The sequence below is a fragment of the Pyxidicoccus caerfyrddinensis genome (assembly GCF_010894405.1).
In the GTDB taxonomy this organism is placed as follows: Bacteria; Myxococcota; Myxococcia; order Myxococcales; family Myxococcaceae; genus Myxococcus; species Myxococcus caerfyrddinensis.
In genome coordinates, this window is sequence record NZ_JAAIYA010000032.1 from 57,672 (window position 1) to 114,684 (window position 57,013).

The window sequence follows — 57,013 nt, forward strand, 5'->3', positions numbered from 1 at the left end:
GCGAAGTCGCTGGCCGGCGGCTTCCCGCTGTCCGCGGTGACGGGACGGGCGGACGTCATGGACGCGCCGGCCCCGGGCGCGCTGGGCGGCACCTACGCCGGCAGCCCCATGGCCATCGCCGCCGCGCACGCGGTGCTGGATGTCATGCAGGAGGAGAAGCTGGTGGAGCGGGGGGAGCGCCTCGGTGCGCAGCTTCGCGAGCGGCTGCTCGCGCTCAAGACCCGGCAGCCTCGGATGGCCGAGGTGCGCGGCCTGGGCGCCATGCTCGCGGTGGAGTTCTGCCAGCCGGGAGGCAACACCCCGGACCCGGACTTCACGCAGCAGGTGCGCGCGCGGGCGCTGGAGCGCGGGCTCATGCTCCTCACCTGCGGCGTCCATGCCAATGTCATCCGCTTCCTCTTCCCGCTCACGATTCCGGATGCCGTCTTCGCCGAGGCCCTCACCCTCATTGAAGGCGCACTGACGGCCTGACGCTCTGGCGCTCGGCGTTGCGCTCGCTGGACGGGCGGGGCGCCGGCACACCGGCCGGCGCGTCACGGCCAGCGGTGGCGGACTCCCTCGCGAGGGAAAGGCACGGGGCGACGCCCCAGGGCCTGACTGCCGCGGGAGTCCGTCCCCCGACCCGTGGGGGTGCTCAGGGGGACCTCGTCATGGAGGTCTCATGTCCAAGTTCGTGCAAGGCATCATCACGTTCATCTTCTGTCTCGTCTTCCCGTCTGCGGTGATGCTGGTCATCAGCCTGCTGGACGTGACGAAGGGAGTCATCCCGCCACTGATTGCTCTCGCCATCGGCGGAGGCTTCGGCCTGCTCTATGGCCTCGAGGCGGCCATCCTGAACATCTACGATCTGGAGTCGCCGCTCGGGTGGTTCGAGATGATTGTCGACCTGACCTGGAGCCTGCCCAACACGATGTTCGGCTTCGTGGTCGGCAACATCATCTACATCTTCTTCGGCTCGCCCTCGCGCACGGACTCCGAGGGCCAGGCGTGGATCAGCTTCTCCCCGAGGAGCGCGGGCGGCTTCGGCAGCAAGGTGCTCCAAACGTTGGGAACCGTGAATCTCGGCGGCGCGGGCCAGCACGAGCGGCAGCACCTGTTGCAGGCGCGCATCCTCGGGCCCTTCTACATGCCCTTCGTCGTGGCCTCGTACATCGTCACCGGCACCATCCAGATCGCCTGGACGCTGCTGTTCGGCTGGTGGCTGGCCCTCGTGGGTGTGCGGAACAAGGCGTGGTTCGAGCCGCCGGCCGTCTCGGCGGTGGGCGGCTTCTTCGGGTGGATCTACTTCGCCACCCCGCTGGAGCTGCTGGGGTACGGCCTGGGGAACCCTTGAGTGCAAGCTTGGTATTCAAGACACACTTGAAAAATACGCCTTAGTTTAAGTTCGGGAATATGGGAAAAAGGGGCCTCCACTCTTCCTGGAGGCCCCTTTGGCTCGTACCCCTCTGTTCGAGCTGTTCCGTCAGACCACCCGTGTCGCGCTGGCATCCGAGCGGCGGGGAGTCCCCAGCCGGGAGGCCGCGCAGTGGATGCGGATGGACCGCCGCCAGGTGCTCAAGGGCCTGACGGCGGTGGGCGTGGGGCTGGCGGGGGCACGGGCAGAGGCCGACGCCGCGAAGCCGCCGCCGTCCTCGCTGCGCGTGGGCATTGTTGGCGCTGGCATGGCGGGGCTGGCGTGCGCGTACGACTTGAAGCGCGCGGGCATCCTGGCCACCGTGCACGAGGCGAATGACAGGCCCGGCGGGCGCGTCTTCTCGCTGGGTGGGGCCTTCAGCGGGCCGGTGAGCTTCCCCGGGCAGGTGGTGGAGCGCGGCGGCGAGTTCATCGACACCGGGCACAAGACGATGCTGGCCTACGCGCAGGAGTTCAACCTCGCGAAGGAGGACGTCACCAAGGGACCCGGCGAGGTGTTCTATTACTTCGGCGGGCAGCGCCACCCCGAGTCCGCCGTCGTGGACGAGTACCGCGCCTTCGTCGCCGCCATGCGCCCCGACCTGCAGGCGCTCTCCGGCGCGCCCACGGCGGACGTGCACACGCCGCTGGACCGGCAATACGACTTGATGGACCTGGTCACCTACCTGGAGACGCGCGGCGCGGGCCCGGTGGTGAAGGCGGCCATCATCGCCGCGTACGAGAGCGAGTACGGGCTGGCGGCGCACCAGCAGAGCTGCCTCAACTTCCTCTTCTTCATCCGCGCCAACCGGCGCTCGCGCTTCGAGCCCTTCGGCGTCAGCGATGAGCGCTTCCACCTGGTGGGCGGCAACCAGCAGGTGCCGCGCGAGCTGGCGGCGCGGCTGCCCGGGCAGCTTCGCTACGGCGAGCGGCTGGAGGCGGCGCGCAAGACTGCGGCCGGCGCGGTGGAGCTGACCTTCCGGCGCGGGAGCACGGCCGTCACCGCCACGTACGACGCGGTGGTGTTCGCGGTGCCCTTCACCGTGCTGCGCGGTGTCTCGCTGAGTGCGTCGCTGGCGCTGCCGGCGTGGAAGACGCTGGCGATTCAGCAGCTCGGCTACGGCACCAACGCGAAGATGATGGTCGGCTTCCAGGGGCCCGTCTGGAGCGAGCAGGGCTGCGACGGCGCGACGTACTCGGACCTGGCGGACCACCAGGCCACGTGGGAGACGAACCCGGGCCGGGCGACGGCGCAGGACGCGGTCCTCACGGACTACTCCAGCGGCGCGCGCGGGGCCTCGCTGGACCCGAACAACGTGCCGCGCGAGGCGGAGCGCTTCGTGACGGCGCTGGACAGGGTGGTTCCGGGTACGGCCTCGGCGGTGAAGCGCGGCGCGGGCGGCCGCATCCTCGCGCACCTGGAGCACTGGCCGAGCAACCCCAACACGAAGGGCAGCTACACCGCCTACAAGCCCGGCCAGTTCACCAGCATCTGCGGCAATGAGGGCAAGCCCGTGGGCAACGTCTACTTCGCGGGCGAGCACGCCAACTCGTTCTACTGGTGGCAGGGCTTCATGGAGGGCGCCGCGCTGTCCGGCAAGGACAACGCGGCCGCCATCCTCCAGGCCGTGAAGGTGGGCCAGCTCTGACGACGGCCCGGGCCGTCCCGGACGCTCCGGGACGGCCCTCACCTGCGTCAGCCCCTGCTCAAGGGAGCGCGTCCGGGCGCAGCCGCGGCGGTAGGCGCGGCCCGAAGAGGGGCGGCTCCTCCTCGAGCGACACGGGCGGGGCATACTTCAAGGTGGACAGCCCCATCCAGCGGTTGAGGGTGGCCCTCGCCGCCTGCTGCTGGTCCGACGGGAGCTGGACGATGCGCGCCCCGTGGTTGCCGCCGGGGACGAGGTAGAAGTACGAGTCCTGCGCGTTGCCTGGTGCGCAGGCCGCGGCCGTCCACGGGTCCAGGCTGCCGTAGACGAACATCAGGCGCTGACCCTGGAAGGACACCCAGTCCTGGATGTCCACCATGGCCTGGGGCCGGTGGACGAAGGGGACGCCGGGCGGCGAGTACACGTCGCCGGTGTCCGTGCCGGGGTGGTGGATGAGCGAGCCGAGGTGCGCCTCGTAGGGCTGGGGCCAGCCCAGCTCCAGCGCCGCCTGGTAGTAGTAGGCCGCGTAGTCGCCGATGCCCGGGTCGGAGAAGCTGCTCAGGCCCACCTCGTTGTCCAGCGTGGCCAGCAGGTCCTCATCCGAGGCGCTGGGGTCGGGGATGTTCTGGGTGCAGCGCGACGGGGCGTCGTACTGCCAGAAGGCGAAGTAGGTCTCGATGACGGCGTGCTCCAGCGCCTGCTCGAAGCCGAGCCGCGTGTAGGGCAGGCCCGTGTCCTGGGCGTAGCTGCGCAGCAGGTCGAGCATCCGCTCCCGGCGCGAGAGCGTTTCGTGCTGGAAGGCCCACAGGCGCTCGCGGCAGGCAGCCTGGGCATCTCCGCCCACCACGACCTGGAAGGCAGGGAAGCGCTCGTCGTCACGACGGGCGATGGGCGCCACGTAGGCCACGGTGGCGTCGACGTCGTCCGGGTAGAAGCGGCGGAAGAACACCACCGTCTCGCCGCCCTTGCTGCCGCCGGTGGAGACCCACTTGCCGGTGTAGATGGGCTTGAGCGCCTGGGTGATGCGGTGGAAGTCATCCGCGGACTGGCGGATGGTGAGGTGGCTCCAGTCCGCGGGCTCCGGGATGCTGGGCGGGAAGAAGCGGTGCTCCAGCGAGACCTGGTTGGCGCCGAGCAGCTGCGTGGGCTCCGAGCGGCCGGGAGACGTGGAGACGTAGTAGCCGCTCGTGAAGAGCACCATGGGCTTCGTGGCCGAGGTGTGCAGGAGCGTCAGGCGCTGCTCGAAGCGCTGGCACTCCGGGTGGGCGTGGTCCACCGGCTGGTTGAACCGCATGACGAAGAAGCGGTAGCCCGCGGGGAGGTTGGAGCCGTTGGGGTTCTCCTGCACGGTGAGGCCGGGGATGGCGCGCAGGCGGACGAGGATGTCCGCCGACGGGTCGGCGACCACGTCCGGGTTGCCCGGGCCCGGGTCGTAGCCGCTGGGGATGCACGCCACGCCGCCGTCGGTGCCGGCGTCTCCCATGCCCGTGCCCGCATCCGTGTCACTCGTGCCCGAGTCCGTGTCTCCGGTGCCCGAGTCCGTCGTGCCGGCGTCACCGGGACGCGTGCCGGAGTCCGTGACCTGCGTGCCGCTGTCCGGCGTGTTGTTCGGTGGGTCGTCGCCGCAGGCCACCGAGGAGAGCAGTGCAAGGATGGGAATCAGCAACAACAGACGGGAAGGGCGTTCAGCGCGGGCCACGAAGTCTCCGGATGGGCCGCGCATCCTACGTCAGAAGCCGGACATCCCGTGGCGGGCCGCCGCCGCCGGACGGTGAAGCGCGCACGCGGCGGCAACACCGGCGGGCCGCGGAGGGACCTCGCGGGCAGGAAGACGGTTCACCAGCTCATCGCACCGCGCACTTCCAGCGGGTGTGCGGGGCCGGAAGCGAACACCGCCGTCCATCCGCCGCAGGATGGTTCTGGTGCCCAGGCGATGGCTACTGCTCCACGTCTCAATTTCATCGGAGGAAACCATGAAGCTGTGCGTACGGCTGGGTCTCGTGTTGTCGCTGGGAGCGGCGGTGTTCGTGCTGGCGGGCTGTACCCCGTGCGACGCCGGTGAGAGTCGGTGCGGCCTCCTGAGCAGTTGCCAGAGCCTCGAAAGTGACTCGAGCAACTGTGGTACCTGCGGCAACAAGTGCAGCCCCGGGCAGTCATGCAGCGGCGGCCGGTGCGAGGGCACTCCCACGGGCGGAACGGGGGGCAGCGCCACGCGTCCTCCCGCCACCGGAGGCAGCGGCGGAGGCGGAGCTTGCGGCACCAAGACGTGTCAGGCGGGCGAGACGTGTCTGACCTGTGGCGCGGAATCCACCTGCCAGCCCCAGGGCGCGGTGTGCTGCGCCGCGGGCACGGGCGCCGGCGGCAAGGGTCCCGTCATCTGCCAGTCCGGCCTCGCGTGTGTCCACTGTGGCCCGGACGCTGACGGCTGCCTGCCGCCGGGCACGACGTGCTGCAAGCCGGGCACCGGCGCCGGGGGGAGCGCCCCTGTCTTCTGCGGCCCCAAGCAGGTCTGCCAGAACCAGTCCTGCGTGTCGAAGTAGACGTAGACGCCAGGACACCGCCGGTCCCCTGACACGGAGGGGACGGCGGTGTCCGGTGTCTTCACGGCTGTCTGCCGTGACTACTTGCCCTTGTTGTACTCGCGGCTCTGGATGACGCCCTGCACCTCGGCCAGCGCGCGGGCGCCGGAGGCGGACTCGAGGGCCTTCTCGGCAATCGCCTGGACCTGGCGCTTCGCCTCGTTCAGCTCCGCCTGGAGCGTCTGGATGGCCTGCGCCTGCTTCGTGGCGGTGTCCTTCAGCGAGGCAATCTCCATGCTGGCCACGCGCTGCGCTGTCTCCGCGTCCTTCGTGGCGAGCGTCAGCTTCAGGTCCCACTCGGACTTCACGCGGTTGCCCACAATCGCGGCGGCCGTGTCCGTCTCCTTCTTCAGCACCAGCGGGAACTCGGACACCTGCTTGCGCAGGTCCTCCAGCTCCTTCTCGCGCAGCTTCAGGGCCTCCTCACGCGTGGCCCACTCCTTCTCCAGCTTCTCCTTGCGGTCGCGCTCGGTGGCGGACTGCTGGCGCAGCCCCTCGGCGAAGGCGTCCTGCTCCTTCTTGCGCAGCTGCTGGGTGTCGTAGGAGTACGCCTCCTCGGCGCGCTTGCGGGCCAGCTCCGCCGCCTCGCGCTCCGTGGCCAGCTCCGCGGCGGCCTTCGCGCGGGTGTCCTCGATGTCCTTCTGGAGGCGCTCCATCTCCGTCTCGAGCTCCGCCTTCTTCTTGTCGTACTCGGCCACCAGCACGTCGATGGCGCTCGCGGCCACGTCCTTGCCGTGCAGGCCGTTGAGCTCCTCCGTCTTGAGCTGGATGGCCTCGTCGAGCTGCTTCAGCTCCTCCACCAGCGAGATGACCTGCTCGTTGATGCCGGCCAGCGTCTTGTTGATGGTGAGGCCCGCCTCGGTCACCTTCTTCACGGCCGTCTCGGCGGTGAGGCCCGAAACGTCGGCGAGGACATTCTTCGCGTGGGTGTCGAGCGCCTCCTGCTCCTTGGTGACGACGACGGGCTTGTTGCGGGCCTTGCGGGCCAGCTCGTCGAAGGCGGCCTTGGTGGCCTCGGCGGAGCGGTTGCGGGCGACGACGTTGCGCTTGGACGTTTTGCGAGTAGCCATGTGACTCTCCAGGTATGGCAAGGCCAGGGCAGGCCCGAGGGCCCGCGAATGGCGTGGAAGTTCTGCGGGGAGTGCGAGGCCCCTTTCTGGCGGCCATGGGAAGAAGATACCCGTGGGGTCTGACATGCTCGGTGGCCGTCCAGGCACCCGCCAGGGCCCCTGGACGCCCCCGGGAAGGCCTCCGGGCGGGGTGGGGAAGGGGGGAGCCCAGGGCCCCCCGGTTTCCGGCCCCTGGCGAGGCCCCTGGAGCCGCCGGTTCCAGGCCGGGGGACGGCCTGCCGGACGGGGTTTCCGGGCGCTCCGGGACCTCTCCGCCCTTGTCCTCCGGCCCGGCGCACGGCTAACTCGCCTCCCTGAATCGGCTCAAGGGAGAGCGTCAATGCAGGTCGTCAGTGTGAAGAAGGTCCTCGCGGGCGCGGTGGAGGAGGGGACGAAGGTGGAGGTCCGCGGTTGGGTGCGCACCCGGCGCGACTCCAAGGCGGGCATCAGCTTCGTCAACGTCAGCGACGGTTCCACCTTCGACCCCATCCAGGTCGTCGCCCCGGCCACGCTGCCCAATTACGAGAAGGAAATCCTCCACCTCACCGCGGGCTGCTCCGTCGTTGCCCGGGGCTCGCTGGTGAAGTCCCAGGGCAAGGGACAGGCCTTCGAGGTGCAGGCCGACGAGGTCCAGGTGCTGGGCTTCGTGGACGACCCGGACACCTACCCCATCCAGCCCAAGCAGCACACGCTGGAGTTCCTGCGCGACGTGGCCCATCTGCGCGTGCGCACCAACACCTTCGGCGCCATTACGCGCGTGCGCCACCGCGCGGCCCAGGCCGTCCACCGCTTCTTCGACGAAGAGGGCTTCTTCTGGGTCAACACGCCCATCATCACCGCCAGCGACGCGGAGGGCGCCGGGCAGATGTTCCGCGTCTCCACGCTGGACACGGTGAACCCGCCTCGCACGCCGGAAGGCAAGATTGACTGGCACAAGGACTTCTTCGGCAAGGAGGCGTACCTCACCGTCTCCGGCCAGCTGAACGTGGAGGCCTACGCCATGGCGATGTCCAAGGTGTACACGTTCGGCCCCACCTTCCGGGCGGAGAACTCCAACACCACGCGCCACCTGGCCGAGTTCTGGATGATTGAGCCGGAGATCGCCTTCGCGGACCTCAACGAGGACGCGAACCTGGCGGAGCGCTTCCTCAAGTTCGTCTTCAAGGCGGTGCTCGCCGACTGCGCGCCGGACTTCAAGTTCTTCGAGGAGCGCGTGCAGAAGGGCGTCACCGAGCGCATGGAGAAGTTCATCAACTCCAGCTTCGAGCGCATCGACTACACCGAGGCCATCGAAATCCTGAAGAAGGCCAAGAAGAAGTTCGAGTACACGCCCGAGTGGGGCAAGGACCTGCAGACGGAGCACGAGCGCTACCTCACCGAGGAGCACGTGGGCCGGCCGGTGGTGGTGATGAACTACCCCGAGCAGATCAAGGCCTTCTACATGCGCATCAACGAGGACGGGAAGACGGTGGCCGCCATGGACGTGCTGGCCCCCGGCATCGGCGAAATCATCGGCGGCAGCCAGCGCGAGGAGCGGCTGGACGTGCTCGACGCGCGCATGCGGAAGTTCGGCCTCCAGCCCGAGCACTACCAGTGGTACCGGGACCTACGCCGCTACGGCACGGTGCCGCACGCGGGCTTCGGGCTCGGGTTCGAGCGGCTCATCGTCTACATGTGCGGCCTGCAGAACATCCGCGACGCCATTCCCTACCCGCGCGTGCCGGGCTGGGCGCAGTTCTAACCGCGCCCACCCCCGGAGCGGCTGCGCCCGTCTACGGCAGCCGCTCCTGCAGCGCGGGCCAACGCGTCTTCACCCACTGGCGCACGTACTCGACTTCGCCCTCGTACTCGTTGAAGTCCTGGCGGTCGTCCCAGTCGGGGAAGTTGCCGGCGCCTCCGCCCCGTCAAGGGTCGTCGGCCAGGTCGTCCAGTGCATCTTGCGCGCGCTCGCGGTAGAAGGGCACGACTTCAACGGCGAGCACGTCGCGCATTTCCTGTCGTGCGCTGTCGTAGTCACCCACCAGACGATGACGCTTCATCCTGTAGAGCGCGTCCACGAGCCTGTTGGAGCCATCCGTGATGCGCGCTGAAGTTGCCCGGAGCAGCTCGAGCGCTCCGGCCTCCGTGGTGAGTGCTCGCGCCGCGTCGTCGTCGCTGATGGCGACCTCGCGAGCGGTGCGCATGAGGAGTGAGCGCACTTCATCCGTGAGCACGAGCGGAGCGCCTTCGCGCAGGACCCGGCGCGCCAATGCCCGGATGGGGTCCCAGTCGATTGCGTAGGACATGGGCTATTTCTCCTCCTTCCGCCGGTGGCACTTGTCGATGGGCCATTCCTGCTGGCCCTCGCAGTAGCGAAAACACGCGTAGCAGGAGCCAGTCCAGCCGTCCTCCTGACATTCGCCATACGTCCGGATGCAGCGCCGCTTCCACTCTGGGAGGTCCGCGTTGTGCGAGTCGTCCCACTCCGAGGCCGCGCTGTCCGATGCGGCCTTCGCGCCGCCCATGAGTACAGCGGCTTCCGCGGCTGAAAGCCCGCACGCCTCGGGAACTCCCGGGTTGCGCTGCAGGCAGCATGTCTCGCTATCCAAGCAGGTGGACTGGGCGTAGTAGCCGCGGCTCGCGCTGGAGTGTGCGGGCCGGGAGCAACCCGACACCAGGGCAGTGCAGGCGAGCGCAAGTTGCAGCGCAAAGGCCTGTGTTCGAAGGGGAGGCATGGCGCGCATGGTATGGGCGCACCGGATGCCTCGTCCAAGGAGTCAGAGGAATCTCCAAGCCAGGGCACGGGTGCCGGTGGTGACTCCACGTGCGACGCTACCCGCGCGTGCCGGGCTGGGCGCAGTTCCAACCGCGCCCCCACATGGAGCGGCTGCGCCCGTCTACGGCAGCCGCTCCTGCAGCGCGGGCCAGCGCGTCTTCACCCACTGGCGCACGTACTCGACTTCACCCTCGTACTCGTTGAAGTCCTGGCGGTCGTCCCAGTCGGGGAAGTTGCCGGCGCCTCCGCTGGCCTCGGTGCCGAACGTCTTGTACTTCGGCCCCCACTTCGCCCAGTCGCGCTTCGCGGCGGGCGCCGTCTCCTTCACGTAGCCGTCGATGAGGGAGAGCGCCGTCTCCAGCTTCAGCTCCTCGCGCAAGAGCTTCCGGTAGCGCTCGCGCATGGGCCCGGCGATGGCCGGCTCGGCCAGCATCCGCTTGAAGAGCAGGTTGTCGGCCTCGAAGGTGAGGCGCGCGGTGGGGGACGAGCGGGTGGTGTCGAAGTTCTGCCCCAGGCTCGCGTCCAAATCCCACGGGATGAAGCGCCACGGGCCGCCGGTGGCCGGGTCGTAGGCGTGGTAGGCGTTCTTCCCCTGCGAGTCCGTGCCCAGGATGAGCGTGTTGAAGATCCACCAGTCCTCGTAGTCGCTCACCTTCGCCCGCTGCGGGAAGCCCGTGCGGAAGGCGGCCGCGTCCGAGTCGGCCACGAAGGCGACGAAGTCATTCAGCGTGTCGAAGGCGTGGGGCTTGCCCTCCTCGGGCGTGCCCTCCTTCTTCTCGAAGCCCAGGTCGAGCGAGGGCTTGGGCTGGCCGGCATGGTCCAGGCGGGAGAAGTTGGCGTTGTTGTCCACGGCCTTGAAGAGGTCCGCGTCCTTGGAGAGGCCGTGCGCGGCCATGAGGCGTTTGTCCACGTGGTCCGCCACCGTGTAGACGCCCATGAAGCGGTTGTTCATGTAGAGCACCGCGCTGTAGGTGCGAATCTGCACGTGGTCCGGCGCCATCCGGTTCCACAGGTCGAAGGCCAGGCGCGCGCGGACGTAGGAGTTGTCATTGAACGTGGTGATGAGCACCACGCGCTTCTTGTCCTCGAAGCCGCCGCCGAAGACGGGCTCGCTGAAGAGGTCCTCGTCCTTGAACTTGAAGGTGAGGCTGCGCTTGGGGAACACGCTGGAGGTGGCCCCTCGGTACTGCGCTTCGATTTCGAAGCGGCGCCCCCGGTAGACGAGCTGCGCGGGCCGGTAGCCGCCCGAGGTGAGGCCGCCCTCGAAGGACAGGTGGAACACGGGCAGCCCGTACTCCTCCGTGTACGTCGCGGGGTCGGCGAACTCGACCTTGTCCGCAGCCACGATGTTGGGTGCCACGCCCACCTTGAGCGTGCCCGTCTCTCCGGTGCTCCGCTCATGCAGGACCAGGTTCCACACCGCCGACTGGGCCCGAGTGGGCGTCCAGCGCAGCGTGGCGGTGGGCTCGTCGAAGCTCGCGCCCTGCGGGAGGTTGTCCACGGTGAAGCGCACGTCCGCGGCCTTGTGGCCCGTGCCGCACGTCACGGTCGCCGTCACCGGCTCGCCTTCCTGCACCCAGCGCGCCTCGCCCGCGGTGGGCGCGCACACGGTGGGCTTCGGCGGCGGCGTCCCCGCGTCCGGTGTGCCGGCGTCAGTCTCTCCGGGCGGAATCCCCGCGTCGGGCGTCCCGCTGTCGGTGTCGTCCGGGGGCAGTGTGCCTGCGTCGGGCTGCCCGCTGTCTGGAGTCGGAGAAGGGCTGGGGCCCGGGGCTTCGTCCGCCGGTCCGGGTGCATCCGGTCCACCACCGCCCGCGCTGGAGCCTCCACAGGCCACCATCAGGCCCGTGACACATGCCAGCAAGACGCCCGCAAAGCGTTTCCCCGCCACCTGAGTCCTCCCCCTCGCCCGTCCCGTCTTCAGGGTCAGAGGAGTAACCATCCGGTGACGGCGCGGGGAGTCAGCCGGGGCGCGTCACTGTCCGCCCGCGAACGGGAAGGAGCAGCCAGGCAGGCGTGTCAGGCGGCGCCGTTCATCGTGGCCAGCACGGCGCCCACGGAGACCAGGGCGACGCCGGCCAGCCGCTCCCGCCAGACGATGGCCTGCGCGGAGCTGGAGAGCCGTCCCCCCGCGACGCCGAGCCACGCGTAGACGGCCAGTACCGGCACCTCCACCACGACGCAGGTGAGGCCGTACGCGGCGAACTGCGTGACGGCGCTCTTCCCGGGGTGGATGAACTGGGGCAGCAGCGCGCCGAAGGACAGGATGGACTTGGGGTTGGCCAGCTGCTTGATGCAGCCCTGCGCGAAGCCGCTGTCCCACAGCGCGGGCTTGGGGCGCTCCTCCAGGGAGAGACTCTTCCGGGCGCTCAGGAGGGTGCGCACGCCGAGGTAGACGAGGTACGTCGCGCCCGCGTAGCGGATGACGTTGAACGCGATGGGGGAGGTGGCCAGCGCCGCGCCCAGCCCGGCGGCGGAGATGAAGAAGTAGACCGCGTTCCCCGCTTGCACGCCGAGCGCCGCGCCCATTCCCGCGCGGAAGCCGCGCGACATCGCCTGGGAGATGACGAGGAGAACCGCCGGTCCCGGGGTGATGGAGAGGACGAACATCGTCACTGCGAAGGTGGCCCAGAGGGTGAGGTCCATGGTGCAGGCGTGCCGCGGGGTGAGGTGTTCCGAGGCGCTACCCTACGGACGCAGCCAGCCCACGGCAAATGACGCGGTTCCCGTGGCCAGCGCCTCCGCCTGCGTGCCGGCACCGGCGCACGCCCTGACGCGAGGTCCTCTGGTAAGAAGACCCTGGAGGTCATCCCGCATTGTCGCAACTGTCCAGGCTGGTTTTGGTGCTCGTTCCCCTCTTGTCGTGGACAGCAGCTGCGGAGCCGAATCCCGAGCGCACCCGCAAAGAGCGCCGCGTCACTCTCTCCGCCGCTCCAGTCGAGATCCGAGTGGCGCCGGGCACTGTCACAACCCTGGTGTTCGACGCGAGCCTCGACCGGCAGTCCGTGGAGTTGGACCGGACACGCTTCGCCCTGGTGGACGTGGGCGACCGGACCCTCATCCTGGAGCCCCTCGCGGAGCTGAAGGGCGAGGTTGCTTTGCGCGTGCGCTTCGCCGATGCGTCCCAGCCCGAGTCAAAGTTCAATCTCATCACACATCCGGCTGAAGTGGACAGCCAGGTCCGGTTGTTCCGGGACGCGCGGTCTCCCGAGGCGATGCAGGCGCAGGTAGCGGAACTGGAGGCGCGATGCGCGGCCTGTGAAGCGGCGTTGGCTGCACTGCGTGAGCGCAACGAGACCACGGGAGTGGCTGGCATGGCCCTCGCGAAGCAATTCGAGACGAGAGGCGTCAGGGTTGATTGGCTCAAGACGTGGTCCAGCTCAGGCGCTGGTGGCCTGCGGGCGAAGTCCGTCCGCCGCTACCTTGCGGAGTCGTGGGTCGTGCTCGCCGTGACGGTGCAGAACACCTCCGGCCAACCGTGGAGAACGGACGGGGCGTGGCTTGTGAGCGAGTCCACCGGCACGCGCGAGGAAGCACGCACCGTAGCCATGGCGTCAGAAACATTGCTGCCCGGTGGAATGGGCCTCGTGGTGGTCGAATTCAGCAGCCCTCGAGGGCTGCCCGGAGAGGTGTTCCGATTGGTGGTGCAGGGTGCAGACGGCAATCGGCCTCTGTCCGTTGAGGGCGTGGCAATCAGGGATGGCGCGCAGGAGAAGAGTCCATGACGACGGCAGAGCCGCCTACCTTCCTCAAGCCCGGAGTCCACCTCGATGCCTACCGCATTCGCAGGTGGAGAGGCGGTGGTGCTTACGGTGACGTGTACGAGAGCGTGAAGGACGGTAGGCACTTCGCGCTGAAGGTCACCAAGCACCGGCAGTCCAGCGACGACCCGAGCAAGACGTACCTGCGCCAGTTGCGAGAGCTGGTGTGCCTCGTCCAGTTGGATCATCCCAACATCGCGAAGGTCCATGGTTGGACGCGCACCGCGGATGGGCGCGGATACCTGGCGCTCGACTTCGTGGAGGGATGGACGCTGGCTGAATGGCTCCAGGAGATGCGTCCCACGTTCCAGGACGTCCTGCGCGTGTTCGTGAAGCTGGCCAATGCTCTGGAGCACCTCCACAGTCGAGGTGTCCGCCACAGGGACATCTCGCTCTCCAACGTCATGGTGCGGAAGTCCGACGGAGAGCCGGTCATCATTGACCTGGGGGCAGGCGAACACTCCGGAGCGCTAGAACTGACGGACGCGCCATTGCCGCCGGGGACTACTCGCTACCGCTCGCCGGAAGCTGCACGCTTCTTCAAGGAGCACCGAGACGAGCCGAGCGCCAGGTACGACTTCCCGCTGGAAGATGATTCCTACGCGCTCGCGGTGTGTTTGTTCGATGCGCTGACCGACCCGGAGCCCGCGAAGAATGCTGACGCGAGGAAGGTCCCCCGAATCAACGTCAACAGTCTCAGCATGGCGCCACCGCCAGCACGCAGGGCAAATCCGCGAGTACCTGAGCCGTTGAGCGCGCGGGTGGCGAGGCTATTGGAGCGCGACGTGGAGAAGCGGCGTCCCGCGCTGGCCTCCATGCGAGAGGCCCTGGAAGAACTGGGCGCCCAGGACAGCGCGGAGTGGCAAGCGGAGGTCTTCGCTTCCGCCGAGGAGGACATGGGCTCTCCGGAGACCCCCGGTGTCGCTCGCGCGGGAACACGGCGGCGCATGCTGGCGGGTGCCGCTGCGGTGCTCGCCGCCGTGCTCGCGGCTGTCGGTGTCGCTATGTTGATGCGCCAGTCCCCATCACCGGAAGGACCGCCAGCGCAGGCCGCTCCGGAATCTCCCAGCGGCCCGAGAGCTGAAGCTCCCGTCGCGCCACCTTCGACCCATGCTCCGCCTGCCAGTGCAGTACCGTCCTCGCCCGAGGTCCCCGTTCAGAAGGAATCCCCCGTCGTGAATGCGCCCAAGAATCAGCCTCCGAGTCCGCCTGTCGCCAAGAAGCCGAAGAAGTCAGCGCCCGTCTTCAGCCTGGAGTTTTTGGGGAAGTGCGCTGCGGCCACTGCTTTTGCGGCTGCGCAGTGGGGATGCCCCGCGTCACAGGTGCTGCCTACGCAGGAGCGCTGCCCCTCGGCGGCCGTGACAGCCATGAAGCACAGGTGGCTCGAAGACGGAGGGCAGTTCTTGATCCGCGTAGACGTGAATCAAGCTGTTACCCCCTACTGCGAGCGCAATCCCGCGCATAGTATGTGTGAGGTTGTCGTGGGCGATGGGGAGATCGAAAGCGAAACGCGGGAGAAATACGGGGACCTACCCGTGGGGACGCGGCTCTACGGCCGAGTGTGGACAGGCGGCAAGGAGGTCGTCGCGCGCTACACCAGGGCCAGGCCTCCAGGGGAGGAGGAGATCCCCATCTGCGTTGCGCTCGGGCTGCCCGGTGGCGAGGGTGGTGCGTTAACGCAGCCCGGCTCCAAACCCGGCGCCGCCGTCCTGATGAGTGAGGAGCCCGCGCGATTCATCTTCGGTCAGTGGCCGTGAGCGCGGATTGTAAAAGCTCTTTGCAGAAATCCGCCTGAAAACAGCCCTGAACGCTTTCGCCACGGTGTTGCAGTAACTCGGACTCCACACCTGTGGCGTCGTTCCATTCCCGGGCTTCTGGTGGGTAGTTTCCTTCTGCGTTCGCGCGGTGTCCTCACCCGCACCAGATGAAGGAGAAACCCCCCATGCCGTACTCTGGCGAGCCCTGGTTTCCGAAGGGCACGGTCCTCTTTTCGCGAAGTCGCGCCGCCTATGAGCTGCTGGAGGATCTGGGTCCGGGGCACCATGGCGAACGTGCCCTCTTGGCCCTCCGGCGTTTGAAGGGCGAAGCGCGAGGCAGGTTCATCCTCAAGGTTGTTCCGCTTCCCGCCGTCACAGCCGGTCTGAAGCTGGCGCGGAAACGGTTGGAGGAGGAGGTGACGCTGGCCACGTATCTCAGGCACCCGAGCATCGCCCGGGTGTACGGGCTGCACAGGGCCATGGGCGCGCTCTACATCATCACGGAATCCGTCGCCGGATGCTCCCTCAACACGCTTGTCGAAGTAGCCCTCGCGCGGGGGAGACACTTCCCCGAGTCATTCATGCTGTACGTCGGCGCTCAGATTGCTGGGGCCCTGGCGCATGCACACACCTGCCGAAGCGAGAAGGGCGAGCCGCTGCACATCGTCCATCGAGCCATTGACCCGACGCGCATCCGCGTGACGCTGACGGGACAGGCGAAGCTGACCGATTTCGGGCTGGCCTCCGCGCATCTGCCAGGACGAAAGAGCGTGCGTCTGCCTCGTGCCAGGGGAGAGGTCTACTGGGCCTCCCCCGAGGCTCTTTTCGGGGAACCCGAGAACGCACGCTCCGACCTGTTCGTGTTGGGCATGGTGCTGCTGGAGTTCGCCACGGGGAAGCACCTGCTCAGCGCGCCCGACATGCTGACGGAGGACTTGTGGGCACTGGTTCCAGAGGGAGCTCGCGACCGACTGAACGGCGCCATCACGCGGGCGCAGGACGAATGGGCCGGTGTGGATCCGGAGGATACGATTCTTCGTGCTGCCACCTTCACTCCAGAGGACGTGGAGTGCGCAACGGAGAAGCTCTCCGAACCGACGCGCGCCATCTTCCGCAAGCTGCTTCAGCGAAATCCGGCGGAGCGGTACACGTCTGCGTCGGCGCTCCAGGAGGACATGACGAAGGCTCTCCGGGAGCGCGGAAACTACGACGGTGCGAAGGCGGCTCAGGAAATCCGGCGAGCGTTGCAGCGGGCCGGGGAAGCATTCGCCGCAGAGGAAGACGGCGCGGAAAGCGCGTTCTCTCAGGACGACATCACCACGGAACCGGCTCCGGTTTGACCCGACGCGAAGACGGGAGGGGAGACGCGGCCATCTGCACGTCCTGGCCGCGCCTTCCATGTTCGGACCGCTCCCTCCGGAGTCGGCTTGGGGGCCGTGGGCGAGCCGCGCCGGGCCACCGCCTCGAAGGCGAGGGGCCAGCGCCCGTACGCGTCAGCCCCTCGCGCGCCGGGCCGGAGGGAGGCTGCCCAGGGACGCGAGGACGGGGCACTCGGCCTCGGTGTCGCAGACGCCCTCCGCGAGCAGCTTGAGGATGGCGCGCTTCATGCGCTGGAGGTCCTTCACCCGCGCGTCGATGGCCTCCAGCTTCGCCGCCGCGAAGCGCTCCACCTCCGTGGAGGAGGGCACCTTCCGGTCCGACACGGCCAAGAGCGCGCCCACCTCGCGCAGCGAGAAGCCCAGCTCCTGCGCCCGGCGGATGAAGCGCACGCGCGTGACGTGCCGGGGCTCGTAGACGCGGTAGCCGCTCGCCGTGCGGCGGGGCGCGGGCAGCAGCTTCTTGCGCTCGTAGAAGCGCAGCGTGGGGATGCCGACGCCCGCGGCGGTGGCCAGGTCGCTGATGCGCAGGGTGGTGGGGACGTCAGGTCGCGGGGGAGAGGCGCGCGGGCTCATGGTGGTTCCTCCACCACAGGATGGCACCGCCCTGCACGAAGAACCATGTCAGCTCCAGGGTGAGCATGACGGCGAGCAGGGACGACTGCCCCTTCCACAGCGCCCAGGCCATCCACAGGGAGAAGAAGGCGCGCCCCGCCGTGTCCACAGCGCCGAAGAGGGGCTCGGGACGCCAGATGCGCAGCAGCGCCCACAGCGTGACGATGGTGCCCATGAGGCTCACGAAGAGCAGGTGCATCGGCCCGAAGTCGGGCGGGGTGGCGCCGGACAGGCCAAGCCGGCCATGCAATTGGTGCAGCTGCTCCAGGAGCCAGCCCGCCGTGAAGGGCGTGGCGAAGAGGACGGTGACGAAGAAGTCGTAGAGCGCACTGGCGAGGACGACGCGGGACGTGACGCGGAGGGCTTCGGGTCGGTTCATGCGAAGGAGGCTACGGTCTGCACCAAGGTGCAGGGTCAAGGCCCATCCACTCCGGCTCCCGGATGGTTGCGCGCGCAGTCGGCTGTCCTGGAGAGGGCCCGTGGCCCGTCGCGAGGGGTAGACAGTTTCGCTCGCGCATGCAGGTCCGGGGGCGCGGAGGCCGTCTCGAGCCAGGTGACAGACTCGGCTTCGTATTCCACCCAGGTGATGACCATCTTCCAACGACTCGCAGTGTTCCTGTTCGCGCTGACCACCCTGCCAGGTGTCGCGGGGGCCCAGGCCCCGCCCACCGCCACCAGCGAGCCCCGCGCGGTGGAGGTGGACGTCCAGGCCACGGACGCTGGCACGGCCGTCTCGTCCGACGACGCGTCCCGTCTGGGGCTGTCCGCCGACGGCGGCGCGGTGTGGCTGCAGCCGCCCGCGCTCATCGCCGACTCCCCCGCCGCGTGGCCCGAGGGGCTGCAAGGCGCCGCGTCCGAGGTGAAGCTGGTGCTGCTGGTGGACGAGCACGGCGCCGTCACGGAGGTGAAGGTGGCGGAGCCCTCCGAGTACGAGGCCCTCACCGAGGCCGCGGTGAAGGCCGCCCCGGGCCTGCGCTTCACCCCCGCGCTCATGGCCGGGAAGCCCGTCGGCGTGCGCATCAACTTCAATTACCGCTTCGAGCCTCCCGCCGGCCTCGCCTCCACCCACGCCCGCATCCACGGCGAGGTGCGCGCCCGGGGCACCCGCCGCCCGCTGGTGGATGCCGCGCTCTTCGTCGACGGAAGCGCGGAGCCGCCCACGCTGGTGGACGCGCAAGGCCGCTTCGAGGTGGAGGTGCCCGTGGGCACGCACCGCCTGGAGGTCCGCGCGCCGGGTCACCAGCCCTTCACCTTCGAGGAGACGGTGATGGCGGGGCAGAGCCTCGCGGTGGTGTACCGGCTCCAGCCCTCCGTGGTGAACCCCTACGAGACGGTGGTGCGCGACGACCGGCCGCGCACCGAAGTCACGCGCATCAGCCTGCACGAGCAGGAGATTCGCGAGGTGCCCGGCACCCAGGGCGACCCGTTCCGCGTCATCATGCTGATGCCCGGCGTGTCCAGCGTCGCCTCCGGCCTGGGCTACCCGGTGGTGCGCGGCGGCCAGCCCGCCGCCACCGGCTACTTCCTCGACGGCGTGCGCGTCCCCATGCTGTACCACCTGCTCCTGGGGCCCGCGGTCATCCACCCGGACTTCATCGACACCATCGACTTCTATCCGGGTGCGCCGCCGGTGCAGTACGGGCGCCTGCTGGGCGGCGCTGTGGAGGGGCGGCTGTCGCGTCCCCATGAGGACCGGCTGCACGCCACCGCCTACGCGGACCTCATCAACGCGGGAGGCTTCGTCGAGGTGCCCTTCGAGAAGACGGGCACCTCCATCACCGTGGCCGGCCGCTACAGCTACACCGGGCTGCTCATCCCCGTGGCCTACGCCATCTTCAACGACGAGGAGGACAACCCCATCCATGCCGGCTTCTGGGACTACCAGCTGCGCGTGGAGCAACAGGTGGGCGAGGGCCGGCTGCGGCTGTTCGCGCTGGGCAGCTCGGATGACGTCGGCGAGGACTCGGGCAACTACGAGGGCGGCCTGGGCGGCACCATCATCTCCCGCTTCCACCGCGTGGACCTGCGCGGCACGCACCCGCTGGCGGGCGGCGAGGGCGAAGTGGGCCTCACCGTGGGTCTCGACAAGGTGGGGCTGGTGGGGCAGCGGACGCTGGAGCTGCGTCCGGGAGAGGGCCTCACGCAGGTCAACTCGGGCGAGTACGGGCTGGACCAGCTGTCCTTCTCGGCCCGCGCGGGCTGGAAGCGGCGGTTCTCGGACGCGCTGGAGGTGCAGGTCGGCGGAGACGTGGAGCACCGGCGCGTGGCCACCACCATCACCGGCTCCGCGCGGCCTCCGGGCTGGCGGCCCTCGGATGACGCGCATCCGCTCAAGCAGCCCTCGTCGCTGGGCACCCTCTCCGGCGCGTACGTCTCCGCGACGTGGCGGCCCGCGGAGAAGTGGCTGGTGGTGCCCGGGGCGCGCGTGGACTCGTACCACCTGGTGCCCGGCATCGACCACGTCGCCGTGGAGCCGCGCCTCAGCGTGCGCCACACCTTCAGCGACACGCTCACCCTCAAGGGCGGCGCGGGCCTCTTCCACCAGCCGCCCACCATCCTGCTCCACCTGCCCGCGATGGACGTCTCCGGCCTGCGCTACGGCCTGCAGGAGGGCGCCCAGTTCGACGTGGGCGCCGAGTGGAAGGCGGCGGAGGGGCTGGAGCTGAGCGCGGACGCCTTCTACAACCCGCTGTGGCGCACGGTGGAGTTCGACGTGAAGCAGGTGCTGGAGAACCGGCAGCGCCGGGGCCTCTTGCGCGAGGACCCGGCCGCGAGCGGCTACGCGTACGGCATCGACCTGATGGCGCGCCACCCGCTGGGCCGCAACTGGTTCGGCTGGGTGACGTACAGCTTCCTCCAGAGCAAGCGGCACAAGCGCTTCGCCCGATACAACGATGACACCTCGGTCCGGGAGATGGCGGAGGCGGACGTGCCCTTCGCCTTCGAGCAGGCGCACGTCTTCAACGCCGCGCTCAGCTACAAGCTGCGCAACAACTGGACGGTGGGCACGGTGGTGCACTTCAACACCGGCCGTCCGGAGTCCGGGGAGATTTCCTCCGTCACCCAGCGCGAGGTGCGCACCACGGACAACTTCAACGCGTGGATACGCAAGGACGCGGACCAGGTGGACCGGCTGGCGCCCTTCTTCCGCGTGGACTTCCGCGTGGCGAAGTCCTGGGCCCTGGACGACTTCAACCTGGAGGCCTCGCTGGACGTCCTCAACCTCTCCCTCCAAACGGAGGTGTTCGCCTACGAGTACACGCGGAAGGGCGGCAAGCTGCAGCGCGAGTCCGTGGGGATTCCCGTCATCGTTCCACTGCTCGGCCTGAAGGGGAGCTACTGAGATGCGCCATCCATTCAAGCTGCTGGGGCTGCTCGTCCTCGCCTCCACCGGGTGTGACCGGCTGCAGGACGAGCCCATCTTCGTCTATGGCCGCGCCGAGCAGCGGGACGGCTCGCCGCTGGTGGGCGCGACGCTGGCCTACGAGCGGGCGAAGGTGGAGTACCCCACGAACTCGGGCGTGCCGGAGCCCTGGCCCAAGCCTGTCTTCACTCCCTACGGGACGGCCACCACCGAGGCCACCGGGGACTACTTCCTGGAGATGCTCTACGGCGACGTGCAGGCGGTGAACCCAGCCCAACCCGAGCTCCCCACGTCCTACCGTTACCGCATCTCGCGGCTGGAGGAGGATGGCGCGGGCACCTTCGTGTCCTTCGTGTTCTGGGACGACGTGGAGCTGCCGTTGCTCAAGACCTGGGATGCGCGCCTGACGCTGACGCCGGGGTCCGAAGGCACTGTCGTGTCCTTCGCGCCGGCACCGCCCACTTCGGAGGTCCCCGTCACCGGCGAGGAGGTCAACATCGTCACGGTCGAGAATGAGGTGGTGCCCGGCCATCCGACGACGCCCGAGCCGGTGCTCTTCCTCACGAGTGGCGGGAAGCCGGTGTTCCGCTGGTGGGGCGCTCCCTCGCCATGGACGGCGAGCCCCTATGTGCTGGAGGACTTCGCAAGCCCCGAGGTGCAGCTGCGCGCCATGAGCATCGGCGAGTGGTGGTTCTACCCGCTGGGGGCGAAGTCCTCTCCCCTGACGTTCCGCCAGGAGTGGCGCACGGCGCCCATGCCGATGCCCGCCGGCACCCTCCGGCCCGTCAGCCGGGGCGTGTCCTGCACGCCCGTGCCCGAGCCCGAGGACCCCTGCCCATGGACGGACGGGCGCCTGGAGCCGGTGCGGCTCCCCCTGGGCATCACGCCCCCCGTGTGGATCACCCTCACGCTGCCCGAGCCCACCCGGCTGAGGCACGCCGTGGTGCGGGGCATGGAAGGCACGAACGGCAGCTACTTCATCCTCGAGGGCAGCGTGGACGGCGAGCAGTGGACGCGTCTGGCCCTCACCCCCCTCCTGTTGTCCGAAGACCCCATCGACCGGGGCCGCTGGCGCCTCGCCGACCAGACCCAGTGGGACAGCCCCTTCGATGGGCGCCTCTACAGGGGCGATGGCGCAGGCCTCTTCGGGGAGACGCCCCTTGAGGACGTGGGGCCGGTCCGCTACGTGCGGCTCACCGGGACGTCGTACGCCAACGGGAACAACGGCGTCCAAAGGAGCATCTCCTCCCTCGCCGAGGTGTCGCTGTTCGAGTAGGGCCGCGCTACCCCGTCTTGAGGCGCGCCGACTGCTCGGCGTGCTTCGCCAGGGCCTCCGCAATCTGCGCGGACGTCCACAGCGGGTCCAGGCACGGGCAGAAGTAGCCGGGGCCGGCCTTCTCCTTCACGGCCCACTCGAAGAAGCCGCGCGCGGTGGCGTGCAGCTCCTCGGGGAGGAGGAGGGCGGCGACGTCGTATTCGGTGAAGCGGAGCAACCCCGGCACGCGCCACTCGCGCTCCCAGTCGAAGCGGTAGCTGTAGGGCGCGTTGTGCGTGTCGCCCTGGATGTCCACGAAGGGCGTCATGGACCAGATGGGCTCGCGCTGCGGCTCCTTCGCCACCAGCGCCTGCTGCACCTGGTGCTTCAGCGCGACGTGCGCGGGCGAGCCGTACTGGACGTACCAGACGGGGCCGCCGCCCTGGGACAGGACGTAGCTCTTGCTGAAGGCGATGCCGTACAGGCTGCGGCGCTGGACGAGCCGCGAGAGCTGGTCCAGCGGAATCTCGCTGAAGCATACCGAGCGGTGGCGCTCGGCGACGGCCGGCTCCCTGCGGGCGATGCCGAAGCCCTCCGCGCCGGGGATGAGCGTCCGCGAGCCGAGGATGCTCATCATGTTCTGGTAGGAGTCATGGTAGGGCGCTCCCGGCTTCGTGAAGTGCACCACGAAGTCGGACATGTCTCGCCACTGTGTGTTGGCCTGATAGCCGAGCATGGACCCTACCTCCCCGGTAATGTCCCGGACGGGGGTGGGGGATGCAACCCGAAGGGTCGGTGTCTCCCCGTGCCCGCTCGCCGTGCCTGCGGCCGGGCGGGGCCCTGTTCTTCGTCCGACCCGCGGGCGTGTGAACAGGGACGCGCACTCCGTGGATGGGGCCCGTTGCGTTGCGGCGCACGGGCCGCGCTGGTTAGGGTTGCCTCGTGGCATCTCCCGCTCCCCAGCTCTCCGACCAGGCCTGCACCGCGCAGCGGGCGAAGGTCTTCAAGGCGCTCGCCGACCCGTGCCGCGTCCGCATCGTCGAGATGCTGGCGCGGCGGGGAGACATGTGCGGCATCGAGCTCGCGGAGGCGCTCGGGGTGAGCGGTGCCCTGCTGTCCCACCACGGCAAGGTGCTGGAGGGCGCGGGCATCATCACGAAGCGCAAGGACGGCCCCCACGCCTACTGCGTCCTCAACCGCGCGCTGCTCGCCAAGGCCTTCAAAGACTTGCTGGACTGAGCGCCGCCGCCGGGGGGCAATCAAACATTCATTTGATTGTTTGAGGGGTGCCCATTACTTCGATGCGCCATCGAGTTCCGCGCGGAGGCGCACCATGTCGCAGCAGCCTTTGTTCACGCCCGTCAGCATCGGTTCCCTGAAGCTCCCCAATCGCATCGCCATGGCGCCGATGACGCGCAACCGCGCCGGGGAGGGGCAGGTGCCCACTCCGCTGATGGCGGAGTACTACGCGCAGCGTGCGTCGGCGGGCCTGCTCATCACCGAGGCCACCCAGTTCTCGCTCCAGGGCTACGGCTATCCGAACACGCCGGGCATCCACACCGACGCGCAGGTGGAGGGCTGGCGCCGCGTCACGGACGCCGTGCATGCGCGCGGCGGGCGCATCTACCTGCAGATATGGCACGTGGGGCGCATCTCCCATCCGGTGATGCAGCCGGGCGGGGCGCTGCCGGTGGCGCCGTCCGCCATCGCCGCCGAGGGCACGCTCTACACCACCCAGGGCCCGAAGCCGTTCGTCACGCCGCGCCCGCTGGAATTGAACGAGCTTCCGGGCATCGTCCAGGGCTTCGCCGAGGGCGCGCGCCGGGCGAAGGAGGCAGGCTTCGACGGCGTGGAGGTGCACGGCGCGAATGGCTACCTGCTCGACCAGTTCCTGCGCGACGGCAGCAACCACCGCACGGACGCGTACGGTGGCAGCGTGGAGAACCGCGCGCGCCTCTTGCTGGAGGCGACGGAGGCGGTGGCTGGCGCCATCGGCGCTGAGCGGACGGGTGTGCGGCTGTCACCGATGAACGCGTTCAACAGCATGTCGGACTCGGACCCGGCGCGGACGTTCGGTTACGCGGCGGGCGCGCTCGACAAGCTCGGGCTGGCGTACCTGCACGTCATGGCGCCCGTGGCGGCTCCGGAGACGCCCCGCCTGCTGCCGCTCATCCGCGAGCGCTTCCGCGGCCCGCTGATGGTGAATGGCGGCCACACGCTCCAGAGCGCCAATGCCGTGCTGAGTGACGGGCTGGCGGACCTGGTGTCCTTCGGCTCGCCGTACCTGGCCAACCCGGACCTGCCCGAGCGGCTGCTGAAGGGCGCGCCGCTCAACACGCCGGACCAGGCCACGTTCTACGGCGGCGACGCGCGCGGCTACACGGACTACCCGGCCCTGGCGGCCTGAGGCGTCCTCGTGCCCCGGTCGGCCGGACTTCAGGGCCGGCGCGCCGTCACCCAGACGCCGGGCCTGGGGCGCAGGGTGATGGCGGGCGCCGGGGCCAGTGGGTGCCCCGGTGCCAGGTCCAGCCGCACGCGCTGGAGCAGCGTGGCCAGCACGAGCACCAGCTCCATCAGCGCGAACTGGTTGCCGATGCACTGGCGCGGCCCGCCGCCGAAGGGGAAGAAGGTGAAGCGCGGACGCTCCCGCTCGCGCTCGGGGAGGAAGCGGTCCGGGTCGAACGCGTCGGGGTTGTCCCAGAGCTTCGGGTGGCGGTGAAGCACCCACGGGACGATGAGCACGTACGAGCCCTTGGGGACGCGGAAGCCGCCCACGACGTCGTCCTGGATGGCGGCGCGGGAGAAAATCCACGCGGGCGGGTAGAGGCGCAGCGACTCGTCCACCACGCGGCGGGTGAGCGCGAGCTTCGGCACGTCTTCCACCGTGGGCGTGCGGCCCGACAGCTCCCGCGACAGCTCTGCCTCCAGGTTGCGCCGCACGTCGGGGTTCTGCGAGAGCAGCATCACCGTCCACGCGAGCGCGCTGGCCGTCGTCTCGTGCCCGGCCAACAGCAGCGTCATCACCTCGTCACGCAACTGCGTGTCGCTCATGCGCTCGCCGGTGTCCTCGTCGCGTGCGTCCATCAGCATCTGCAGGAGGTCGTGGTGCTCACCGCCTTCGCGGCGCCGGCGCTCGACGATGGCGCGCACCACGCGGTCCAGCGTGCCCGCGTCCTTCTCGAAGCGCCGGTGCGAGGGCAGGGGCAGGGCGCGCGGCAGCGGGATGAGCTGGGTGAGGCGCGAGTTGGCGAAGGTCTGCACACGGCCCAGGGCGTCGCCCACGGCGCGCGACTCGCCGCCCACCTCGGTGCCGAAGAGGGTGAGGCCGGCGATGCGCAGCGTCAGGTGGGTGAGGTCCTCGGCCACGTCGAAGGGCTGGCCGCTGGCGATGCGCGGCTCGAGCGCGCGGGCGAGGTCCTCCGTTGCGTCCACCATGGTGCTCGCGAAGCCGGCGAGCCGCTGGCGGTGGAAGGCGGGCTGGGCCAGCCGGCGCTGACGCAACCAGAAGTCTCCCTCGCTGGTGAGCAGCCCCTGTCCGAGCAACTCGCGAATCACCGCGAAGCCGCGCGTCTGCTTGTTGTAGTTGCGCGCGTTGTCCTGGAGCACGTGGCGCACGAGGTCCGGGTGGGCCAGCAGCGTCACGTACATCGGGCCGACGCGGATGCGCACCACGTCGCCGTACTCGCGCACCTGCGCGGGGAAGAAGGTGAGCGGGTCCTTCCGCAGCGCGCGCAGGTTGCCCAGCAGCGGCTCACCACGAGGTCCGGGAGGCAGCAGCGGGGCGATGGACGGTGGGGCGATGACGGTGGAGGACATGGCGGGCGCAATCCCTGGCGGGCGGGTGTCCCATTCTCGACCCGTGTTGGCGCGGGCGATAGTGGCCCGTGCTCCCTTGCGAGGGTGGAGGTAGCCTCGCGCGCACCATGGACACCCTGTTCCGCACCCGCCGCCTGGCCCTCGTGACGCTGCTCGCACTGGCCGTGGCCCCCGTGGCCCTGGCCGCCGCCGGCAGCCCGCGCCTGGAGGCCTTCTTCCAGAACGAGCTGAAGAGTGCTGACTACCAGCAGAAGGTCTACTCACGCGTGGCCGGGAAGTGGCGGCAGCCGAAGGGCACTCCGGCGCTGGGGAAGAAGGCGGTGGTGCAGGCGGTGATTGGCCGGGACGGGAAGCTCGTGTCCGCCACCGTGAGCACGCCGTCGGGCTCCAAGGCGTGGGATGCCGCCGCGCTGGCGGCCGTGAAGCAGGCCGCGCCCTTCCCGGCGCTCCCGGCGAGCTACACCCAGTCCACGCTGGATGCGCACTTCCACGTGTCCTGGGTGGCCGGCCCGTAGGGTATGGTGCGCGGCCATGGCAACTCCTCATATCTCCGCCGCACCCGGTGACTTCGCCGACGTGGTGCTGATGCCCGGCGACCCCCTGCGGGCCCGTCATATCTCCGAGCGCTTCCTGGAGGAGGCCCGTGGGGTCACCTCCGTGCGCAACATGTACGGCTTCACCGGCACGTACCGGGGCCGCAGGATTTCGGTGATGGGGCACGGCATGGGCATCCCCTCCCTCTCCATCTACGCCACCGAGCTCATCAAGACGTACGGCGCGCGCGTCCTCATCCGCGTGGGCAGCTGCGGCGCGCTGCGCACGGACGTGAAGCTGCGCGACGTCATCGTCGCCACCGGTGCCGGCACCGACTCCAAGGTGAACCGGATGCGGCTGATGGACCACGACTTCCCCGCGGTGCCGGACTTCACCCTGGCGAGGCGCGCGGTGGAGGCCGCCGAGAAGCGCGGCCGCCCGGTGCGTGCCGGTACCGTCTTCTCCTCCGACCTCTTCTACCACCCGCAGGAGCAGCTCAATGCCACGCTGGGGCGCATGGGCATCCTCGCCGTGGAGATGGAGGTCGCCGGGCTCTACGGCATCGCCGCCGAGACGGGCGCCCGCGCGCTCGCGCTGCTCACCGTGTCCGACCACCTCCTCACGCACGAGGCGCTCAGCCCGCAGGATAGGCAGACCTCCTTCGACGAGATGATCGAGCTGGCGCTGGACGTCGCCATCGCCGAGCCGCCGCCCCCGGCCCCCGCGCCGAAGGCGGGCTGAAGTCCCTTCCGCGTCCCGCCTCCGCGCGAGTCCCACGCGGAGCGGGATGCGGGCGTCAACCGGCCCCGCCGCGCCTCGCCGGACAGCAGCCGGGCAGGGTGGTGGGGCGGAGCGCTTCCCTCTGGAAACGTGTGGTGGGCGGGCCCGTTCTGCCCCCCGGGGCAGGGAGGCGTTCACAAATCCGAGGCAGGTACTTGGAGCCCGGACGGATTCCGGGTCATCCTTCGCCCCGGTGCGTTACCCAATCTGGCTCCTGCTCGTTTGCGCCGGCTGTGCCGCGCGCGTGGCCCCTACCGCTGGCACTGCGCCGGCCCTCGCCGCCGTGCGTCCCGAGGTCTCGGACGCGCCGCGCTCCGAGGCGCCGCCGGCTCCTGCCCCGACACCGGCTCCCGCCGTGAGCGCCGAGAGCACCGCTGAAGCGGTGGTCGCGGCTCCCGCTCCCAGCGGGGACTGCGCGCTCTCCGCCGAGGACCAGGAGGGCGAGGACGACGAGACGGCCGAGGTCGCCGACGGCGAGGCGGGTGACGACGGTGAGTCCCCGGAGGCCGTGGCCAGCACGGGCGACCTGCCGACGGGGCCGCTGTACTCGGCGGACATCTCCGACGAGGACCTGGCGAAGAAGTGGAAGGACGAGATTTCCGCGCTCGGGTCCATGGCGGTGGGCTTCGTGCACAGCGGCCGGCTGGTGAACGCGAAGCGCTTCCCGCAGGGGCCGGAGTGGATTGTCGTCTCCCCCGAGGTGGCCTACGCCACCGAGGAGACCGTCAACTACCTGACCGAGGCCATCCGCGAGGTGCGCGCGAAGTTCCCGGAAGCGCCGCCGCTGCGGGTCAACGGCATCAGCAACAAGGAGGGCGGCTACCTGCGCCCCCACAAGAGCCACCAGAACGGCCGGGACGTGGACGTCGGCTTCTACTACCCGACGGTGGACCCCATCCGTGAGCGCGAGCGCGAGAAGTACATCAACGTGCCGCTCAACTGGGCGTTCCTGCGCGCGCTCGTCACGAAGACGGATGTGCAGATGGTCCTCGTGGACAAGCGCGTGCGGCAGGTCATCTACAACTACGCGCTGTCCATCGGCGAGGACAAGGCGTGGCTCGACTCGCTCTTCAACGACGGCCCCAACGGCGTCGTGCGCCACGCGCGCCGGCACCGCGACCACTTCCACGTGCGCTTCCACAACCCGCGCGCGCAGGAGCTGGGCCGCCGGGTGCAGCCGCTGCTGGCGCTCCAGCCCGAGTACAACGTCACCACGCACAAGATTCGCAACGGTGACACGCTGGGTGGCATCGCGCTGAAGTACGGGTCGACGGTGTCGATGATCAAGAAGTCCAACCGGATGCGCAGCAACTTCCTGCGCGCCGGGCAGCGGCTGTCCGTGCCGCTGCGCGGGCCCTGCACGCACTGCCCCGTGCCGCCGCCCTTCCTGCTGCCTCCGCGCCGGCTGCCGCCCGAGGCCCCGGCTCCCGCCCTGGTCGCCGCGAAGGCCCAGGTCGCGTCGGACTGCGCGAAGCCGGCTCCGGCCGCCGCCGCCGTGCCCGCCGTGGCTGCTTCTCCCGAGAGCAACGCAGTGGTGCCCGTCGCGGGTGTCGCCGCCGAGGGCAGCACCGTGCAGCCCGCCGTGGCGAAGACCGCCGAGGGTGCCGACTCGCCCGCGGTGAAGGCCGCTGCCGCCGCTGCCGCCACCGTGCCGGCCGTGGGTACGGGGGCCTCTGAAGGGGCGTCCGCCGGCATCTCGCACGGGCGCTGAGGCGCCCATGGCCTTCCCTCCCCACCGGGGGCGCCCGCTGGCCCACAAGGTCCGGCAGCGCACCCCGGGCCACCACTACAACGCGAGCTTCCTGTCCGCCTCGGACAAGGCGGAGGCCGTCGCGTGGCTCGGTACGCTCCACCCGCTGTGGGAGGAGCGCTACTCGAAGCACTTCCCGCCACCGCCGGGGCAGTCGCAGCGGCGGCTGCTGCGGCCGGTGTACTGGCTGGGCAACTGGCAGTTCGCGTGCCTCGACTACTACCGCCCGCCGAAGGGCGTGCTGAACCGCTGCGTGAAGGCCGAGCCCTTCCCGGCGGTGCTCCAGCGGCAGGTGACGAAGATTGAGGAGCTGGCGCGGCGGATGTTCCGCGGGCCGGACATGCCGAAGGGCTGGCACCTCAACACGTGCCTGGTGAACTTCTACGGCAGCCGCCTGGAGGACGGGCGCTGGGTGGACACCGCGCGCGTGGGCGAGCACAAGGACTTCGAGCCGGGCCCGGTGGCCTCGCTGTCCTTCGGCGAGCGCGCCCTCATCCAGTTCGTCACCTCCTCCCGCCCCGGTGAGCGCGACGAGGTGGTGCTGGAGCAGTGGCTGGATGACGGCTCGCTCCAGCTCTTCGGCGGTGCGCGGTGGAAGGAACAGACGTTCCACCGCGTGCAGCGGGTGGACACGCGCGCCGGCCACGAGATGCCGCCGGAGCTGCCGGACTTCCGCACCCGCCGCATCAACCTCACGTTCCGCTACGTGCCCGACGAGCACGTGATTCCCTTCGCGAAGCTGTCTCCCGAGGCCCGTGAAGACGTGCGGCCGTACATGGCGGAGCTCGCCCGGGGCAGTGCGTTCTTCCGGGCGGAGCTGGAGAAGGAGCGCGGGGCCTAGGAGCGGTGCTTCTTGTGCGTCCGCGCGTGCCGTCCGGGGCCCTGGTCCGGGGAGCGCGTCGGCTGGCTCGCTCCCTGCTGCGGCGGTCCCGGGTCCTTCTGCGCGGCGAGGAAGTTCTCCCAGTGCTCCTTGAACACGGGGTCCTCGCGCGGCACGGGGACGCGGGGAATCTCCGCGTGCATGATGCTCTCAATCTTCGTGACGACCTGTCCCTCCCGAGTCATCGCGAAGGTGGACGCCACGCCACTCGCCGCGGCGCGCGCGGTGCGGCCGATGCGGTGGACGTAGTCCTCGGGGGCGTGCGGCAGGTCGTAGTTGATGACATGCCCCACGTCCTCCACGTCCAGGCCGCGCGCGGCGATGTCCGTGGCCACGAGGACGCGGTACGTGCCGTCGCGGAAGCCGTCCATGGCCTGCCGGCGCTGGTTCTGCGTGCGGTCCGCATGCAGCAGGGCGGCGCGGTAGCCGGCCTTCTGGAGCGCCTTGTGGACCTTCTCCACGCGCTCCTTCGCCCGGGCGAACACGAGCGTCGTCTGGTCCTCGCTGGCGAGCAGCGTGAGCAGCAGCGGCGTCTTCTCCTCTGCCCTCACGAAGTAGAGCCGCTGCTCCGCGCGCTCGGCGGGGGTGCCGCTGCGAGTCACCTCCACGCGCACGGGGTTGTAGAGGCGCTGGCGGGCGAAGCGGCTCACGTCCGCGCCCAGCGTCGCGGAGAACAGGAGCGTCTGCCGGCGGTGGGGCAGGGCGGCGAAGATGCGCTCGAGCTGCGGCAGGAAGCCCATGTCCAGCATCCGGTCCGCTTCGTCGAGGACGAGCGCCTCCAGGTGCGGGAAGGCGGCGGCATCGTTCTCGAGCAGGTCCACCAGCCGCCCCGGCGTGGCCAGCACGAAGGTGGGCCGCTCCTTCAGCGCATTGACCTGGGCCCCCATGTCCTCGCCGCCGATGACCACCGCGTGAGTGAGGCCGCGAGGCTCCGCGAAGAAGCGCACCGGCTCCGCGATTTGCAGCACCAATTCGCGCGTGGGGGCGAGCACCAGGCCGAGCGTGCCCTTCCTTCCGGCCAGGCGCTCCACCAGGGGCACGACGTACGCGGCCGTCTTGCCGGTGCCGGTGGCGGCACAGCCGATGATGTCCCGCCCCTCCAGCGCCGGAGGGATGGCCTGCTCCTGGATGGGGGTGGGACGGGTGAAGCGCGCCCGGCGCAGGGCGCCGAGGGTCTCCCGCGAGAGGCCGAGTGTTTCGAAGGAGTCGCTCACGCCCCCGGGCTACCACGGCGCGGGCCCTCGTGGGAGAGCCCTGGCGTGTCTGTGTCCTACGACGCGCGCCGGAGGACCTGGGCCCAGGGCTCGATGGCCCGGACGATGCCCTTCACGCGCTCCTTCGGCGTGCCCGAAGCGAGCAGCCGAGCGGCGACGGCGTCGACGCTGGGGACGGCGCGCTCGGTGAGGGCCACCAGCGCGGCGGCCACGTCGCACGTGTCCGCAGGGTCGTCCATGCAGATGACCCTGTCGCCCATGTACCCGCGCCAGAACTTCTCGCACCGGCCGCGACGCTGCTGGTCGGGGATGAGGAAGAACGGGTGGAAGGTCTTGTCCAGCCGGCTGACGACCTCTTCCATGGGCACGTCGCGCTCCAGCTTCGTGCCGATGAGCCCCTCGATGTGCTCCTTGGCCACGTGGTTGAAGGCGGGCTCGTCGCCCGTCATGAAGAAGTAGCCCTTCTTGCCGCGCTTCTCGAAGCAGTCCATCGCGGTGTGCTCGGCGGCGAAGTACATGCCCAGCTCGTACGTCTCCGCCGGGTTGGAGCCGCCGCCGCGCTCCAGGAACATCCACGTGAGCCACTGGTCCATCTGCTGCTCGGAGGACTCGAACTGGCCCGCCTGGAGGGGCGCGCGGTCCATGTACGCGTCGCCCACCGCCATGAACATCACCTGCGGGTCGGGGATGCCCGCCTCCATCAGGTCCTTCATGAAGGACGGCAGCGTCTGGCGCGCGAGGATTTCGGGGATGTTGCCCATGGAGCCCGTCACGTCGAGCGCCATGACCACGGCGAGCGAGTTGGGGTGCGCCGCGCTGTCTCGGCTCTCGCGGAACTTCACGCCGCGAGGGTCCATCTTCGGGTGACAGGCGCGCTGCGTGAAGACCTCCTGCTGCGGGAGGTCCTTGCGGGCCTTCGTCATCGCCTCGTGCGCTTCGTAGCTGTAGCTGCCGTACCCCATGTCACGACCCCCTCGTGTGTGGGGCCCGAGGCTAGCGCGGAGCCGTTCGCGCCGTCAGCCCCCGCTCTCGCTTGTCACGAGCGGCGGGGCCGTGGGACGTCACCGACACCCGGACTCCCAGCGTGGACTCCACCCACGCCACGAAGCGGTCCGCACGCCCGTCGGGCGGCGCTCCCAGGTCGAGCTCCTCGCGGAGGGGGATGCACGTGGCCAGCGCATGGGTGAGGCGCTCCTGGTGGGCGAGGTCGCGGTGCGGACCCAGGCGCAGCGCCGTCACGCGGGTGGCCTCCGCCGTGTCCCGGACGAGCACGTCGTCAGCCATCGGTGGCGCACGGTACGCCGTACACACGGGCCAGCGGGCCCCGAGCCGGTCCAGGTGGGTGAGTGCCAGGGAATCCACGCCACCACAGGCTGCCAGAGCGTGGCGCGCGAGCACGGCATCGAAGGCGCCCACGCGGAAGCCTCCCTGCCAGCCTGCGGCGCCGTTGTGCGGCTCGGGCAGGGCGGGAGTGAGGGCGGGCTCCTCGGTGGGGAAGGGGCCTTCGCCGTGGCGGGTGGCATAGGTGCGCAGGACGCCGAGCCGGTGGATGTCACCGTCGAAGCCCTGCTCGCGAAGCAGCTCCAGCGCGAGGTCGAAGGTGCAGGTGCTCCAGGTGGTGTGCGGGTGGAAGCCACGCCACTCGTCCAGGAGCACGCCCTGCGCGCCCTCGAAGACGGTGGTGCCTTCGCGGAGCTGTGAGTCCAACCCGTCGTCGCCCACCACGCGCTCACGGGGACGCAGGGACTGCACGGCGTCCGCCCAGCGCTCGGCGACGTCCACGTCATCCATGAGCGCCAGCTCGGGCTCGGCCTGGGGATGATTCCTCGCGGCGCGCAATATGTCCGCCAGCTCCGAGCGCAGCCGTTCCTGTGCGACGCGGGCCTTGCGCGCGAGCGATACGGGGTTGCCCAGGTCTCCCGCGTGGAGCGCGTCCTCCGGGTGCGCGAGCGCATCCCGCACCGTCTCGCCCACGCCGACGCCGCAGGTGCCGTGGCGGCCCGGGCCTCGCGCCAGCTCGCGCAGTCTGCCCATGGCCTGGTGGAAGGGGGTGATGACTCGCGCGCCCTCGCTCACCGTGGTCCGGTCCAGTGCATCCGGCACGCCGCGCTCCGCGAGGTAGCGGGCCTCCACCCGCATGGCCAGGGGATGGAGGATGGTGGGCCGCGCCAGGTGCGTGCGCACGCCGGGGATGAGGGTGCCCGCGCCGAACTGCGAGAAGGTGTGGTGCCGCCCGTCATCGGTGACGACGTTGTGGCCTGCCTGGGCTCCGCCGTTGAAGCGCACCACGAGACACGCACCGTGGCGGCGCACCAGCCAGTCGGTGAGCGTGCCCTTGCCGGCATCTCCGAAGCCGAGGTCGACGACGATGTGGGCCGCGCGGGAGGGACTCATGGGCAGGCGTGACGAGGGGACGGCCCACAGCATCGCACGGTGCGTTCACTGCCGCCCGCGTCCAGGGCCGCGTCGAACCTGGACGCGGCCCTCCGTTCTCGACGCCTGCCTGCTCCTACGGCTCGCCAGTCTGGGACAGCCGCTCCTGGACGACGGTGGCGCTTCCCGAGGGCACCTCCGTCCGCTGTGGAAAGCCGTGAGCGTCGAGCTCCATCTTCAGGGACATGGGGCCCAGCTCCATCGTGGCGGCGCGGGCACCTGCTTCCGCGCGGGGACGGACCACCACCTTCGTCGGTGCGGATGCGTTGGCCGGGGGCACCCACAGCATGGCCTCGAGCGGCGTGCCCTGGCCCTTCAGCAACCCCTCGCGCAGTCTCGCGGCGAGGCCCACCTCTCCGATGAGCTCGCCCGTCAGGCGCGCCTGCGTGTCCTTGCCGTCCACCTGGCCCTCGACGTTGTAGCTCCCGTCCTCCTGCCGGCGCAGGCTGACGTTGGCGGAGGTCGTGGTGTTGACCCGCTTCGCGTACCTCTTGCTGACGAGCACGCCAGCGGTGTCCGCCTGCTCGACCGTGGTGCTGTCTACATAGACGAGCTTCGCGGGAGCGCCGGGACTCACCAGCGTGGTGCTGACCTCGAGGATGCTCCCGCCCGTCTTGGCGCCGAAGAGCGCGGTGTACTGGAACCCGAGGGGCACCTCGCCCACGCGCATCACCTGCACGTCGCTGTAGTAGGGCGCCACCGGCTGCTCCGTCGCCGTGGAGGTGAGGCCCGTGGCGATGGACCCGGTGACGTCGAGGAAGGTTTGCGTGTAGCCCAGTTCATCGTGGAAGCAGGCCTTGGGCAGGACGGGGTCGGCGTGAACCATCACCTTGATGACGCCTACCTTCGTGGCCTCCCCGGTACCCCGGGTGAATTCGCCTTCGAGGTACATGGCGGGGCTGCCCGCGTAGGCCTTGATTGCCGTGGTCCGTACCTTCTGCAGCGTGAGCCCGTCCATGAGCGACTCGAAGATGTTGCGCGCCGCGGCACCGGCGTCGATGGGCTCTTTGTAGAAGAGGCAGGTGATGGGCACGGAGGTGCCAATCGGCACCGTGAGCAGGGTGCTGCCATTGGGGTGCTTCATCAGCTCGGGCGCACCAGCAGCCGGTACGGTGCCCCGGAAGAGGACGCCCTCGGCCTCCACGGGCTTGCGAGGCAGCGGCTCGGTGAGCTCCCGGGCGAGCGCCTCACGGATGGTGCGGGGCTCGCTCTTCGCGGGAGCCGAGGGCGCCGGGGCGGATTCGGCCCGGGTCGCAGGGGTGTTCGCCGCACAGCCCGCGAGGAGAACGGCGGAAAACACGGTCAGTCTGGGTAGAGGCATGCGGCACCTGTCGCGGAGAGGTCGGACGTCCTGACGACGTATTCGTACCGGGCGCCCGGTTCTGGTCGTTGCCGGGCGGCGACCTCGCTCCGCGACGGGCGAATCAGCGCAGGCGCCGGTGCCCCGAGTTGTCGTCGTTCGTGGGCAGGTGCTCGTCCTCCAGCGGGGGCCGGGGAACACCGTCCCGCCCCAGCGTCGCCGCGAAGGGCGTGAGCGCGCGGATGACGGCGCCCAGCCGCTGCCGCGTGAGGTCCTGCTTCTTCAAGTGCCGGGCGAGCGCATCGAGGTCGGAGAACGCGCCCTCGCACAGTCCCACCAGCCCCGCTGCCACCTCCACGGTGTCGGTAGGGTCCTCCATGCAGATGACGCGGTCGCCGAGCAGCTCCCGCCAGTCGCGCTCGCAGTTGCGCCGCCGTGCGAGGTCCGGGATGAGGAAGAACGGCTCGTAGGTGAGCTGCAGCTCGTCCACCACCTGCTTCACCGGCAGGTCCTGTTCCAGCGTGTCGCCGATGAGCTGCGCCACCTGCTTGCGCGAGACATAGCCGTAGGGCCGCTCGTCGCCCGTCATGAAGAAGTAGCCCCGGTGCTTGCGCTTGCGCCAGCAGTCCAGCTCAGTGTGGCGGGCGGCGAAGTACATGCCCAGCTCGTAGGACTCCGTGCCCGCCGCGCCGCCGCCGCCCTCCAGGTAGCTCCACGTGAGCCACTGGTCCATCTGCCGCTCGGAGGACTCGAACTGGCCCACCTGGAGCGGCGCGCGGTCGCCGTTCGCATCACCCACCGCCATGAAGAGCACCTGCGGGTCAGGGATGCCCGCGCTCAGCAGCGCCTTCATGAAGGCCGGCAGCCGGTGGCGCGCGAGCAGGTCTGGGATTTCCCCCATGGAGCCGGTGACGTCGAGCGAGAAGATGATGCCGAGCGACTGCGGATGGGCCTCGCTGTCGCGGCTCTCTCGCCACTTCACGCCTTGCGGCTCCATCAGCGGATGGCAGCGCTCCTGCCGGAAGACTTCCTGGCGCGGCAGCTCCGACCGCGCGCGGGTCATCGTCTCGTGGGCCTCGTAGCTGTAGCTCCCGTATCCCATCAGCGCCACCCCGGCATCGAGAAGGGGATGAACTTCGGCTCCCCGAAGGACTCGCGCGCTGCGAAGTCCACGCGCTCCTTGAGCTGCCACGCGTCGAAGGCCACCTCGCGGTGGTCCACGTCACACTGCTGCTTCAACAGGTCCGCCAGCGGAGGCGGCACTCCTCCCGGCACCGAGCCCGTGGCTGCGTCTCCTCCCATCACCCAGGCGATGCACCGCGCGGCCATCACCAGGTCGGTGGTGGGCGTGGGCCCATCTCCCTTCCAGACGGCCTCCGGATAGAAGTCCCGGTGACGCGCGCTGGTGCAGGGCAGGGACTGGTGCGAGGCGAAGCGCACCGCGCTGGACCAGCCAATCAGCATGAGACCGTGGTCCCTCGGGTGGATGAGCAGATGCGGCGGCAGCACGGCGCCGTGCACGTAGCCGCTGCGGTGCGCGAAGCCGAGCACCTCCAGCAGGCGCTTCCACATCCACACCGCCGTGCGCGGGTCCACGCCGCTGGAGTGAACCTCTCGCACGTCGGTGAGCGAGTGCTGGAAGCCGCTGTTCCACCGGTACACCGCCGCCGCGCGCGGGATGCCCTCCGGGTCCTTCACGGGGCCCCGGGCCACCGGCTGCGGGAGGAGCCGGGTGAAGTGCTCGGCGCCCTGGGCCTTGCTGCCGTGGAGCTCTTCGAGAATCTCGTACTCGCGCGCGACGAGGTCCGCGTCCGAGAGGGCCCTGACCACCTTGAGCACTACCAGCTCGGTGATGCGCGCGTCGCGCCGCGCGAGGAACACGTCACTGCTGTCCCCTCGTCCCAATCTCCCGAGCAGCACATAGCGCGTGCCCGCGACGGTGACGCGGGGGCGGTCCGGCGCGAAGGGCGGGTCGTCGGCGGGGCGCGCGGGCATGGGCCACACCGCCGAGCCCGACGCGGACACCATGGCGCCGCAGTACTCGCAGGCGAGGATGCCGTTGGGCGAAGAAGGAGGTGGAAGCTTCGCGCCGCAGCCAGGACACTTCAGGAGCTGTAATTCCATCCCGCCCTCGTGTTCTCCGGGGCCAACATAGCGCACCCACCCCGGAATCCCCCATGCTCTCCTCTGTTCCAGTCGTCCTCGACACCAATGTTGTACTGGACCTCTTCGCCTTCGACGACGCGCACGCCCGTCCCCTGGCCGAGGCCCTCGATGCGGGGACACTCACCGCGTGGGCGGACGCGGAGACGCTGGCGGAGCTGGGCTACGTGCTCGCGTCGCGCAACTTCCGTCCGGGGTGGGACGCGGCGGCGCGGCAGCAGACGCAGGAGCGCTTCCGGGCCCTGGCGCGCGTGGTGCCGGCGGGGGAGGGGACACCCGCGCCGGAGCTGCCCCGCTGCCGTGACAGGGACGACCAGAAGTTCCTCCTCCTGGCCGCCCGAGCCGGAGCCGCGTGGCTGGTGAGCAAGGACAAGCGTGTGCTGTCCATGGCCGGCCGCAGCGGACTGCCCTTCACCATCCTCACCGTCCGGCAGGCGGTGGAGCGCCTTCAGGCGTTGGTAGCGGGGCGGTAGCGCACCACGCGCACGGTGAGGTCGTTGACGATGAACGAGGTGATGGACGACACGCGCGCCTTGCCGCCTGCCTCGGTCCACTCGAGCACATGGATGCGCAGGGGCTCGCCGACCTCCAGGTTCTGTTCCGCGTGCGCGCGGACGAGCACCACGCTGGCCTTGTCCCCCGCGTAGCTGACGAGCGTCTGGCGGAAGGTGAGCCAGGACTCGCGGCTACCGGACTCCTCGGTCAGCCCGCGCAGGAAGGCGGTGGGGCGCGCGAGGGGGCCGACGATGAACTCTCCGCCGGTGAGCTGGTGCTTGAGCTGCTCCTCCTTGCTGCTCAGCGGGCCGTCGAAGCAACCCATGCACTCTTCCTCGCAGCTGCAGTCGTAGCTTTCCGCGGACTGTCCCTCCGTCTTGCGGCGCTCCACGCACTGTGCCGTGCAGACCTTCTGTGTCTGGGCCTCCTGCTTGCGGGTCTTCTCGATTCGCGCGCGCATCTGCGCCTGGGTGGCATCGGCCTCGAAGAAGGAGGCGTCTCCCTGATGCAACAACCCTGCGATGCGTACGAGGCCGTCGTCATCCATGACGGAGAGCGCGGCCCGCGCGGCGGCCCGCTGGGGCCGGAGCTGGGCGGGCTTCACGCGCGTCCACTTCGCCCGGGCCTCCGAGTCCTGGCCCTCGCGCTCCAGGTCCGCGCGGTCGAACAGGGCGGCCACCTCGCGCGCCCGCGCGAGCGCCTCGCGGTAGCTGTCCTTCTCCGGGACGGTGGCGAGGACGCCGACCGCTCCGGACATGCCCTCGGGAATGGCGCCCTGCTCCCAGGTGCGCTTCAGCGACAGCAGCTTCTCCACCTTGTAGCGCGGCGCCCACTCCAGCTTCGCCTGGGTGTCGTTGCGCTCGGCGGCCTGCTTCCGCTCGTAGGCGAAGGCGCGCACCTGCTCGTAGGCGGCGGCTTCCGCCTCCGGCTTGTAGGGGTCCTCGCCGTCCACGTAGACGCGCAAGTCACTGAGGCAGGTGTCGTCGTACGCGCTGCCGGGGTACGTGGACACGAGCGTGAGCCGCACGCCCTGCACCTGCGCCGGCACGGGCAGGCGGACCTCCTGCCAGCCCTGCACGTCCTTGAGCTCCGTCTCCAGCGCGGTGCCCGTCACCTGAGCGCCCGTCTCGGCCTGGACGAGTGGCTCCAGCTTCACCTTGCGCGGGCGCGCGTTGGCTCGGAAGAGCTTGTCGGACTTCTGGAAGCCGTTGCGCAGGAAGACGCGGAAGGACTTCGCCTTCGTCAGCGCGGGGCCCCACCACTCCAGGGCCTCGCCCTCGCCGCGCCCCTTGGCGCCCTCCACCCACGCGGTGGTCGGGTCGTCGTCCGCGACGTAGAGGGGCAGGTAGTTCTGCGCGTGCTTGTTCCAGCCGTTCTCCAGGAAGGAGGACGCCGTCACGCGGCGCGGGTGCAGCCGGTGCGCTCCGCCCGCGTCGGGTTCGAGCAGCACCGGCGGCGCGGCGGCGAGGATGAGCGAGAGGAGAATCATGGTTCGTGCTCCTTGTCCTTGGACGGCGGGCGGGCTTGCACTGGCGCGGCCCACAGCACCAGCCGCGACAGCCCCGCGGGGTACAGCCCCGAGTCTTCCTGCTCCCGGGACACGAGGTGATAGACGATGCGGGCGTAGCGGGCGCCCTCGGGTACGGGCACCCGGCGCGTCTCTCCGGGCCGCAGGCGCGAGTCCTCCACCGCGCCCAGGTGCGGCAGCGACTCGCCCGGCCACGCGCGGACTTCGAGCCGACGGCCGAAGGTGGCCACCGTGCGTGGGGACTCGAAGAGGGGCTCGTTCGCCACCTCCACGCTCACCCAGCGCATGACGTCGCCCGTGGGGAAGCCGTGGCCCACTTCGCGCGTGGAGATGCGGAGCGCGCCTCGCGTCTGTTCCACCACGAGCGCGGCCTTGAGGGACTCCGTGCGCCGCGTGCCGCCCAGGCCGTGGTCTCCGCGCGGCATGTGGCAGTCCGTGCAGTGACGTGTGTCATGGAATTGGTCGCGCCAGCGGGTCCACTCGCCCACCGTGTCCTGTTGCCACTGGGTGGCGGAGAGGCGCACGCGCTGGCCGCTACCGTTCAGCACCGGGAAGCCGAACTGGTGGCAGCCGGCGCAGGGCATGCCCGGCGTGGCGCGGGCGTCACCGAGCGCGGCGTGACAGCCGGCGCAGGTGACTCCGTGCTCCTCGGTGGAGCTGTCGGGCGGGAGGGCGCCGCGCTCCAGGTTGCGCGCGAGCGGGGCGTGGCACTGCACGCACCAGGCGGGACGGTCCTCGGTGATGGCGACCTGGAAGACGTCGTCGATGCGCGCGTTGGCGTGGCCGCTGTTCCGCCACGACTCCACCTGGGCCGGGTGGCACTCCGCGCAGCGCTTCACGTCCCAGTCGGGCAGGCCGTGTGGCGCGGGCCCTGGCTCCATCCTCGCCGTGCCCTGCGGGAAGCGCGGCGTGGGCGCGGCGGCGAGCAGGCAGAGGGTGAGGAGGAGGGCGTGCACTGTTGGCGACACAGTGTAGGCGCGCGGGCGGCGAAAGAGCGACTCCACCCCCGGAAGGCTGTTGGAGGCGGTGCGGTGGCTGTCTCGCTCCTCAGGGAACCAGCGCGACGAGTTGGTTGTTCGCCGAGGGCGTGAACTTGAGGGACTGGAAATAGAACGCCTGGTAGCAACCGCCCGAGGCGCCGCAGTTGCCGGACGCGTCGGCGCCGTTCAGGAACGGCGAGCCGTCGGGCGTCCAGCCCTGCCAGAAGCTGATGAAGGCGTAGCACAGCGACTCGTCGTAGGGGCCGACCGTCGACATGTCCTGGCTCCGGATGACGACGTAGTTGTTGCCCGTGCCCGTGAGGTCGACCGACCAGGTGACCATGTCCGGCTCCCAGTCGATGCGGTAGCGGTACACCGACGCGCCCCAGCCGGAGGTCGTGTCGGGCAGCGGGTTCGGCGGGGTGCCGGTCCACAGCGGCGTCGCGGTGTTCACGTACTGCTTTCCCTGCCACCAGACGTTGGTCGACACGCTCTGCGTGCCACACGGCGTGGACCCGGGGGTGCAGTGGCCGGAGAACTCGAAGTCGATCTCCTGCTGCTGGTCCTGATTGAATTCGCTCAAGTAGAAGGTCGTGGTCACGCCGCTCCCGGCGCCCACCTTGATGGACAGCTCGTACTGGCCAAAGCCGAGCGCGACGCCGAGCCGCATCTTCGCCGAGTACCAGTTGCCCGCCCCGCCCCAGTTCGCCATGTTCATCGTCGCCAGCTCGATGTTCGGCCCACCCCCGCCCGGCGGCGGCGAGTAGCTGTAGGTCGAGGACGCGTACGGCCCGTTCGTCAGGTTGGTCCAATCCGGCGAGCCGAGGCTGTAATAGACGCTCTGCCCGGCGACGGTAAGTCCGCGAGCGGGATCGGTCTTCAGGTCGCGACGTGCTTTGCCCATGGCCCACTCCACGATGGTGACAGATGGTGAATGAATTCCAGCTAGCGAGTGAATGCTCGCCGGTGGGCGGCGCCGCCGCATCATAGAGACGGACCGGGGCTCTCGGCGTGAAGCGCCTCGGGTGCGTCACTGGACCGGATGGCGTAGAAAGGGCCCCATGAAGGCCTACGAGATTCGAGACGGCTTCGGCTTGGACAAGCTGGTGGCGTGCGAGCGGCCGGACCCGACGCCGGGGCCGTTCCAGGTTCGCGTGCGGGTGAAGGCCACGAGCCTCAACCAGCGCGACTTGATGATGGTGGAGGGCCGCTACAACCCGCGTCAGAAGCTGCCGCTGATTCCGAACTCGGATGGCGCGGGCGTGGTGGACGCGGTGGGCCCGGGTGTCACGCGCGTGAAGCCCGGTGACAGGGTGATGGGCATCTTCTCGCAGGCGTGGCTCGCCGGGGAGCCGACCCGCGCCGCGCAGACGAGCACGCTCGGCGGGCCGCTGGATGGCGCGCTCGCGGACACGATGCTGCTCCACGAGGACGGCGTGGTGCTCACGCCCGCGCACCTGTCCGACGAGGAGGCCGCGACGCTGCCTTGCGCGGCCGTCACGGCGTGGAGCGCGCTCGTGACCTACGGCGGGCTGAAGGCGGGGGACTCGGTGCTGGTGCAGGGCACCGGTGGCGTCTCCATCTTCGCGCTGCAGATTGCGCGGATGCTGGGGGCGCGCGTCATCCTGACTTCGAGCCGGGACGAGAAGCTGGAGAAGGCCCGCGCGCTGGGGGCGCACGAGGTCATCAACTACGCGACGACGGCGGACTGGGACAAGGCGGCGCGGGCGCTGACGGGCGGCGTGGGCGTGGACCACGTCGTGGAAGTGGGCGGGGCGGGGACGTTCGAGAAGTCACTGCGCGCGGTGCGCGTCGGCGGCACGGTGTCCGTCATCGGCGTGCTCAGCGGCGGCGCGGGCACGGTGCCGCTCACGCCCATCCTGATGCAGAACCTGCGCGTGCAGGGCATCCTCGTGGGTCACCGTCAGGGCTTCGAGGCGATGAACCGCGCGTTGACGCTGCACGGGGTGCGGCCCGTGGTGGACCGCGTGTTCCCCTTCGCCGAGGCGCGCTCCGCCTTCGAGTACCTCAAGAGCGGGGCGCACTTCGGGAAGGTGGTCGTCCGGGTGGGGTGAGGCGGCTCCGGGCTGGGGCTGAACAGCGAGGCGGGCGGGCATCCAGGTCGCGGAGGACACGACGCGGGAAGGTGTTACCTTCGCTGCATGCCTCGCTGGTTCAACACTGCGGGCCCGTGCAATCCGACGGACCACTACATGCTGCCGGCGCTGCGACGCCTGCCCCAGGCCGAGCAGCTCTTCGACCAGAAGAGCTATTTCGTCCTCCACGCGCCCCGGCAGGTGGGCAAGACGACGGCGCTCCGGTCCCTGGCCGGGCAGCTCACCGCCTCCGGGCGCTACGCCGCGCTTCACTTCTCCTGCGAGGAGGGGGAGGTGGCGGGGGACGACTTCGCCGAGGCACAGAGGACGTTGCTGTCACGCATCCGCCGGAGTGCCGAGCTCTACCTGCCCTCGGAGTTGCGCCCGCCCCCATTCCCAGACGCACCTGACCTCCAACTTTTGGGCACGGCGCTGGGGGCCTGGGCACGTGAGTGTCCCCGGCCGTTGGTGCTCTTCTTCGATGAGATCGACGCGCTTCGGGGCCAGAGCCTCCTGAGCGTGCTGCGTCAACTGCGCGGGGGCTTCCACGACAGGCCCGAAGGCTTCCCTTCCTCCGTGGTCCTATGCGGCCTGCGTGATGTTCGCGACTACAAGATTGCATCAGGCGGCCAGGGCCACCTGGGCACCTCCAGCCCCTTCAACATCAAGGTGGAGTCGCTCACCCTACGCAACTTCATCCATGACGAGGTCGCGGAGCTCTATCAACAGCACACCGACGACACCGGGCAGCGCTTCCTGCCCGAAGCCGTGGACCGAGCCTTCTACTGGACCCAGGGGCAGCCCTGGCTGGTCAATGCCCTGGCCCGTCAGATGGTGCAGCAGCTCGTACCGGACCGGACCCAGGCCCTGACGGCGGCTCATGTCGACGCCGCGAAGGAAATCCTCCTCAAGCGGCAGGACACGCACCTGGACAGTCTCGCCGAGCGCCTGCGTGAAACCCGGGTGCGGCGCATCCTCGAGCCCATGCTCGCGGGCCTCGCGCTGGGCGACATTCCCCAGGACGACCTGCGCTTCGTCCAGGACCTGGGCCTGGTGCGCGTGGGCACTACGGGCGGCGTGGAGATGGCCAATCCGCTCTACCGGGAGGTCATCCTCCGGGTCCTCGGAAACACGGCCTTCGCGTCCCTGCCTCCGATGCAGTCCGCGCCTCCGTGGTTGCGTGCGGACGGGCGGCTCGACATGGAGCGCCTCATGGAGGCGTTCCTGGCCTTCTGGCGCCAGCATGGCCAGCCCCTGCTGGGGACCGCGCCCTACCATGAGATTGCACCGCACCTGGTGCTGATGGCCTTCCTGCACCGGGTCGCCAATGGAGGAGGCACGCTGGAGCGTGAGTACGCCATCGGCACGGGACGCATGGACCTGTGCCTGCGCTACGGCTCCGATACGCTCGCGATGGAGCTCAAGGTGTGGCGCGACGAGGAGAAGGACCCGCTGGACGAAGGGCTGGCCCAGCTCGACAGGTATCTGGCGGGATTGGGGCTCGACACCGGCTGGCTGGTCATCTTCGACCGGCGCAGCGGGCAGCCCCCCATCGCCGAGCGCACCGTTGCGACCCGCGCGCAGACGCCCGCGGGCCGCACTGTCTCCGTCGTACGCGCCTGAGCCTCTCCTGAGAGAGGCCCGCTTCGCTCAGGAACCCGTCTCGTGAGGGCCCGGGTCTGAAGACGAGGCCGGACGGCCGACGAAGGAGACCTGGGGCGCCGAGGCCCGCGCGGGCCGGGAGCCCCCACGGTTCGGTCCCTGCCGCGGCTGCCTGGGAGCCGGGCCGTTGCCCGGACCCGCGGAGCGCGCCTCGCGGAGGTTGTTCGTCACCGGACCTGTGGCGGCGCCGTTGCTCGCGGGCCGCGACTCCACCACGGGCTGCGAGCGGCCAGGACCTCCGCGCCGCTCGCCCCTCGGAGTGGCGCCGTTGCCACGCGGCTCGTTGCGCGGCTCACCCGCCGAGGCGATGTCATTGGCCCCGGCCTGCGCGTCGTTCCGGGGCGGGCGGCCATTGCGTCCGGGCCGCTGCTCGTTCCGGGGCGGACGCCCGTTGTTGCCGGGCCGCTGCTCGTTCCGGGCGGGGCGGCCCTCCGTCATGCGCGGGTCGCTCGAAGGCACGGACTCGACCGGGGCGGCTGCGCCACGTGGCCCGTTCCTCGCGGGCATATCCGTGCGTTGCTCGCTGATGCGTGTGCCCGGATGGCCGTTGGCACGTTGCTCCTCGGGCTGCGCGCCAGGGCTTCCCCCCGCACGCGGCTCGTTGAAGCGGGCGCCCCGGTTGTTTCCGGCACGGTCGTTGGTCCGTGGGCCTGGGTTGCCACGTCCGCGCGGCTCGTTGGCGCGAGCACCCGGGTTGCTGCTGGCACGCTCTTCGACTTGCGCACCCGGGGGCCCGCCGCGCGGGTCGTTGAAGCGAGCACCCGGATTGCCACCGGTACGTTCATCGACTCGCATGCCTGGAGGCCCGCCGCGCTGCTCATTGACGCGCGCACCCGGAGTGCCGTTCGCACGCTGCTCGGGCCGCGCACCCGGGGTTCCACCGGCGCGCTGCTCAGGCCGCGCACCCGGAGTGCCGTTCGCACGCGGCTCATGGGTTCGTGCGCCCGGAGTGCCTCCACCGCGCGGCTCGTTCGCCGCGGGACGGCCGTTGCCGCCGCCCCGAGGTCCACCGGCGGCGGGCGGTGCCCCGTTCGCCGCGCGCTGCCCGTTCTGCGGACGCGCGCCGTTTCCACCCATGGGCGGACGCGCACCATTGCCACCCGCGCGCGGCGGCGACCGGCCACCCCCAGCGCGATTCCGTCCCCCACGCGGAGGAGGCGCCGCCGCGGGCTTGCCGCGCTCGCCGCCACCCTGCTTCAGCACCAGGGCCTCCAGCTCGCGCAGCTCGGCCTCGGCAGCCTCCTCGGGCGTCATCGTGGACTGGGCCGCGACCGGCACCAGCTCCGCCGGAGCCGAGTGCTCCTGCACGAATCCCTGGCGCCCGTCACGCGGACCCTTGACGCCTCCCCGGCCCGGTGCGCCGTTGCGGCGGGGCGTGAAGTCCCGGGTCAGCTCCCGGCGCACATAGGCATTCCAGATTTCGCTCGTGTCGCTCTCGGCGTCGTACAGCCACGGGGCGATTCCCGCGAGGAAGTTGCGGACGTTGTCCAGGTCACGCCGGAAGTAGAACTCCGCTTGGTTGTTGCGCGCGGCCGCCACCGTCTGCGGGAAGTCGATGATGGTGGCGCCCTGCCAGCTCATCAGGATGTTGAACGGGGACAGGTCCCCGTGGATGAGGTCGGCGCACAGCATGTTCACGACCTGGGAGCGCAGCTCCACGTACAGCGCCTGGGCCTCCTCGGGCGTGGCGGGAGGGGCCTCCACCAGCCGAGGGGCGGGTTGGCCCTGGGCGTCGAGCACCACCTCCATCAGCAGGATGCCCTCGTAGAACAGCACCGGCTGGGGCACGCGTACGCCCTGGGCGTACAGCTTGTAGAGCGAGTCCGACTCGGCGCTCTTCCACGCCTCCTCGGCGGCGGCCTGACCGAAGCGGCTGCCCTTTTCCATGGCGCGGCGCGTGCGGGAGTTGCGCACCTCGCGCCCCTCGCGGTAGCCCACGTTGTTGCGGAAGTTGCGCTCGTGGCGCTCCTTGTACAGCTTGGCCGCGACCACCTCGCCAGCGTGCTGGACCAGCCACACCTCCGCCTCCTTGCCGGTCTTCAGCTGGCCGATGACGGCCTCGATGATGCCGTCGGCGAGGAGAGTCTCTAGTGAGTCATTCATTCAGACGCGGAAGTCCAATGGGGTCCGGGCGGGTGTCTCGCTTGGGTGCGCGGGCGGCCCTGTTCGCTGCGCATGGCGGCATGTGAACATCTCGCAGGTCCCTCTTGCTACCGCCATCCAACGCCAAGCTGCCATGAGGACCAGCGCACGGCCTGCTACCAGTTTGCACGCCAGGGTTCCAGGATAGCCAGGGCTTGCTGCCCAGGGTGGGTCTTTCAGGACTTCACCCGGCAGGCAAGCGCCTGACCGGCGGCTCGCTCCTGGGGCCCGGGGGCGCCTACTTCTTGATGACCTCCCGGGCGGAGCGGCCATCCACCCCGGTGCCGCTGAGCAGCACGTAGTCGACCCCGGTGGGCCAGGCCGTCTTCACGAAGATGCGCTCAATCTGCGCCACCCTGCCTTCCATGAGGGTGTACGCCCGGGCGGCGCACTGGCCGTTCGCCCGGAAGACGTCCAGGTCGATGGCGCGGTCCGGCCAGGCCCGCAGCCGCACGTGGACCCGCCAGCCGGTGGAGGTGGCCTCCACCTGCTGCACGTCCCCCAGCCCGTAGGCGGGCGCTTCACGGCCGAGCAGCGGCTCGGTGTTCTTCTCGCCCTTCTCCAGCATCCGCCAGTACGCATGCACCGGCTGCGGCCCCTGGGGGCGGCAGTCCGAGTCGACACGGACGCCGTAGTGGACCTGGTTCCGGTTCGTGCTCCGGGCAATGAAGAAGGCCGAGTCCGCGGTCCGGGCCGGCAGCGTCTTCCCCGCCGGAGTGCCCTGGGCCGGCGGCCCCGCGAGCACCGGCGCCTGGCCCAGCAGCACCGCCAGGCAGATGCCAGACAACGTCCAGTCCCTCTGTTGCACGCGTCCCCTCATCCTTCCGATTCCGCAGATTTGGAGTGGCACGCGGCCGGGCGCCAGGGGCCGCGTGCGATTCAGGCGCAGAGTGCATGAAACGTGGCAGCAATGGGACTCCTCCCCGTGCGGTTGTCGTCGTTCGGCGCATGGATGCCCCAGGGTGTTCCGGACGTTGGGACCGGGGCCGCGCGACACAAGGCTGCTTTCCCGCACCGCAACGGCGTTACGATGCGCGCCGCCCAGGGAGGGGCTCATCATGGCAACGAAGTCACGCAAGACGAGTGCTGCGAAGAAGTCATCCCGGCGTGCCCCCACAGCGAAGAAGGCGGCCAGGAAGAAGGCCCCCGCGAAGAAGGCCGCAACCCGAGGAGGCGCGGCGAAGAAGGCGGCCGTGAAGAAGGCCCCCGCGAAGAAGGCCGCAACCAGACGAGGCGCGGCGAAGAAGGCGGCCGTGAAGAAGGCCCCCGCGAAGAAGGCCGGCGCGAGGAAGGCCGCGGCGAAGCCGGCCGCTGCCCGGAAGCCGGCGGGTGCCCGGAAGTCCGCCGCGAAGCCGGCCGCTCCCCGGACGCCCCCCACTCCGGCGGCGCGCCCGCGGAAGCCCGCGGCGAGGCCCCCCGCGCCGAGCACGCCGACGGTGGAGGCGATGCCCCCGAGCGAGGAGCGCACCGCGCCCCCTGCCCCGAGCGAGCGGCCGGCCACGGGCTCTCCGTTCGTGGAGCAGGTGGAGACCTCGTCCGCTGGCATCCAGCCGCTGGCCCCCGAGCACGCGGCGGTGGACGAGCTGACCAGCTCCGGCAACGAGCTGCTCGACATCTTCCAGCGCTATGACCGCAACCGCACCGGCTCCATCGACCGCGCCGGGTTCGCGCGGCTGCTGGAGGCGCTCGGGCAGCCCGTCAATGACGAGGAGCTGGACATCGCCTTCGACACCGCCGACACCGAGCGCAGCGGGAAGATTTCCTGGAAGGCCTTCAAGGCCTGGTGGACCAGCCGCTAGAAGCGCATGAACAGCCCGGGGCCGGCGGCCACCGCGTCGTTGCCCCGGCCCGCCGGCACCACCACCGGCACGGGCACGGGCTGGAACGAGCCGTCCGCGCGGCGCTCGCGCTGCGTGGGCCCGTCCGGTGCCAGCGCGGACAGCAGCACGGTGATGGCGAACGTCCCCGCCACCGTGCCCAGCACCGTCTTCGCCACCGTGACGTTGCTGACGTCCAGCCGCGAGCCGACCAGCAGCGCCGTCAGCCCCATCCCCATGGGGAACAGGGTGACGTCGCGGATGGAGGAGGGCTCGATTTCCAGCGGAATGGCCAGCAGCCCGCCCATGAGCATCCCCGCCGCGGGGGCAATCAGCAGCGGCGTGTAGCGGAAGCTGTCCCCGGACTGGCGCGAGCCGATGTACTCGACGAGCCCGGTGGTGATGAGGGCATAGAAGGACGTCATGCCCACCAGCCCCGTGTCGCCGTCGCTCACGTCCTTGCCGCCCGCGGTGAGCAGCAGCACGCTGGCGACGCCGACCTGGGACGTGCCGAGGGCGAGCAGCGCCCGCTGCCGGCTGTCCAGGTCCCACCCGTTGGCGGCGCTCACTCCGGCGGTGAAGCCCAGCGTCGCGGCGCCCGCGGCGAGCAGCGACTCGTTGCGCTTCACCGGGATGAAGTACTGGTAGAGGGTGCTCGCCGTGCCGAGGGTGAGCGCGCCCACCATCGCCCCCATGTACGCGTTGTCGCTGCGCCCCCCCGGGGTGTCGTAGCTGTCGCCCAGCATGGCGCCGAGGACCATGCCGCCCAGCGCCTCCGACAGGACCAGCGTGGGGCCACCCGACTCCGCGGAGAGGCGGCTGTAGCGCACGGAGCGCTTCGGCGGCGGCTCCAGGGCCCGCAGCGGCGCCGACGCCGGGGGGCGGCTCGGCGCTTGCGCGGGCTCCGCGACGGGGGCCGGCGGGCGCGGCTCACGCGCGGCCTCTTCGGCCGGGTGCGCGGTGGGGGTGGGCACCTCCTGCTGGTCCGTTCCGGTCGCGGCGGGGGGCGTGAAGGTCGGGGGCGTGGCCCACTCGGGCTCGTCCGGAGACGTGGGCGAGGCCGTGAGGGGGGGCGGGGGGAGCGAATCCTGGGGAGAGTCGGCGGCTGCCGGCTGCTGGGCGCTCGCGAGGGTGGCGGCGAGGCCCAGCAGAAGGGCGATGGGGCGCATGGGGAGGCTCCTGTCCGCCCATCTTCGTTGACTCCCGCGCGCCAGGGAAAGCGCTCCGGGTGTGGGGCAGGGCCAACCCCCTGACGCGGGGTGACGTCTCTTCCTTGCCCGCTACTCCTCCGGGCTTTCCGGTTTACTTGCCGGGAGGCGTCGTCCGCTGCTGCGCCGCTCGCCTGTCTGGCATGATGCGGGCTCCGAAGAAACCCGTCCGCCGCGTGGTGGCGGTCAGATGGGCCGACCTACACTGGGAGGTAGGGGGAAGGGTGTCCGACCTGGCGTCCAGCGCACATTCCGCCGTGTTCGAGCACTCGCGTGACGCGGTGCTCGTGCTCGACTCCGGGCAGCGCATCCTGGAGCTCAACCGTGCCGCGGAGCGGTTCTTCGGGCCGCGCGCCGGGCTCGTGGGCAGCCCGGTGACGCAGGTCCTCCCCGGGTGGCGGCCGCCCGAGTCCCGTGCCTCCGCCGAAGCTCCGCAAGAGACGGAGCTGGCCGGCCAGCGTCCGGGCGGCGGGGGCACCGTGTACTACCTGCGCGTGCTGACGCTGCCCTTGCCCGGCACGGACGGCGCGGGCGGGGGCTGGGTGCTGCAGCTCCAGGACATGACGGGGCCCCTGGAGGTGGAGGCGTCCATCCGCCAGCAGAAGGAGTTCTTCGAGGCGGTGGTGCGCAACAGCCCCGTGGCCATCGTCACCATCACGCGCCAGTTCCGCGTGCTGTCGTGGAACCCGGAGGCGGAGCGGCTCTTCGGGTACACGCCGCAGGAGGCGCTGGGGCGGCACATCTTCGAGCTCGTCGCCACCGAGCAGACCGTGCTCCCGGAGGCGGAGCGGGCCAGCCGCGAGGTGGTGGCCCGGGGCCGCGTCCACTCCGTCACCCGGCGCGTGCGCAAGAATGGCAGCGTGGTGGACGTGGAGTTGCTCGCGCTGCCGGTGTCCGTGGGCGGGCGGCAGCTGGGCTTCATCGCCATCTACCACGACATCACCGACCTCCAGAAGGCGCGCCAGGCGTCCGAGGCCGCCAACCAGGCCAAGAGCCTCTTCCTGGCGACGATGAGTCACGAAATCCGCACGCCGATGAACGCCATCATCGGCATGACGGGACTGTTGCTCGACACCTTGCTGTCGGAGGAGCAGCGGGACTTCGTCTCCACCATCCGCCAGAGCAGCGAGGCCTTGCTCACGCTGCTCAACGACGTGCTGGACTTCTCCAAGATTGAGGCCGGGCGCTTCGAGACGGAGCTGCACCCCTTTGACCTGCGCCAGTGCGTGGAGTCGGTGCTGGACCTGCTGGCCGTGCGCGCCAGCGAGAAGGGGCTGGACCTGGGCTGCGACATCCCCTCGCACGTGCCGCACATGCTGGTGGGCGATGCGTCGCGCCTGCGCCAGGTGCTGCTCAACCTGGTGGGCAACGCGCTCAAGTTCACGGAGCGGGGCGGCGCGGTGGTGGCGGTGGACGCGGTGCGGGCCTCCGGGGCGGCGGACGCTCCGTGGGAGCTGACCTTCACCGTGCAGGACACCGGGCCGGGCATCCCCGAGCAGATGCGGGCGGGGCTCTTCCAGCCCTTCAACCAGCTCGACGCGTCCGTGGCCCGGCGCTTCGGGGGCACGGGGCTGGGGCTGGCCATCTCCAAGCGGCTGGTGGAGGCCATGGGCGGCCGCATCTGGGTGGAGAACGAGGGCGAGCGCGGCAGCGGCACCACCTTCTGCTTCTCCCTGAGCGCGAAGGCCTCGGCGCAGCAGCCCGCGGTGCACCTGCTGCCGGAGCAGCCCCTGCTGCAGGGGCGGCGCGTGCTCATCGTCGACGACAACGCCATCAACCGGCGGCTTTTGGGACGGCAGCTCCAGTCCTGGGGCCTGGACTTCGTGGAGACGGCCTCGGGCGCGGAGGCGCTGGCGAGCTTGCAGGCCGGCGCGCGCTTCGACGTGGCTCTCATCGACCACCAGATGCCGGGGCTGGACGGGCCCGCGCTGGCGGCGCGCATCCGCCAGTGGGGCGACATGCGGACGCTGCCGCTGTTGCTGCTCACCTCGCCAGGCCGCCGGGGTGTCACGCCCGAGGGTTTGTTCTCCGGGGTGCTGTCCCGCCCGGTGAAGGCGTCGCAGCTCCACGACGCGCTGATGGCGTGCTTCTCCCACGACGTGGCGAAGCAGGCGCACGCGGCCCGCGTGGAGCGCATCCCGCCGCGCCGGGGGCCCTTCCCCGGAGAGCGCCCGGGAGACCGGCTGCCGCTGGACATCCTCCTGGTGGAGGACAACCCCACCAACCAGAAGCTGGCGCTGCTCGTGCTGGAGAAGCTGGGCTACCGCGCGCAGGTGGCCTTCAACGGCGTGGAGGCGCTGAAGGCCGTCTCTCAGCAGCGCTTCGACGTCGTCTTCATGGACCTGCAGATGCCGGAGATGGACGGGCTGGAGGCCACCCGCCGCATCCGCGCGGAGGTGCCGCCCCACGCGCAGCCGTGGATCATCGCCATGACGGCGAACGCCATGGACTCCGACCGGGACCAGTGCTTCGCGGCGGGCATGGACGACTTCCTGGGCAAGCCCATCCGCGTGGAGGCGCTGGCCGCGTCGCTGCTGCGCTGCCAGCCGCGCCGCTCCGAGGCCGTCACCACCCGCCGGCCGGCCCCGCCCCCGACGGAGCCACAGCCCCCGCCCGTGGGCGAGCTGCCAGAGATGGTGCGCATCCCGGGCCTGGAGCCCTCCGCGCTCGCGCGGCTGTGGCGGGAGCTGGGCGCGCAGTCCGGGCAGATTCTCCCCGAGCTCATCGAGACCGCCCTGCACAGCATGCCGGCCCTGCTGGACGACGCGTACACCGCGCTGGGGCGGGGACGGATGGACGACCTGGGCCGCGCGGCCCATACGCTCAAGTCCAACGCGGCCTGGTTCGGAGCGACGGCCCTGGAGGGGCACTGCCGCGACATCGAGCTGCGCGCCGACTCGGGCAGCATGGAGGGCATGGCGGAGCGGCTGGAGCGCTGCAAGGCGGAGCTGGAGGGGACACGGCGGCTGCTGGCGCAACTGCGCGAGCGCATCATGGCGTACTCCGTGCTCGGGGCCTGACGTCGCAGTGTCCGCTGTCGCGGGTTTCATGCACCCCGGCCTCACACTTCGGGTGCGGCGTGCGCCCTCCAGGCGCTATCTCTGGGGGACACGCTCGGCGCATCTGGAGGAGAGAGGACCATGGCCCGTTACGACTTCGACCTGTTCACCATCGGCGGAGGCTCTGGAGGCGTGGCGGCCAGCCGCCGGGCGGGCTCCTACGGGGCGCGCGTGGGGCTGTGCGAGGACCGCGACTTGGGCGGCACCTGCGTGCACCGGGGCTGCGTGCCCAAGAAGCTGCTGGTGTACGGCTCGCACTTCCACGAGGACTTCCAGGACGCGGCCGGGTACGGCTGGACGGTGCAGGAGCCCACGTTCGACTGGGCGCGGCTGCGCGAGGCCAAGGACAAGGAGCTGGCGCGGCTGGGCGGCGTGTACGCGCGGCTGTTGCGCGACTCGGGCGTGACGGTGGTGGAGGGGCGCGGGCGGGTGGTGGACCCGCACACGGTGGAGGTGGCCGGGAAGCGGTACACGGCCGAGCGCATCCTCGTGGCCACGGGCTCGCGGCCGTACCTGCCTCCGGAGGTGACGGGCATCGAGCACGCGCTCACGTCGGATGACGCGCTGTCCTTCCCCTCGCTGCCGAAGCGGCTGGCCATTGTCGGAGGCGGGTACATCGGCGTGGAGCTGGCGGGGGTGTTCCAGGGGCTGGGCTCGAAGGTGACGGTCATCATCCGTGGCCCCACGGTGCTCGGCGGGTTCGACGGGGACGTGCGCGTGGTCCTCACGGAGGAGATGCGCAAGAAGGGCATCGACCTGCTGGTGGACACCTTCATCCGGGACATCGAGAAGCGCGCCGACGGCGGGGTGAGCCTGCTGACGAAGGCGGGCGAGACGGTGGAGGCGGACGCCGTGCTCTACGCCACCGGTCGGGTGCCCAACACGGGCGGGGTGGGGCTGGAGGAGGTGGGCGTGAAGCTGGACCCGCGCGGCGCCGTCATGGTGGACGAGTGGTCTCGCACGTCGGTGGAGAACATCTTCGCGGTGGGGGACGTGACGGACCGCCTCAACCTCACCCCGGTGGCGATTGCGGAGGGACGCGCGCTGGCGGAGACGCTCTTCCACGACAACCCGATGAAGATGGACCACGCCAACGTGCCGTCCGCCGTCTTCAGCCAGCCGCCGGTGGCGTGCGTGGGGTTGTCGGAGCTGGAGGCGCGCGAGCGCCACGGGCAGGTGGACGTCTACGTCGCCAGCTTCAAGCCGATGAAGCACACGCTCAGCGGGCGCAACGAGCGGACGATGATGAAGCTGGTGGTGGAGCGCACCTCCAACAAGGTGCTGGGCTGCCACATGGTGGGGGCGGACGCGCCTGAAATCATCCAGGGGCTGGCGGTGGCGGTGAAGTGCGGCGCCACCAAGGCGCAGTTCGACGCCACCGTGGGCATCCACCCCACCGCGGCCGAGGAGTTCGTCACCATGCGGGACAAGCGGCCGGACCCCGAGGTGACGCTGGCCGCGGAGCGCGGACACGATGCCGGGGTGACGGGAACGCACTGAGGCGGGAGGATGGGCTCATGCCCGAAGTGAGTGGACGCACGCTGGTGATGGCCGTCCAGGCGGTGGATGCGGAGCTTCGCCGCCTCGAAGAGGAGCTCGAGCGCGCCGGTGACGACGCGGACCCTGACCTCCAGGAGCTCACGCTGTGCTACTCGCTCGCGGCCGATGACCTCCAGGAGGCCTATCTCCAGGCTTTGCAGTCGGCCAGCAACCTGCCGCCCTATGAGCGGCTCGTTGCCCGGGGCTCCGGGAAGGTCCCTCGCCCGTAGGCGCTGCGTCTCGGCGTGTCCTCGCCGTGCACCGGGGTAGCATTCCGCAGGCCGGTCAGGTCCGCGCGGGCTCCCTCGTCCGCGATGACCCCGCTGTGTAACGGGAGGTGTGAGCCATGAGTGATTCTCCGACGGATTCTCCACGCACGGGCGCCGGCCGCATCCGGGGCCTGGAGCAGGTGGACCGGCTGTCGGTGCCCCTGCCGCACGGCACCGAGGTGACGACGCGCGTGGAGCGCCTGGCCTCGGGCGGGCGCCGCATCCCCCAGGGCGTGGTGGGCCGCGTGGTCCGCGCGCATGACGGCGGCTTCGACGTGCAGATTGTCGGCGTGGGCGAGGTGTGGTTCGCGCGCGAGGAGCTGGTGCCCCGGCGCGTGGGACAGGTGAACTTCGCCCGGCGCCGCGAGGCCGCGTGGAGCGCGCTGACGCCCTGTGTGGTGGTGGAGACACGCGTGGGCAGCCATGCGTGGGGCCTGGCCAACGAGAACTCGGACGTGGACGTGCGAGGCGTGTTCGCCCTGCCGCTGGCGTGGACCTTCGGCCTGGTGGAGGCGCCCATGGACCTGGTCAGCGCTGACGGCAGCACCACCTACTGGGAGGTGCGCAAGGCGGTGGAGCAGGCGCTGCGCGCGGACCCGAACACGCTGGAGACGCTGTTCGTCCCCGGCGCGAAGGCCACGGATGTGCTCGGCGAGTGGCTGCTGGCGGAGCGCGAGGCCTTCGTGTCGAAGGCCATCTTCGGCAGCTTCGGCCGGTACGCCATGAGTCAGCTCGACAAGCTCACCCGCAGCCAGCGGCTGGCCGAGCACCGGGACTTGCTCCTGGAGTGGCTCTGCGAGGAGCCCGCCCCGGACCTGGACGAGGTGGCGAAGCGGCTGGCCGCGGTGTCCCCCCGGAGCGCGCCGACGCAGCAGGACGCGTTGCTGGCGGCAAAGACGTACGTGAAGCAGCTCTACCGCTCGCTGTGGGACCAGGGGCTGCTGACGGCCAACGACTTCGCGGCGCTCACCGCGTACGCACGGGGCGGCGGGCAGCGGCCTCCGTCCGCGCGCGAGCTGCGGCCGAAGAACGCGTACAACCTGCTGCGACTGGTGGCCACCGCCACCGGGTGGCTGCGGGAAGGGACGCCCACGTTCGAGGCGTCGGGCGCGCTGAAGGCGCGGCTCCTGGACATCAAGGCGGGCCGCGTGCCGCTGGAGGACGTGCTGCGGGACGCGGAGGCCATGGCGCCCGACCTGGAGGCGGCGCACCGCGAGAGCAAGCTGCCGGAGCACCCGGACTACGAGCGGGCGGACCGGCTGCTGCGGCGCGTGGGAGACGAGGTGGCTCGGCGCTGGGTGCTGAAGGAGCCCGGTCCGCTGGGACGTGACGCGCCGGAGGCTCCGGCCATGGAGTGGAGGGAGGCGGAATGAAGGGCACGCTGAAGGAACATGAGCGCGTGGTGGCGGACCGGGTGCTCGACGAGGAGTCGGCGAAGCGCGAGCACCTCGTCATCGCCCTGTCCGGGGCGCACGCGTATGGCTTCCCCTCGCCGGACAGCGACTTGGACCTGAAGTCCATCCACGTGGTGCCCACCGCGACGCTGCTCGGCCTCCAGCCGAAGCACATCACCGCCGAGCGCCTTCAGATTCTGGAGGGCGTGGAGGTGGACTACTCGTCCAACGAGCTGCAGCCGGTGCTCCAGGGCATCCTGCAAGGCAATGGCAACTACATCGAGCGCGTGCTGGGTGCCATCTGCGTGCGCGCCTCGCCGGAGCTGGAGGGGCTCAAGCCCCACGTGCGCGCCGTGCTGTCGCGCCGGGTGCACCGGCACTACAGGGGCTTCGCCCACGGCCAGCTGCGGGAGTGGGAGAAGAGCGGCTTCAAGTCCGCCAAGAAGCTGCTCTACGTCCTGCGCACCACGCTGACGGGCACGCACGCGCTGCGCACCGCTGTGGTGGAGACGGACGTCACCGAGCTGCTCGACTTGTATGGCTTCTCGGAGGCGCACGCGCTGGTGGAGCAGAAGACGCGCGGGGAGAAGAGCGAGCTTCCCGACGAGCTGAGCCAGAAGTGGCGCGCCGAGGTGGCACGCTCCTTCGAGGTGCTCGACGCGGCCCTGGCGGAGTCCGTGCTCCCGGAGGATCCGCCCGAGGCGGCCGTCGATGCCCTGGAGGCGTGGATGCTGGACCTGCGCCGACGGCGCTTCACCGCGTGAGTCGTCCACTCGCCGGAGCGCACCCACCGTGGGGCGCTCCGGCGGTGATGCGTCAGCCCGTCACTGGCACGAGTACGTGTACGAAGCCGGCGTGCTCCACGTGCCATCCGGGTTGATGGCGCGCACCGTGTAGCCGCTGGCGGGGTACGTCGTCCCCCAGCAGTCCCGTGCGCGGACGTCGTTCCGGAAGGCCGTGCCCAAATCCCAGTTCCCCTTGCGGCGCAGCTTCTCGTACGCGGCCACGCGGTCCACGGCGTCAATCCACGTGGAGTCCCCGGCGAGCACGTCGCGGCGCTTCTCCAGGAACTTCTGCAGCCATGCATTCTCCGTGATGCCGTTGTACCCGATGACCGGCGCCACCTGGCCCGAGTTGCCCAGCGCCGTGTTGGCGGAGCGAATCATGCTCCGGGCACCAGACTCGCCGTGGTTGATGTACGCGTCGTACAGCGCCGCCTTCGAGAGCGCCTGGGTGAGCCCCCACTTCGCGGCCTCGTTCATCGCTGGCGTGTAATAAAGCTTGTCGCTGATCTGGTCCTGGCAGCTCTTGAAGTCGGCGCGCGTGGTGGTGTTGTTGTAGCTGGTCGCCCAGTCGGCTGGCCAGTTGCCCACGGAGTCGAGCTCGGCCGTGGAGGCCTGGTCCTGGCCCGTGGAGAGGAAGCGGTTGTTGATGGTGGTGAGCCCCGACATGTACTTCGCCATCAGGTTGCCGTTGGCCGCGCTGCGCAGGTTGACGTAGCACTGGATGACCTGGATGGCGTCGCCCGTCCCCGTGCAGAAGCCCGCGCGCCCATTCGTGTACCCGCGCCCGTCCTGGATGTTCTCCGAGTACGCGTAGTCGATGGTGGGCGTGTCGTTCTCCCAGATGCTCGTCAGGTCCTCCGACACCTTCTTCTGGTTGGCGCTCAACCCGGTGCCCGTGGGAGGCGGAGTGCTGCCGCAGCTCGGGTCGCTGATGCTCACGTTGGCCGCCGTGAAGGACGTGGACGACGACGTCGAGTAATAGAACGTGTAGGACGCATTCACGCCGACGGTCAGCGCCGACGTCCTCGAGTACGTACACGTCGTGCCGCTCTGCGTGTGCGTCCAGCCCGGCTCGTCGTAGTCACAGACGATGCCGCTGGGGACGCCGAAGGCGATGGTGGGGCTCGTCATCGCCGCCGTGCCGGTGTTCTTGAAGACCAGCGTGCCCCAGTAGTCCGCGCCCACGTACGTGTTCGTGGTGATGACGTAGGTGCAGGCCGCCAGCGCCTGCTGCTCCGTGAGCGGATGCGTCTCCGCCTCTCCCATGTCCGGCGCGCAGCCCGCCAGGGCCGCCGCCATCCCCAGGAACACTGCTCCCCAGCTCCATTCCATTCGACGCTCTCGCATGTCCGGGTCCCTTTCCTGGCGCGAGGGGTGAAGACAGATGCACTCGCGCCAGAGCTGGAATACCAGAAATGCTTGAGCGCTTCAGGGGAGCGCGTTTTCGAGCCCGGACAGCGTGCGGTTGCGCACCTTCAGCCACGCCTGCTGACGGAAGAGGTACGTGGAGGTGACACGGCGCCAGGTCCACACGTCGGGCAATTCCCACCACTTCGCGGGCGG

48 protein-coding genes (2 of these 48 only partly in view) are annotated in these 57,013 nt (G+C 70.3%); 25 read left to right on the plus strand and 23 right to left on the minus strand.

All coding sequences use genetic code 11. The features are described 5' to 3' along the window. The 3 genes from gabT to G4D86_RS45645 all read left to right on the plus strand — a co-directional run. Positions 1–471: the 3' end of a 4-aminobutyrate--2-oxoglutarate transaminase gene (gene gabT, locus G4D86_RS45635; protein WP_164001562.1), read on the plus strand. Its footprint begins 798 nt before the window's first position; only the last 471 of its 1,269 coding nucleotides appear in the window; its start codon lies off the left edge, out of view; it ends in the stop codon at positions 469–471. A 190-nt stretch (positions 472–661) separates the two neighbouring features. Continuing rightward, a complete protein-coding gene (locus G4D86_RS45640; RefSeq protein ID WP_164001564.1) occupies positions 662–1,333 on the plus strand; it encodes a hypothetical protein in 672 nt (223 codons plus the stop codon). 97 nt (positions 1,334–1,430) lie between these two features. After that, positions 1,431–3,041: a flavin monoamine oxidase family protein gene (locus tag G4D86_RS45645; protein ID WP_164001566.1), complete on the plus strand. Its 1,611-nt coding sequence runs from the start codon at positions 1,431–1,433 to the stop codon at positions 3,039–3,041. Between the two features lie 58 nt (positions 3,042–3,099). On the opposite strand, the gene G4D86_RS45650 is transcribed toward G4D86_RS45645, so the two are convergent. Continuing rightward, complete coding sequence (locus G4D86_RS45650; RefSeq protein ID WP_240360847.1) at positions 3,100–4,737, minus strand: S28 family serine protease; 1,638 nt, start codon at positions 4,735–4,737, stop codon at positions 3,100–3,102. Between the two features lie 274 nt (positions 4,738–5,011). On the opposite strand from G4D86_RS45650, the gene G4D86_RS45655 reads away from it, so the two are divergent. Continuing rightward, a complete protein-coding gene (locus tag G4D86_RS45655) occupies positions 5,012–5,578 on the plus strand; it encodes a hypothetical protein (protein ID WP_164001569.1) in 567 nt (188 codons plus the stop codon). A gap of 80 nt (positions 5,579–5,658) precedes the next feature. Here the strand turns inward: G4D86_RS45655 and G4D86_RS45660 are convergent, their stop codons facing one another. Further along, the gene (locus tag G4D86_RS45660) at positions 5,659–6,687 is read right to left on the minus strand and encodes a coiled-coil domain-containing protein (RefSeq protein ID WP_164001571.1); all 1,029 of its coding nucleotides are present in this window, start codon (positions 6,685–6,687) and stop codon (positions 5,659–5,661) included. A gap of 379 nt (positions 6,688–7,066) precedes the next feature. On the opposite strand from G4D86_RS45660, the gene asnS reads away from it, so the two are divergent. Then, positions 7,067–8,467, plus strand: coding sequence for an asparagine--tRNA ligase (asnS, locus tag G4D86_RS45665; protein ID WP_164001574.1), 1,401 nt, complete (start codon positions 7,067–7,069; stop codon positions 8,465–8,467). Between the two features lie 163 nt (positions 8,468–8,630). Here asnS and G4D86_RS45670 read toward each other — a convergent pair whose 3' ends face one another. From G4D86_RS45670 to G4D86_RS45680, 3 genes are all read right to left on the minus strand, one after another. Continuing rightward, entirely contained in the window at positions 8,631–9,011 is a 381-nt protein-coding gene (locus G4D86_RS45670) for a DUSAM domain-containing protein (protein WP_164001576.1), read from the minus strand. Between the two features lie 591 nt (positions 9,012–9,602). Next, positions 9,603–11,318: a CotH kinase family protein gene (locus tag G4D86_RS45675; protein ID WP_164001670.1), complete on the minus strand. Its 1,716-nt coding sequence runs from the start codon at positions 11,316–11,318 to the stop codon at positions 9,603–9,605. 179 nt (positions 11,319–11,497) lie between these two features. After that, positions 11,498–12,124: a LysE family translocator gene (locus G4D86_RS45680; RefSeq protein WP_164001578.1), complete on the minus strand. Its 627-nt coding sequence runs from the start codon at positions 12,122–12,124 to the stop codon at positions 11,498–11,500. A 170-nt stretch (positions 12,125–12,294) separates the two neighbouring features. Here G4D86_RS45680 and G4D86_RS45685 point away from each other — a divergent pair, with 170 nt between their 5' ends. The 3 genes from G4D86_RS45685 to G4D86_RS45695 all read left to right on the plus strand — a co-directional run bounded on the left by G4D86_RS45685 (position 12,295) and on the right by G4D86_RS45695 (position 16,336). Continuing rightward, a complete protein-coding gene (locus G4D86_RS45685; protein WP_164001580.1) occupies positions 12,295–13,203 on the plus strand; it encodes a DUF2381 family protein in 909 nt (302 codons plus the stop codon). After that, positions 13,200–14,996, plus strand: a complete 1,797-nt coding sequence (locus G4D86_RS45690; protein ID WP_164001581.1) for a serine/threonine protein kinase — start codon at positions 13,200–13,202, stop codon at positions 14,994–14,996. Before G4D86_RS45685 ends, G4D86_RS45690 begins: the two co-directional genes overlap by 4 nt. Before the next feature lie 185 nt (positions 14,997–15,181). Then, positions 15,182–16,336 carry a serine/threonine protein kinase gene (locus tag G4D86_RS45695; protein WP_164001584.1) on the plus strand — a complete coding sequence of 385 codons (1,155 nt, stop codon included), beginning with the start codon at positions 15,182–15,184 and terminating at the stop codon, positions 16,334–16,336. A gap of 153 nt (positions 16,337–16,489) precedes the next feature. Here the strand turns inward: G4D86_RS45695 and G4D86_RS45700 are convergent, their stop codons facing one another. Together G4D86_RS45700 and G4D86_RS45705 are read right to left on the minus strand one after the other, a co-directional pair. Continuing rightward, positions 16,490–16,948 carry a heavy metal-responsive transcriptional regulator gene (locus G4D86_RS45700; RefSeq protein ID WP_164001586.1) on the minus strand — a complete coding sequence of 153 codons (459 nt, stop codon included), beginning with the start codon at positions 16,946–16,948 and terminating at the stop codon, positions 16,490–16,492. After that, entirely contained in the window at positions 16,917–17,366 is a 450-nt protein-coding gene (locus G4D86_RS45705; protein WP_164001588.1) for a hypothetical protein, read from the minus strand. Before G4D86_RS45705 ends, G4D86_RS45700 begins: the two co-directional genes overlap by 32 nt. A gap of 174 nt (positions 17,367–17,540) precedes the next feature. Here G4D86_RS45705 and G4D86_RS45710 point away from each other — a divergent pair, with 174 nt between their 5' ends. Both G4D86_RS45710 and G4D86_RS45715 read left to right on the plus strand, forming a co-directional pair. After that, positions 17,541–20,330, plus strand: coding sequence for a TonB-dependent receptor domain-containing protein (locus G4D86_RS45710; RefSeq protein WP_240360849.1), 2,790 nt, complete (start codon positions 17,541–17,543; stop codon positions 20,328–20,330). Position 20,331: 1 nt separating this feature from the next. After that, the gene (locus G4D86_RS45715) at positions 20,332–21,627 is read left to right on the plus strand and encodes a hypothetical protein (protein WP_164001590.1); all 1,296 of its coding nucleotides are present in this window, start codon (positions 20,332–20,334) and stop codon (positions 21,625–21,627) included. Positions 21,628–21,634: 7 nt separating this feature from the next. Here G4D86_RS45715 and G4D86_RS45720 read toward each other — a convergent pair whose 3' ends face one another. Next, a complete protein-coding gene (locus G4D86_RS45720; protein ID WP_164001592.1) occupies positions 21,635–22,342 on the minus strand; it encodes an abortive infection system antitoxin AbiGi family protein in 708 nt (235 codons plus the stop codon). A gap of 206 nt (positions 22,343–22,548) precedes the next feature. Here G4D86_RS45720 and G4D86_RS45725 point away from each other — a divergent pair, with 206 nt between their 5' ends. Continuing rightward, complete coding sequence (locus G4D86_RS45725; RefSeq protein ID WP_164001593.1) at positions 22,549–22,845, plus strand: ArsR/SmtB family transcription factor; 297 nt, start codon at positions 22,549–22,551, stop codon at positions 22,843–22,845. Between the two features lie 94 nt (positions 22,846–22,939). Beyond that, positions 22,940–24,013 (plus strand): alkene reductase, encoded by a 1,074-nt coding sequence (locus G4D86_RS45730; RefSeq protein WP_164001595.1) that lies wholly within the window; start codon positions 22,940–22,942, stop codon positions 24,011–24,013. A gap of 29 nt (positions 24,014–24,042) precedes the next feature. Here G4D86_RS45730 and G4D86_RS45735 read toward each other — a convergent pair whose 3' ends face one another. Beyond that, on the minus strand, positions 24,043–25,422 hold the full coding sequence (locus tag G4D86_RS45735; RefSeq protein WP_164001597.1) for a cytochrome P450: 1,380 nt from the start codon (positions 25,420–25,422) through the stop codon (positions 24,043–24,045). Positions 25,423–25,529: 107 nt separating this feature from the next. Between G4D86_RS45735 and G4D86_RS45740 the strand changes: the two genes are divergently transcribed. From G4D86_RS45740 to G4D86_RS45755, 4 genes are all read left to right on the plus strand, one after another. Beyond that, entirely contained in the window at positions 25,530–25,937 is a 408-nt protein-coding gene (locus tag G4D86_RS45740) for a TonB family protein (protein ID WP_240360850.1), read from the plus strand. A 16-nt stretch (positions 25,938–25,953) separates the two neighbouring features. Further along, positions 25,954–26,697, plus strand: a complete 744-nt coding sequence (gene deoD / locus G4D86_RS45745; RefSeq protein ID WP_164001599.1) for a purine-nucleoside phosphorylase — start codon at positions 25,954–25,956, stop codon at positions 26,695–26,697. Positions 26,698–27,091: 394 nt separating this feature from the next. Then, positions 27,092–28,447 carry a LysM peptidoglycan-binding domain-containing protein gene (locus G4D86_RS45750; protein ID WP_240360851.1) on the plus strand — a complete coding sequence of 452 codons (1,356 nt, stop codon included), beginning with the start codon at positions 27,092–27,094 and terminating at the stop codon, positions 28,445–28,447. A 7-nt stretch (positions 28,448–28,454) separates the two neighbouring features. Beyond that, a complete protein-coding gene (locus tag G4D86_RS45755) occupies positions 28,455–29,327 on the plus strand; it encodes an alpha-ketoglutarate-dependent dioxygenase AlkB (RefSeq protein WP_164001604.1) in 873 nt (290 codons plus the stop codon). On the opposite strand, the gene G4D86_RS45760 is transcribed toward G4D86_RS45755, so the two are convergent. The 6 genes from G4D86_RS45760 to G4D86_RS45785 all read right to left on the minus strand — a co-directional run bounded on the left by G4D86_RS45760 (position 29,324) and on the right by G4D86_RS45785 (position 36,437). After that, positions 29,324–30,580, minus strand: coding sequence for a DEAD/DEAH box helicase (locus G4D86_RS45760; RefSeq protein WP_164001606.1), 1,257 nt, complete (start codon positions 30,578–30,580; stop codon positions 29,324–29,326). The genes G4D86_RS45755 and G4D86_RS45760 overlap by 4 nt on opposite strands. Positions 30,581–30,636: 56 nt before the next feature. Further along, entirely contained in the window at positions 30,637–31,542 is a 906-nt protein-coding gene (locus tag G4D86_RS45765) for a VWA domain-containing protein (RefSeq protein ID WP_164001608.1), read from the minus strand. A gap of 31 nt (positions 31,543–31,573) precedes the next feature. Continuing rightward, positions 31,574–32,974, minus strand: coding sequence for an adenylosuccinate synthetase (locus tag G4D86_RS45770; RefSeq protein ID WP_164001609.1), 1,401 nt, complete (start codon positions 32,972–32,974; stop codon positions 31,574–31,576). A 115-nt stretch (positions 32,975–33,089) separates the two neighbouring features. Then, on the minus strand, positions 33,090–34,313 hold the full coding sequence (locus tag G4D86_RS45775; RefSeq protein WP_240360852.1) for a hypothetical protein: 1,224 nt from the start codon (positions 34,311–34,313) through the stop codon (positions 33,090–33,092). A 124-nt stretch (positions 34,314–34,437) separates the two neighbouring features. Continuing rightward, positions 34,438–35,415, minus strand: coding sequence for a VWA domain-containing protein (locus tag G4D86_RS53500; protein ID WP_240360853.1), 978 nt, complete (start codon positions 35,413–35,415; stop codon positions 34,438–34,440). Next, the gene (locus G4D86_RS45785) at positions 35,415–36,437 is read right to left on the minus strand and encodes a serine/threonine-protein kinase (RefSeq protein WP_164001613.1); all 1,023 of its coding nucleotides are present in this window, start codon (positions 36,435–36,437) and stop codon (positions 35,415–35,417) included. Before G4D86_RS45785 ends, G4D86_RS53500 begins: the two co-directional genes overlap by 1 nt. Before the next feature lie 53 nt (positions 36,438–36,490). Between G4D86_RS45785 and G4D86_RS45790 the strand changes: the two genes are divergently transcribed. After that, positions 36,491–36,949, plus strand: coding sequence for a putative toxin-antitoxin system toxin component, PIN family (locus G4D86_RS45790; RefSeq protein ID WP_164001615.1), 459 nt, complete (start codon positions 36,491–36,493; stop codon positions 36,947–36,949). Here G4D86_RS45790 and G4D86_RS45795 read toward each other — a convergent pair. The 3 genes from G4D86_RS45795 to G4D86_RS45805 form a co-directional block, all read right to left on the minus strand. Continuing rightward, complete coding sequence (locus tag G4D86_RS45795; protein WP_164001617.1) at positions 36,925–38,460, minus strand: NADase-type glycan-binding domain-containing protein; 1,536 nt, start codon at positions 38,458–38,460, stop codon at positions 36,925–36,927. The genes G4D86_RS45790 and G4D86_RS45795 overlap by 25 nt on opposite strands. Continuing rightward, on the minus strand, positions 38,457–39,455 hold the full coding sequence (locus tag G4D86_RS45800) for a multiheme c-type cytochrome (protein ID WP_240360854.1): 999 nt from the start codon (positions 39,453–39,455) through the stop codon (positions 38,457–38,459). The genes G4D86_RS45795 and G4D86_RS45800 overlap by 4 nt, the downstream gene beginning before the upstream one ends. Positions 39,456–39,546: 91 nt before the next feature. After that, positions 39,547–40,383, minus strand: coding sequence for a family 16 glycosylhydrolase (locus G4D86_RS45805; RefSeq protein WP_164001619.1), 837 nt, complete (start codon positions 40,381–40,383; stop codon positions 39,547–39,549). A 157-nt stretch (positions 40,384–40,540) separates the two neighbouring features. Here G4D86_RS45805 and G4D86_RS45810 point away from each other — a divergent pair, with 157 nt between their 5' ends. Continuing rightward, complete coding sequence (locus tag G4D86_RS45810) at positions 40,541–41,554, plus strand: zinc-dependent alcohol dehydrogenase family protein (RefSeq protein ID WP_164001621.1); 1,014 nt, start codon at positions 40,541–40,543, stop codon at positions 41,552–41,554. 87 nt (positions 41,555–41,641) lie between these two features. Continuing rightward, the gene (locus G4D86_RS45815; protein WP_164001623.1) at positions 41,642–43,198 is read left to right on the plus strand and encodes a P-loop NTPase family protein; all 1,557 of its coding nucleotides are present in this window, start codon (positions 41,642–41,644) and stop codon (positions 43,196–43,198) included. Positions 43,199–43,225: 27 nt separating this feature from the next. On the opposite strand, the gene G4D86_RS45820 is transcribed toward G4D86_RS45815, so the two are convergent. After that, positions 43,226–45,340 carry an RIO1 family regulatory kinase/ATPase domain-containing protein gene (locus tag G4D86_RS45820; RefSeq protein ID WP_164001625.1) on the minus strand — a complete coding sequence of 705 codons (2,115 nt, stop codon included), beginning with the start codon at positions 45,338–45,340 and terminating at the stop codon, positions 43,226–43,228. 277 nt (positions 45,341–45,617) lie between these two features. Continuing rightward, complete coding sequence (locus G4D86_RS45825; RefSeq protein ID WP_164001627.1) at positions 45,618–46,187, minus strand: DUF4833 domain-containing protein; 570 nt, start codon at positions 46,185–46,187, stop codon at positions 45,618–45,620. 250 nt (positions 46,188–46,437) lie between these two features. Between G4D86_RS45825 and G4D86_RS45830 the strand changes: the two genes are divergently transcribed. Next, positions 46,438–47,178, plus strand: a complete 741-nt coding sequence (locus G4D86_RS45830; RefSeq protein ID WP_164001629.1) for an EF-hand domain-containing protein — start codon at positions 46,438–46,440, stop codon at positions 47,176–47,178. Here the strand turns inward: G4D86_RS45830 and G4D86_RS45835 are convergent. After that, complete coding sequence (locus tag G4D86_RS45835) at positions 47,175–48,365, minus strand: hypothetical protein (protein WP_164001630.1); 1,191 nt, start codon at positions 48,363–48,365, stop codon at positions 47,175–47,177. The two genes, G4D86_RS45830 and G4D86_RS45835, sit on opposite strands and share 4 nt — an antisense overlap. 263 nt (positions 48,366–48,628) lie before the next feature. On the opposite strand from G4D86_RS45835, the gene G4D86_RS45840 reads away from it, so the two are divergent. The 5 genes from G4D86_RS45840 (at position 48,629) to G4D86_RS45860 (ending at position 55,429) form a co-directional block, all read left to right on the plus strand. Beyond that, positions 48,629–51,424, plus strand: a complete 2,796-nt coding sequence (locus G4D86_RS45840) for a response regulator (protein ID WP_240360855.1) — start codon at positions 48,629–48,631, stop codon at positions 51,422–51,424. 120 nt (positions 51,425–51,544) lie between these two features. Then, positions 51,545–52,963, plus strand: a complete 1,419-nt coding sequence (gene gor / locus G4D86_RS45845; protein ID WP_164001632.1) for a glutathione-disulfide reductase — start codon at positions 51,545–51,547, stop codon at positions 52,961–52,963. A 17-nt stretch (positions 52,964–52,980) separates the two neighbouring features. After that, positions 52,981–53,232 carry a Tsi2 family anti-toxin gene (locus tag G4D86_RS45850; RefSeq protein ID WP_164001634.1) on the plus strand — a complete coding sequence of 84 codons (252 nt, stop codon included), beginning with the start codon at positions 52,981–52,983 and terminating at the stop codon, positions 53,230–53,232. Between the two features lie 116 nt (positions 53,233–53,348). Further along, complete coding sequence (locus G4D86_RS45855) at positions 53,349–54,644, plus strand: DNA polymerase beta superfamily protein (protein ID WP_164001636.1); 1,296 nt, start codon at positions 53,349–53,351, stop codon at positions 54,642–54,644. After that, a complete protein-coding gene (locus tag G4D86_RS45860) occupies positions 54,641–55,429 on the plus strand; it encodes a nucleotidyltransferase domain-containing protein (RefSeq protein ID WP_164001638.1) in 789 nt (262 codons plus the stop codon). The genes G4D86_RS45855 and G4D86_RS45860 overlap by 4 nt, the downstream gene beginning before the upstream one ends. A 60-nt stretch (positions 55,430–55,489) precedes the next feature. Here G4D86_RS45860 and G4D86_RS45865 read toward each other — a convergent pair whose 3' ends face one another. Both G4D86_RS45865 and G4D86_RS45870 read right to left on the minus strand, forming a co-directional pair. Continuing rightward, on the minus strand, positions 55,490–56,797 hold the full coding sequence (locus G4D86_RS45865) for a chitosanase (protein WP_240360856.1): 1,308 nt from the start codon (positions 56,795–56,797) through the stop codon (positions 55,490–55,492). An 81-nt stretch (positions 56,798–56,878) separates the two neighbouring features. Beyond that, a protein-coding gene (locus G4D86_RS45870; RefSeq protein ID WP_164001640.1) for a hypothetical protein crosses the window boundary here: on the minus strand, positions 56,879–57,013 show its end. Its footprint extends 786 nt past the window's final position; the window shows 135 of its 921 coding nt (coding positions 787–921); its start codon lies off the right edge, out of view; the stop codon is at positions 56,879–56,881.

Bases quoted from the DNA above. Each gene is read 5' to 3' on its own strand.
- G4D86_RS45690 (WP_164001581.1), top strand. From the start codon at position 13,200: ATGACGACGGCAGAGCCGCCTACCTTCCTCAAGCCCGGAGTCCACCTC.
- G4D86_RS45795 (WP_164001617.1), bottom strand. From the start codon at position 38,460: ATGATTCTCCTCTCGCTCATCCTCGCCGCCGCGCCGCCGGTGCTGCTC.
- G4D86_RS45860 (WP_164001638.1), top strand. From the start codon at position 54,641: ATGAAGGGCACGCTGAAGGAACATGAGCGCGTGGTGGCGGACCGGGTG.
- G4D86_RS45705 (WP_164001588.1), bottom strand. From the start codon at position 17,366: ATGAACCGACCCGAAGCCCTCCGCGTCACGTCCCGCGTCGTCCTCGCC.
- G4D86_RS45715 (WP_164001590.1), top strand. From the start codon at position 20,332: ATGCGCCATCCATTCAAGCTGCTGGGGCTGCTCGTCCTCGCCTCCACC.
- deoD (WP_164001599.1), top strand. From the start codon at position 25,954: ATGGCAACTCCTCATATCTCCGCCGCACCCGGTGACTTCGCCGACGTG.
- G4D86_RS45855 (WP_164001636.1), top strand. From the start codon at position 53,349: ATGAGTGATTCTCCGACGGATTCTCCACGCACGGGCGCCGGCCGCATC.
- G4D86_RS53500 (WP_240360853.1), bottom strand. From the start codon at position 35,415: ATGGGATACGGGAGCTACAGCTACGAGGCCCACGAGACGATGACCCGC.
- G4D86_RS45815 (WP_164001623.1), top strand. From the start codon at position 41,642: ATGCCTCGCTGGTTCAACACTGCGGGCCCGTGCAATCCGACGGACCAC.
- G4D86_RS45670 (WP_164001576.1), bottom strand. From the start codon at position 9,011: ATGTCCTACGCAATCGACTGGGACCCCATCCGGGCATTGGCGCGCCGG.
- G4D86_RS45805 (WP_164001619.1), bottom strand. From the start codon at position 40,383: ATGGGCAAAGCACGTCGCGACCTGAAGACCGATCCCGCTCGCGGACTT.
- G4D86_RS45835 (WP_164001630.1), bottom strand. From the start codon at position 48,365: ATGCGCCCCATCGCCCTTCTGCTGGGCCTCGCCGCCACCCTCGCGAGC.
- asnS (WP_164001574.1), top strand. From the start codon at position 7,067: ATGCAGGTCGTCAGTGTGAAGAAGGTCCTCGCGGGCGCGGTGGAGGAG.
- G4D86_RS45720 (WP_164001592.1), bottom strand. From the start codon at position 22,342: ATGCTCGGCTATCAGGCCAACACACAGTGGCGAGACATGTCCGACTTC.
- G4D86_RS45680 (WP_164001578.1), bottom strand. From the start codon at position 12,124: ATGGACCTCACCCTCTGGGCCACCTTCGCAGTGACGATGTTCGTCCTC.
- G4D86_RS45810 (WP_164001621.1), top strand. From the start codon at position 40,541: ATGAAGGCCTACGAGATTCGAGACGGCTTCGGCTTGGACAAGCTGGTG.
- G4D86_RS45655 (WP_164001569.1), top strand. From the start codon at position 5,012: ATGAAGCTGTGCGTACGGCTGGGTCTCGTGTTGTCGCTGGGAGCGGCG.
- G4D86_RS45730 (WP_164001595.1), top strand. From the start codon at position 22,940: ATGTCGCAGCAGCCTTTGTTCACGCCCGTCAGCATCGGTTCCCTGAAG.
- G4D86_RS45765 (WP_164001608.1), bottom strand. From the start codon at position 31,542: ATGGGGTACGGCAGCTACAGCTACGAAGCGCACGAGGCGATGACGAAG.
- G4D86_RS45830 (WP_164001629.1), top strand. From the start codon at position 46,438: ATGGCAACGAAGTCACGCAAGACGAGTGCTGCGAAGAAGTCATCCCGG.
- G4D86_RS45790 (WP_164001615.1), top strand. From the start codon at position 36,491: ATGCTCTCCTCTGTTCCAGTCGTCCTCGACACCAATGTTGTACTGGAC.
- G4D86_RS45660 (WP_164001571.1), bottom strand. From the start codon at position 6,687: ATGGCTACTCGCAAAACGTCCAAGCGCAACGTCGTCGCCCGCAACCGC.
- G4D86_RS45770 (WP_164001609.1), bottom strand. From the start codon at position 32,974: ATGAGTCCCTCCCGCGCGGCCCACATCGTCGTCGACCTCGGCTTCGGA.
- G4D86_RS45675 (WP_164001670.1), bottom strand. From the start codon at position 11,318: ATGGTGGCCTGTGGAGGCTCCAGCGCGGGCGGTGGTGGACCGGATGCA.
- G4D86_RS45640 (WP_164001564.1), top strand. From the start codon at position 662: ATGTCCAAGTTCGTGCAAGGCATCATCACGTTCATCTTCTGTCTCGTC.
- gor (WP_164001632.1), top strand. From the start codon at position 51,545: ATGGCCCGTTACGACTTCGACCTGTTCACCATCGGCGGAGGCTCTGGA.
- G4D86_RS45695 (WP_164001584.1), top strand. From the start codon at position 15,182: ATGCCGTACTCTGGCGAGCCCTGGTTTCCGAAGGGCACGGTCCTCTTT.
- G4D86_RS45735 (WP_164001597.1), bottom strand. From the start codon at position 25,422: ATGTCCTCCACCGTCATCGCCCCACCGTCCATCGCCCCGCTGCTGCCT.
- G4D86_RS45785 (WP_164001613.1), bottom strand. From the start codon at position 36,437: ATGGAATTACAGCTCCTGAAGTGTCCTGGCTGCGGCGCGAAGCTTCCA.
- G4D86_RS45740 (WP_240360850.1), top strand. From the start codon at position 25,530: ATGGACACCCTGTTCCGCACCCGCCGCCTGGCCCTCGTGACGCTGCTC.
- G4D86_RS45700 (WP_164001586.1), bottom strand. From the start codon at position 16,948: ATGAGCCCGCGCGCCTCTCCCCCGCGACCTGACGTCCCCACCACCCTG.
- G4D86_RS45755 (WP_164001604.1), top strand. From the start codon at position 28,455: ATGGCCTTCCCTCCCCACCGGGGGCGCCCGCTGGCCCACAAGGTCCGG.
- G4D86_RS45820 (WP_164001625.1), bottom strand. From the start codon at position 45,340: ATGAATGACTCACTAGAGACTCTCCTCGCCGACGGCATCATCGAGGCC.
- G4D86_RS45865 (WP_240360856.1), bottom strand. From the start codon at position 56,797: ATGCGAGAGCGTCGAATGGAATGGAGCTGGGGAGCAGTGTTCCTGGGG.
- G4D86_RS45850 (WP_164001634.1), top strand. From the start codon at position 52,981: ATGCCCGAAGTGAGTGGACGCACGCTGGTGATGGCCGTCCAGGCGGTG.